At 47.0% G+C, this 42,012-nt stretch carries 30 protein-coding genes and 1 riboswitch; of the genes, 4 read left to right on the top strand and 26 right to left on the bottom strand.

The window, feature by feature from the left end; genetic code table 11:
* Positions 1-453: 453 nt before the first annotated feature.
* The 18 genes from GON05_RS27815 to GON05_RS27900 all read right to left on the bottom strand — a co-directional run bounded on the left by GON05_RS27815 (position 454) and on the right by GON05_RS27900 (position 23,044).
* The gene (locus tag GON05_RS27815; protein WP_157323802.1) at positions 454-1,956 is read right to left on the bottom strand and encodes a putative glycoside hydrolase; all 1,503 of its coding nucleotides are present in this window, start codon (positions 1,954-1,956) and stop codon (positions 454-456) included.
* Between the two features lie 173 nt (positions 1,957-2,129).
* The gene (gene metE, locus GON05_RS27820; protein WP_157323803.1) at positions 2,130-4,418 is read right to left on the bottom strand and encodes a 5-methyltetrahydropteroyltriglutamate--homocysteine S-methyltransferase; all 2,289 of its coding nucleotides are present in this window, start codon (positions 4,416-4,418) and stop codon (positions 2,130-2,132) included.
* A 138-nt stretch (positions 4,419-4,556) separates the two neighbouring features.
* Positions 4,557-5,462 carry a LysR family transcriptional regulator gene (locus GON05_RS27825; protein ID WP_127456288.1) on the bottom strand — a complete coding sequence of 302 codons (906 nt, stop codon included), beginning with the start codon at positions 5,460-5,462 and terminating at the stop codon, positions 4,557-4,559.
* 10 nt (positions 5,463-5,472) lie between these two features.
* Positions 5,473-7,950 carry an ATP-binding cassette domain-containing protein gene (locus tag GON05_RS27830; RefSeq protein ID WP_181646537.1) on the bottom strand — a complete coding sequence of 826 codons (2,478 nt, stop codon included), beginning with the start codon at positions 7,948-7,950 and terminating at the stop codon, positions 5,473-5,475.
* Positions 7,923-8,813 carry an energy-coupling factor transporter transmembrane component T gene (locus GON05_RS27835; protein ID WP_157323805.1) on the bottom strand — a complete coding sequence of 297 codons (891 nt, stop codon included), beginning with the start codon at positions 8,811-8,813 and terminating at the stop codon, positions 7,923-7,925. The genes GON05_RS27830 and GON05_RS27835 overlap by 28 nt, the downstream gene beginning before the upstream one ends.
* The gene (locus GON05_RS27840; protein WP_157323806.1) at positions 8,810-9,730 is read right to left on the bottom strand and encodes a DUF4430 domain-containing protein; all 921 of its coding nucleotides are present in this window, start codon (positions 9,728-9,730) and stop codon (positions 8,810-8,812) included. The genes GON05_RS27835 and GON05_RS27840 overlap by 4 nt, the downstream gene beginning before the upstream one ends.
* A 13-nt stretch (positions 9,731-9,743) precedes the next feature.
* Positions 9,744-11,387, bottom strand: coding sequence for an S-layer homology domain-containing protein (locus GON05_RS27845; protein WP_157323807.1), 1,644 nt, complete (start codon positions 11,385-11,387; stop codon positions 9,744-9,746).
* A gap of 297 nt (positions 11,388-11,684) precedes the next feature.
* Positions 11,685-11,887: riboswitch (cobalamin riboswitch) on the bottom strand.
* Between the two features lie 39 nt (positions 11,888-11,926).
* Positions 11,927-12,445 (bottom strand): NUDIX domain-containing protein, encoded by a 519-nt coding sequence (locus GON05_RS27850; protein WP_157323808.1) that lies wholly within the window; start codon positions 12,443-12,445, stop codon positions 11,927-11,929.
* A gap of 77 nt (positions 12,446-12,522) precedes the next feature.
* A complete protein-coding gene (locus GON05_RS27855) occupies positions 12,523-13,770 on the bottom strand; it encodes a serine hydroxymethyltransferase (RefSeq protein ID WP_181646538.1) in 1,248 nt (415 codons plus the stop codon).
* Positions 13,771-13,907: 137 nt separating this feature from the next.
* Positions 13,908-14,486, bottom strand: coding sequence for an ABC transporter ATP-binding protein (locus tag GON05_RS27860; protein ID WP_157323809.1), 579 nt, complete (start codon positions 14,484-14,486; stop codon positions 13,908-13,910).
* 10 nt (positions 14,487-14,496) lie between these two features.
* Positions 14,497-15,414 carry an ABC transporter ATP-binding protein gene (locus GON05_RS27865; protein ID WP_157323810.1) on the bottom strand — a complete coding sequence of 306 codons (918 nt, stop codon included), beginning with the start codon at positions 15,412-15,414 and terminating at the stop codon, positions 14,497-14,499.
* A gap of 35 nt (positions 15,415-15,449) precedes the next feature.
* The gene (locus GON05_RS27870; RefSeq protein WP_157323811.1) at positions 15,450-16,277 is read right to left on the bottom strand and encodes an ABC transporter permease; all 828 of its coding nucleotides are present in this window, start codon (positions 16,275-16,277) and stop codon (positions 15,450-15,452) included.
* Positions 16,274-17,302, bottom strand: a complete 1,029-nt coding sequence (locus tag GON05_RS27875) for an ABC transporter permease (protein ID WP_397370502.1) — start codon at positions 17,300-17,302, stop codon at positions 16,274-16,276. Before GON05_RS27875 ends, GON05_RS27870 begins: the two co-directional genes overlap by 4 nt.
* Positions 17,290-18,885, bottom strand: a complete 1,596-nt coding sequence (locus GON05_RS27880) for an ABC transporter substrate-binding protein (RefSeq protein WP_157323812.1) — start codon at positions 18,883-18,885, stop codon at positions 17,290-17,292. Before GON05_RS27880 ends, GON05_RS27875 begins: the two co-directional genes overlap by 13 nt.
* A 346-nt stretch (positions 18,886-19,231) precedes the next feature.
* Entirely contained in the window at positions 19,232-20,506 is a 1,275-nt protein-coding gene (locus GON05_RS27885; protein WP_157323813.1) for a GTP-binding protein, read from the bottom strand.
* A gap of 13 nt (positions 20,507-20,519) precedes the next feature.
* Positions 20,520-21,464, bottom strand: a complete 945-nt coding sequence (locus tag GON05_RS27890; RefSeq protein ID WP_157323814.1) for a metal ABC transporter substrate-binding protein — start codon at positions 21,462-21,464, stop codon at positions 20,520-20,522.
* 39 nt (positions 21,465-21,503) lie between these two features.
* Positions 21,504-22,391, bottom strand: coding sequence for a metal ABC transporter permease (locus tag GON05_RS27895; RefSeq protein ID WP_157323815.1), 888 nt, complete (start codon positions 22,389-22,391; stop codon positions 21,504-21,506).
* Positions 22,337-23,044: a metal ABC transporter ATP-binding protein gene (locus tag GON05_RS27900; RefSeq protein ID WP_157323816.1), complete on the bottom strand. Its 708-nt coding sequence runs from the start codon at positions 23,042-23,044 to the stop codon at positions 22,337-22,339. The genes GON05_RS27895 and GON05_RS27900 overlap by 55 nt, the downstream gene beginning before the upstream one ends.
* A 290-nt stretch (positions 23,045-23,334) precedes the next feature.
* Here GON05_RS27900 and GON05_RS27905 point away from each other — a divergent pair, with 290 nt between their 5' ends.
* From GON05_RS27905 to GON05_RS27920, 4 genes are all read left to right on the top strand, one after another.
* Positions 23,335-24,354: a CobW family GTP-binding protein gene (locus tag GON05_RS27905; protein WP_157323817.1), complete on the top strand. Its 1,020-nt coding sequence runs from the start codon at positions 23,335-23,337 to the stop codon at positions 24,352-24,354.
* Positions 24,355-24,373: 19 nt separating this feature from the next.
* Positions 24,374-25,387 (top strand): permease, encoded by a 1,014-nt coding sequence (locus GON05_RS27910; protein ID WP_157323818.1) that lies wholly within the window; start codon positions 24,374-24,376, stop codon positions 25,385-25,387.
* A gap of 26 nt (positions 25,388-25,413) precedes the next feature.
* Positions 25,414-26,427 carry a TIGR03943 family putative permease subunit gene (locus GON05_RS27915; RefSeq protein ID WP_157323819.1) on the top strand — a complete coding sequence of 338 codons (1,014 nt, stop codon included), beginning with the start codon at positions 25,414-25,416 and terminating at the stop codon, positions 26,425-26,427.
* 500 nt (positions 26,428-26,927) lie between these two features.
* Complete coding sequence (locus tag GON05_RS27920; RefSeq protein WP_246239521.1) at positions 26,928-27,953, top strand: ABC transporter substrate-binding protein; 1,026 nt, start codon at positions 26,928-26,930, stop codon at positions 27,951-27,953.
* 238 nt (positions 27,954-28,191) lie between these two features.
* Here GON05_RS27920 and GON05_RS27925 read toward each other — a convergent pair whose 3' ends face one another.
* The 8 genes from GON05_RS27925 to GON05_RS27960 form a co-directional block, all read right to left on the bottom strand.
* The gene (locus GON05_RS27925; RefSeq protein WP_157323820.1) at positions 28,192-29,577 is read right to left on the bottom strand and encodes a sulfatase family protein; all 1,386 of its coding nucleotides are present in this window, start codon (positions 29,575-29,577) and stop codon (positions 28,192-28,194) included.
* A 47-nt stretch (positions 29,578-29,624) separates the two neighbouring features.
* Positions 29,625-30,572 carry an ABC transporter permease gene (locus GON05_RS27930; protein ID WP_157323821.1) on the bottom strand — a complete coding sequence of 316 codons (948 nt, stop codon included), beginning with the start codon at positions 30,570-30,572 and terminating at the stop codon, positions 29,625-29,627.
* Complete coding sequence (locus GON05_RS27935; RefSeq protein ID WP_157323823.1) at positions 30,569-32,821, bottom strand: helix-turn-helix domain-containing protein; 2,253 nt, start codon at positions 32,819-32,821, stop codon at positions 30,569-30,571. The genes GON05_RS27930 and GON05_RS27935 overlap by 4 nt, the downstream gene beginning before the upstream one ends.
* Before the next feature lie 87 nt (positions 32,822-32,908).
* Positions 32,909-34,489 carry a type 2 periplasmic-binding domain-containing protein gene (locus GON05_RS27940; RefSeq protein WP_157323825.1) on the bottom strand — a complete coding sequence of 527 codons (1,581 nt, stop codon included), beginning with the start codon at positions 34,487-34,489 and terminating at the stop codon, positions 32,909-32,911.
* A gap of 66 nt (positions 34,490-34,555) precedes the next feature.
* Positions 34,556-35,413 (bottom strand): carbohydrate ABC transporter permease, encoded by an 858-nt coding sequence (locus tag GON05_RS27945; protein ID WP_157323827.1) that lies wholly within the window; start codon positions 35,411-35,413, stop codon positions 34,556-34,558.
* Between the two features lie 306 nt (positions 35,414-35,719).
* On the bottom strand, positions 35,720-37,918 hold the full coding sequence (locus tag GON05_RS27950) for a glycoside hydrolase family 88/105 protein (protein WP_246239522.1): 2,199 nt from the start codon (positions 37,916-37,918) through the stop codon (positions 35,720-35,722).
* A gap of 11 nt (positions 37,919-37,929) precedes the next feature.
* The gene (locus tag GON05_RS27955) at positions 37,930-39,198 is read right to left on the bottom strand and encodes an FG-GAP-like repeat-containing protein (protein ID WP_157323828.1); all 1,269 of its coding nucleotides are present in this window, start codon (positions 39,196-39,198) and stop codon (positions 37,930-37,932) included.
* Positions 39,199-39,326: 128 nt separating this feature from the next.
* Complete coding sequence (locus tag GON05_RS27960; protein WP_157323830.1) at positions 39,327-41,669, bottom strand: helix-turn-helix domain-containing protein; 2,343 nt, start codon at positions 41,667-41,669, stop codon at positions 39,327-39,329.
* Positions 41,670-42,012 lie beyond the last annotated feature (343 nt).

A 42,012-nucleotide genomic window follows, 5' to 3' on the forward strand; every position in this document is an offset into this window, starting at 1 on the left:
CACGCCGCCAGCGTTCGTCCTGAGCCAGGATCAAACTCTCCATAAAGGTACCCAAAAAAGTGACGTTAACCTCCGAAGAGAATTCCGATTACTTTTCCGGGGCCCATATTTTAAGCTGAATAGCTCAATTGACTTGCTAGCGAGATTTTACAATCTCATTTATAGTCGATTGCTCGACTGTGCTTACTCACTCGTTGTTCAGTTTTCAAAGATCAATTTCTTTCGTTCACTACCGCGTCGCCGAAGCAGCGAGAAGTAATATACCATGTAGGAATTTCAATTGCAAGTGTTTTTTTTAATTAATTTTTAGCAACTATTCAAAAGTCTGCATCTCACTTCTTGCAAGACAGGCTTCATAATATACCATGGATATTTAGGTAACACAAGTACTTTTTTCGCAATAAAAATGGCCGCCCAGGACAGGGAAATAATGTCCAAGACAGCCGCAGCTTTTTACGGAATATAGGTCACACCCTCTGAATAGTTATTGTTTGCATTCCAGATGAGATACTCCTGAACGCTTGCATCGTGTAATGCTTTAATTTGTGCATCTACCTCAGCCTTGCCGTATTTGATATAATTGCCTGCCCCTAACCAGCTTGCCGTAAAATCTTGAATCCACGGCCGCGACTGGGGTGGAGACTGGAGCTGGGCAAACTTCGCTTTTTCAGCTTTCATGTACTCAGCCACGAGATTATATGGTTCTTTATCAGGTCTCGAAATACCGAAATAACCGTTAGACCAATGGCTTGGATAAATCATAGAAGATATGACATCTACCGAACTGGCAATCCGATTAAAGTTCTGGCCGATCCCCGGGGCCTCAGGCAATGTCGCTGAGTACCCGAATATGTCCACAGAAACATCAACGCCATATGGTTTAAGCTGATCTTTCGCGTAAGCAACAAAATCGCTGACTGCATCAACACGAAGCTGCGTCATACGTGCCTTATCGCTGAAATCCGGTACTCGAGGCGCTCCTTTTTTAAGATCAGACACGTTCTTTTGAGCATCGTCCACGACTTTTTTATTTGCTTCGTTTTTCTCAACATTGTAGGCATTGGAAGCATCTGCTAACTTCAACTCCAAGGAAGCCAGATCCTCTTGGTACTTCTTGGAAGCTTCGGCGTAGTCTTTTTCCTCCTGCACGAACTTCGTTGGTTTTTTATCCTTGTAATCACCCATGGAATATTTGAGAACATTGTCCCTGCTTTCAAAACCTTCCGGGAAGCGAACATAGTCAAATTGAATCTCTTTAAATCCAAGTTCAGCCGCTAATTTTGCTACCTCAACATTATGATCCCACGTTTCTTTCAGGAATGGGTTGATAAAACTGTCACCGTTCGAATTACGCCAAATGCTGCTGCCATCTATAAAAGAAAGATCAGACCGTTTTTTTGCCATAACCGTATCTTTAAAAACGACGATTCTAGCGATCGGATAGATTTTATGCTCCTCAAGTGTTTTCAGAAGCGCTTTGGGGTCCTTGATGTAAGGCTGACCAAATTCCGCAAGCTTTCCATCAGGTTTAAAAGTGATATAGCCATCATCATCCTTCATATCGATGACCATTGCATTCAAATCCGTGTTATCAACGAGTGAAAGAAGTTTAGACATACGCTCCCCGCCAGCTGACCAGCCTGTCACATAAATCCCACGTACGGCATCTGGATATTCGAAATGAAACGGAGGAACAAAACCGGGTGCTTGCGTTGCCGCCGGAGTTGGCGATACCGCAAGTGGAGCGTCAGTAGGCGATGCAGGTGTCGATGTTGGCATTGCCGTTGTTGTTGGCATTACTGTTGATGCGAGCGTGGGTGTCGGCGTAGGCCCTGGCGTCGTTACGGATGGCTGCCCCGATGAATTCGGTGTAGTCAAAGTGTCTTGGGACGACTGACAAGCCGACAACATGAGAGCTAAACCTAACATCAAGCAAATAAGAACTTGTTTCTTCACCTTGCTCTCCCCCTATTTCACAGCATGTTCTGTAATTCAATGCTCATACTTGAAGTATTCGGGAAACGACGAAACTATGCTGCACTTGGCCCTCTCTCGCAAAAAAAAGAGCAGCTGCCATCGCAGATCTGCTCTTTCAATGCAATCTCTATGTTTGAATCGGTTGTTGTGCGTTACACCGTTGCAGCATGGTTCTCACGAGCAATCTTCGTTGCTTCAACCATGTTGCGCAAGGAAGCGACGGTCTCTTCGAGTCCGCGTGTTTTCAGACCACAATCCGGATTAATCCAGAACAATCTTGCATCCAATACACGTAGTGCTCGATCAATCATACCCGTCATTTCTTCTACACTAGGAACACGAGGACTGTGGATATCGTATACCCCTAACCCGATGCCTAACTTGTAGGTATTTAGCTCAAAACTATGAATCAACTCGCCATGGCTGCGGGAGGTCTCAATAGAGATAACATCAGCATCCATCGCTTCAATGGAGTCAATCATGTCATGGAACTCGCAATAACACATATGGGTATGAATTTGCGTTGTTTCGTGTACGGTGCATGTGGTGATGCGGAAAGCTTTGACTGCCCAAGCAAGGTAACCGGCTTGCTCTTCTTCTTTCAGCGGCAGCCCTTCGCGAACAGCGGGCTCATCGACCTGAATCATGCCGATGCCTGCTTGCTCAAGAGCTTCCACTTCTTGTCTAAGCGCATAAGCTAATTGATAAGCAATTTGCTCACGTGGAATATCGTCGCGAACGAATGACCAGTTCATGATGGTAATCGGTCCTGTAAGCATCCCTTTTACTGGACGTGAAGTTTTGGACTGGGCATACTTCGTTTCTTCAACCGTCATCTCACCCTTGAACGCCACATCTCCGAAAATAACCGGCGGCTTCACGCAACGTGAACCATAGGACTGCACCCAACCGTTCTGTGTGAAGGCAAAACCAGCCAGCTTCTCACCAAAGAACTCGACCATGTCGGTACGCTCAAACTCGCCGTGTACGAGAACATCTAACCCGATCTCTTCCTGCAGGTCGATCCAAGTGTCGATTTGATCGCGGATATACTGTGCATACTGCTCGTTATTCCACTCGCCTTTACGCCATGATTGACGCGCTTTTCGCACTTCTGCCGATTGTGGAAAGCTGCCGATCGTCGTTGTAGGGAATATAGGCAGCTGCCATTTTGCTTGTTGAGCTTGATGGCGCTCGGCAAATGGATGGGAGCGCTCCGGTTGCTGATTGCTTAGCGCAGCTACAGCTTGCTGAATGTTGACGCGGTTGCGTTCCTCCGATTGCTGCAAGGCTTGAATAGCCGCATCACTTTTGATCAGTTCATCTATAATTTCTTCAGCGTCGGAAGCTAATGCTTTCGTTAAAAGAACAAGCTCGCCGAGCTTCTCATCGGCAAATGCCAGAGCGTTTCTCAATTCTGTTGTGAGCTTCGTCTCGCGTTCTGTCGTTACCGGAACATGAAGCAAGCTGCAGGAGGACTGTACAATTAGACGATCAGCGGACACGAATTCCGTTAGCTCATTTAGCAGCTCCATCTTCTCCCGAAGAGAAGCTCTCCAGATACCGCGTCCGTCAATGACACCTGCACCCAGCACTTTATCCGCCGGGAATCCAAGCGCTTTAATAGCTATTAGATTGCCAGTGTACCCATGCACGAAATCAAGCCCAATTCCTTTGACCGGTAATTTTACAATGTCATTATAGTTCTCTACCGATTCAAAATAAGTTTGCAGCATGATGTTAAGGCTTGGAACGGCTGCAGCAATCGTTTCATAAATACTCGACAAACGCTGTAGGTCTTCCTGGCTTAATTTGGTTACAAGAATTGGCTCATCAATTTGTACCCATTGCACTCCTTCTTCGGCAAGCTCTTGAAGGACTTGGACATAAAGCGGAACTAAGCGCTCCAACCATGCATCCGTCTCCGAGGCACTGTATCCTTTAGATAGCTTGAGGAAAGTTAATGGTCCAACAATCACCGGTTTCCCTTCAATACCAAGCTTCTCCTTAGCTTCTCTATACGCTGTAAGAGGTTTGTTTTCCGTAAGTACAGGGGATGCATCAGCCAATTCAGGGACGATATAGTGATAGTTCGTGTTAAACCACTTCGTCATTTCGCTTGCTGCCGCACCCTTCGTTCCACGAGCTACGCCATAATAAACCGATAACGGTACAGGACCACCTTCATATGAGAAACGTTTCGGGATAATTCCGAACATAGCGGCTGTATCCAGGATATGATCATAATAACTGAAATCATTAACCGGAATGAAATCGATGCCTTTTTCTTGTTGTTTACGCAAATGAGTCAAACGAATTTCTTGCAGTTTATTTTGAAATTCTGTTTCTTCGATTTTTCCTGCCCAGAACGCTTCCAAAGCTTTCTTCCATTCGCGATCTACACCGATACGCGGGTATCCCAATACACTGCTTTTCGCCATCATTAAAACCCCTCTTCAATTTGTTATATAAAAATTATCACAAATTCGCAGATATAAAGTAATTCGAATAACATATATCTAGCTATAGTTTTGGGCTATAATGATCACGTTCAGAAAGTGCTTGGAATTGCATATCGTTTACTTGGAAATTGCCTGCTTTAGCGCTTCAACATAAGCTGCGCCTAGCTTCGTTAACATCGTATTTTTATGGGATATCCACCCCACATGGATGGTTTCCTCACAATCCAAAGGGACAGGAATAATCTCGTTACCGTTCAAATCCGCGTTCAAAACACCCGTTGAAATCGTATAACCATTGAGACCTATTAACAAATTAAAGAGCGTAGCGCGATCCGTTACTCGTATGCTTTTCTTATGGGAGATTGTACTTAGAATTTCCTCTGAAAAATGAAAAGAGTTATACTCACCTTGATCAAAGGAGAGATAAGGATATTCCTCGAGCTGTTCGATGGTGACAATCGACTGACTGGCCAATGGATTTTTAACGCTGATAAACACATGCGGTTTCGCTTTAAATAAACTGTTAAATTGCAAATTGGCGGATTTCAGCATCTTGTTTATGACTTTTTCATTGAATTCATTCAAGTATAAAATACCGATTTCGCTTCGCAGCGTTTGGACGTCTTCGATAATTTCATGCGTTTTGGTTTCACGCAGCGCAAATTCATACTCATCTAATCCGAATTCCTGGATCAGGCTGACAAAGGCATTGACCGCAAACGCATAATGCTGCGTGGAGACTGAGAAATGCTGCGGTGAAGGCTTCGCATTCAGGTACCGGCTTTCCAATAATTCAGCCTGCTCGACAACTTGCCGCGCGTAACTTAAGAATTCAACACCTTCTTTGGAAAGTGTTATTCCTTTATTGGATCTTTCAAATATGGAGATTTGTATTTCTTCTTCCAAATCCTTGATCGCATTCGATAGGCTAGGCTGCGTAATAAACAACCTTTTAGCTGCTTCATTAATCGATCTGCGGTTCGCTACCTCAATTACATATTTCAATTGCTGCAAAGTTGTCATCGCTATCCCCCTAGGAATCAATTAGACCATATTTCAACTTTATTCGATCAAGCTTGGAAAGCATAGGCTTCGCAATAAAATACAAGAAAATCACCGTAGAAACGGCATGTATGAGATCAAAGGGGATTCCTTGCAGATAGGCTAACAGGAACATTTCTTTGGTTGGCTGTACAGGGGACATCAGCACGGAAGCCGGGTTCAGAAGACCGCCATAGATGAAGAAAGTCGTGAGCCCTCCAAAGATGCATAAGGCTGCTTTATTTCTCCTTAGAATACCTTTCTTGAATAGCAGACCGGCCAGAAAACCGATAATGCCGAAAGCAAACATTTGCCATGGCGTCCAAGGTCCTTGCCCGAAGAAAAAGTTCGAAACAAACCCGGTAACCACGCCAACAAGAAAACCCGCTTCTGCGCCTAAACACACGCCCGAGATAATCACCATCGCAACAACCGGTTTAAACTGGGGAACCATAAAAAATGCGGCTCTTCCTGCTACAGCTATTGCACATAAGACCGCTATCACGATCAGTTCTCTCGCTTGGGGTTTTCTAGATTCAAACAGCATCACGAAAGGCAGCATGGTTTCAAGGATCACGAGCAAGCTGATAAAATAGTACTTTCGATCATTCAAATAATAAATACCAAACCATATGGTTAACGGTATAATCAGCAAAATCATAAAGGATGCGATGATGGTTCGTTGAGATAACTTCCTTTTATCAATCGGTGTTTGATCCGTTGCATCACTTTTTGGGAAGTCTGCTTCTTTTTTTGTAAGCCGTGATTCTGGCAACTTTCGGATACGAAAATCCCGCTCCGGCACGGTTCCACCAAGAGCCCTAATCACATCTTCCGTTGTAACCGCACCGGGAATCAGATGCCTGGACATGCGGCTTGCTGCCGTTGTATAGAAACTGTTGCCGGTAAAAAACTGCTGCGGTGTGCCTTCTGACACAATCTTGCCGTCGAAAAACATCGCACAGGTATCCGCATAGGATGCACAGAACTCCACATCGTGACTTACCATAATGATGGCCGTTCCTGCAAGCTTGAGGCTATGAAGAATTTCGCCCAACTTCAGTTTAAAATGGTTGTCCAGCCCCTTCGTAGGCTCATCCAACAACAGGATTTCAGGCTCAAGCAGCAAGATCTTCGCAAGCGCAGCTCTCTGCTGCTCACCACCAGACAAGTCATACGGATGACTTTGTAAAAGTCCGCCAAGCTCACATAGCTCCGTTACTTGCTCTATTTTTTCTTGCACAACCTCTTTGTTGACATCTCTTCCGATGAACATCTCGCGAAGATCCGATTCCACTGTTTTACTTACAAAAAGGGTTTGCGGATTTTGCGGCAGCACCCCAAGCAAGCCGCCGTATTTCTCATTGTCGGACAGATCTTGAATTTTTTTGCCACCAAGCTTAACCTCTCCCCGATATGGCTTTTTTAAGCCTGCTATCAGAGATAAAGCGGTCGTTTTGCCAGCGCCGTTTCCTCCTAGAATGGCATATATTTCACCGGAGTGAACGGAAATAGACAAGCCTTTCACAATATCAGGGGCTGTTTTCTCATACTTAAACCACGTTTCCTTTAGCTCAACTGCAACCTTGCCCTTTTGATTCGCTTGCGTCTTTTCCGGTGTAGTTGTAATGACATGCGAAGACAGAGCCAGGTCGTCCAGCCATTTTCGGCCTTCCCGAACCGTAATCGGGCACTGCAAATCATTAGGGATGTGAGAATAAATTCTCATTGGCGCAGGCATAGCGAAGAACATCGCATCCTTCGTTTCTTTAAGTACTTTACCAACATTCCTAGGCGAATCAAAGGTAATGACTTTACCGTTATCCAAAATGGCTACCTTGTCGGAAACCGGCAGAAGCTCTTCCAAGCGATGCTCGGAAATGATGATCGTAGTTCCTAATTCTCTATTAACTTTCACCAGTGTATTGAGAAAATCTGAAGAAGCGATCGGATCAAGTTGGCTCGTTGGTTCATCCAAAATTAAAACTGAAGGCTGCATGACCATCACAGAGGCCAAGTTTAAGAGCTGCTTTTGCCCACCCGAGAGCTCTGAGACGGACTTATGAAACCAGGTTTGCATCCCGAAAAAGTTAGCGATCTCAGCAACCTTCAGCCTGATGGCAGGCGTACGATAACCTAAGCTTTCCAGCCCGAAGGCCAGCTCATGCCAAACTTTATCGGTCACAATCTGATTGTCTGGCGACTGAAATACGTAGCCGATTCGGGATGATTGCGTTCTTGTATCAACCGTACCAAGATCCTCACCTTCAAAGCGGACTAGACCGCTCCTTTGGCCATGAGGCGTTAGCACGGTTTTAAAATGGCGCAGCAGTGTCGATTTACCGCACCCTGATTTTCCACATAAGGTAATGAATTCGCCTTGTTTTATTTGTAAAGAGATGTTGTCGAGTGCCAGTTTATCGCTACCAGGATAAGAAAATGTTAAATTTTCGATTGCAAAAGCTTCCACTTCCTATCCTCCCATACATTCATAATTAAAGGAATTGCACACATGACAGCATAAGAGCCTAATGCGCTAATCGTAAAAGCGGAAAGTCCATGCCCTTTCATCGACGGATAATATCGGAAATACATCGCTCCGCATAACGAACTTATCAAGACATAACCTCCTACTAGCGTTAAAGCACCAAGAGCCCATTGATCACGTCGGTCAAATGTGTAATTGGAATACGCCGTTCTTCCCTTTAGCCCGTATCCGCGGCTTCTCATGGAATCCGACGTTTCGATGGCATTCTCCAGCACCCAGGTTATCATAATGGACATGATTCGGATGCCATGTCTGATCCGTGTCATCACGCCGCCATTCGAAATGTCTCTGCCCACACATTTTTGTGAATCCGAAACCCTTTGGAATTGGGCCTTGAATGTCGGAACAAAGCGCAGCACCATCGAAAAAATGAGGGACATTGCCGGGATCAGTTTACCAAACAAATAAATGAACTTATCGGAGGTCATAACCGCATTGTAACAAGAGAACCAACAGATGACCGTTATTAGCATCGCAGCCGAAGCCACACCAAACGTAATGGATTCCAAAGTGAGTGGATTCCCGTTGTCCAAGTAAGTTAGAATCGTTACTCCTTCGTGATTAAACGCAGGATTGATGAGTGCCGTTATGATCAGCATGGGAAGCATAACGAGAAAATTAAATCGAATCGCCTTTTTCCCGTTCAAGTAGATCGAGTAAGCGAATGAAAAAAACAAAGAGATGATCAAGCATGCCGGATGCAGAAAAAACATCGAACACGCAATGACCATAACAAAATAAAGAAAATTTACAAGAGGATGATAGCTTGAGAACGCATCTTTCATTGTTTTGTTGCTCCCATAGCATTATAGGTGTCGCCAACGTCACGTCCCAAGTCACACGTATAGACCCATTCAATGACATCGCCATCTTTCAACTGATACCGACTGCTTCCGTAATTGGGAAACCAGCCGTTAACTTTAAACATCCAGCCCGAGAGTTCTCCGACATCAAATTCGTAGAGATTGTTGATTCCTTCGATATAGGCAGAATTATAGATGGGGGTATTCACGAACTCCATATGAATTTTATGCTTTTTCATTTCCCTTTGCAGAACGTTAAACACGGATTCGCCTTCGTAAAAGGTTACCTTTGTCGCTGGAAGGATGACTCCATCCTTGGGCACCAGCTCTACCTTTTCCTTATCCAGCAGCTTCATGTTATCTAAAATGGTCAAACACGTAACGGATAGGGTAGCCGTCATGGCCTTGTCAGAAATTTTGATGTTCTGAGGTTCAACAGGCAGCGGTTTCCCGGACGGGACAGGCTCCGTTAGGTATTTATCTTTACCTGTCTTAGGATCAATCTCTTGCTTGTCGGCAGGTTGACTGGCAGTAGGTTGGCTTTCAGCAGGTTGATTGGCAACAGGCGTTGGCGTTTCCTTTGGAAAGTCTTTATCGGATTCTTTAGCGGGTACTGCCTTCGTTGGTTCCGGCGTTTGCGTAGGTGCTGCCTCTAGCGGTTTAACCGTACTTACAGGCTGATCCGTTGATGGCTGCACGGCTGGGGGTTCAGCCTTAGAAGAATCAGGCTGCTGCTGGACAGCCTGACTCTTCCCTTCAACTTGCTGCCCAGCCGCTTCCGTCGTTGGTGCAGGCAATTTCGCTGGGATATTCGGTTGCGGTCCCATAAACAGGTAACTGGCTACGAGTGCAACCACGATAACGATGCCCGAAACGAGTTTCGTTTTCGTTATTTTCATAGGATCACCTGTTTCACAAAAGTTTAGAATTCATTAATAGTTGATATAGCATATCTGATACTTCACTGCGCGTTACAGCCGCTTCAGGTTGTATCTCTATCATGTCTTGAGACAAAATATGTTCACGATAAGAAAATGCTAGACTTGCTCTTGCCCATTCGGCCGTTTTCGTGTAATCCGTAAACTGAGCAAGCATATCTCGGATTTCGATGTCCTGCACATTCGTATCCAATCCGCAAAGTTTTGCCGCACGGGCAACCATCACAGCAGCTTCCTGCCGGGTAATGGTTTGTTCAGGAGTAAATGTATCCTCTGAAGTTCCTTGGATGAGGTTATAGGTGTAAGCCGTGCCTACATAGGGTGCATACCAGCTATCTGCAGAGACATCTTTGAAAACGGAAGCTGCCTTCAATGTCAGTCCCAGACTTCTGGTTACAATAGCTGCAAATTCAGCCCTTGTCATCGTTCGATCCGGTACAAATTGGGTGTCCGATATACCGTTAAGGATATTTCTTGCAGCCATCGCTTCTATGGATTTCTGATTGACATGTCCTTGAATATCCGTAAAAGTTCTACCTGCATTAGTAATAACGCTCGGCTTAACATCTTTATTTTTATTCGGCAATCCTTCGGTTTCCGGGGTCTTGGTTTCGTTGCCCGGATTCGTCTGAGAGCCCTTTTTGACATCTGCCATGTTGTAAAGACTAGTTTTCCCTGCACCTACTCTTTGTACGTTAACCAGCGTATAAAAAGCCTGCTCCGTAGACATCAGATTTTCACCGCTGCCGTCAGCTGTATGCAGAAATCCCTGTCCTTCTCGATAATAACTTAACAGATTGTCGACAAGGTTGTGGCCATTTTTAGTAAATCTGCGATCATCTGGACGGATGCCAAGCTCGCATAAAGCCATCAGAACTTGCGCCGCGCTTTCCAAATTCTCCGTCCCCCAGGTCGCGTACCCCCCCGAGTTATTCTGCATGTTGGATAGGGCTTCAACGGCCTTATCCGTTGCTGCTTTTACCTTTTCCTTACTTTGATATTTGGCGAGAGCTTGCAATGCCATACCCGTCACATCAGGGTCAGCCGTGTTACCAGATAAAGCAAATCCCCCGTCTGCCAACTGCCTTGTCAAGATTTCGTTGATATACATCTCTCTAGTCGCTTGAGTCTTCGCTTTTTTGTTCACAGGTATCTCATATTGGCCTGAATCCAGTGCAATCAGAGCGAAAATCGGACCGTTAATACCCTGCCAGTTCGTTTTCTCGAAATCCCCTAAAGGCTCTAACAAGTTATAGCCTGCTACATTGGAGGGGTCTTTGCCAATAGCGGTCAAAGCCAAAATCACTCTCGAATACTCCGTGTATTTCTTGTCATGCAAAACGCCGCCAAGCTCCTTAACATACTTTTCTACAACTTTGTAATAATCATCATAATAGCTCTGTGGGACTAAATATCCAGAACGAGCCAGCCCTATAACTGCCCATTCTCCACCTATAGATCCTACCTGCGGCTCTGAAACGGTCTTCGTCAGATAGGATGCAGTGTTCGTAACAACCTGAGAAATTTCTGCTTGATCAGCTGCAAAAGCCTGAATTGAACTGCTTACATAAATACAAAGAATAAGAAGTAGAACTGAAAGCTTCTTCATCATTCTCATTGCTCTCCCTCCAATATTTCAAATTAAATATTGGAGAAGGAGCAGAAATTGTTCTGCTCCTTCTCCATGCATGCTGCAAGCTATCGTTCTGTACTTTGATTCGTACCGTTCAATGGATTCGTTCCCATTCCCCATGGGTAACATTCCCCTGCTCTCATACTGATTAATTAGCATCGCAAAAAAGCCACCCTCTTCAGGGTGGCCTAACTTCTAATCATTGCGCGCAAAAATACACAATCTCAAATAAAATTATGCTAAGCATAATTTTGGTTCCCTCTTCTCACCCCCAAAGAATTAGAAACTCCATGAACAAAGGCAGGTCTCCTGGCTTATACGTCATTGCTTCTCTTCGCCTTCCCAATCTAGTATGCAAGACAGTGGCATTTTATGAAGAGTCGCTCAGTAATTACAGTGGTTGGGACCGCATCGGCTTCGTACCGAACTTCCCTTTTAAGCAAGCACCCGAAGTGAATACTTGCACCTTTATCTAGAACATTATTAAATTATGAACTAATGGTATCTCCTTTCTAATGTTTTGTCTACTTACTTTCATTTACTGATAGCTTGAAACTATCTCTAATAAATCGATGATCCTTAATCCATTCGGATACAATCATATAGACATTATCCTTCATATAAGGACTAAATGTGTCGTCATTCATAATCTCAACTTGCTGCGGAATAGTATCTACCAGCATGACACCATCCGTCTCAAATCCGCTCGGGAGCGCTCCAAGAGCACGGACCATGGAAATATAAATATTTTTCACAAATACTAGCTGGTCATTTTCAAAAATGAGATATTGCCCAATTCTCTCGATCGCATCCAGCTCTCCTCCAGCCTCTTCCTGCATCTCTCTTCGAACCGTTTGAAGAACGGGCTCCCCCTTCTCTCTCTTCCCTCCGGGCAACTCCCACCCCCGGCTGTGATGTCGAACAAGAACCAGTTTACCTTGATAGAATGCACAAATTAAGACACAGTTAGATTCACTAACGAGGCATTCCTTGGATAAAATAATCTTTTGATTCTGTAAAGCACCTGGAAATTCATACTTCACTCTGTCACCAACTTTATTTTTCTACTAATAAAAAAAGTATTTGATCCAAAGATCAAATACTTTGTTCAATTGTAACTTTAGTAGCTCAACCCTGGATATAATGGGAATTGCGCTGTCAGATCACTGACCATCCCCCGTACTTGGTTATGCACAGCTTCGTCCGTAGGATTTTTCAACGTTAACGCCACAATTTTGGCAATTGTTTTCATAGCTTCTTGATCCATGCCACGGGCGGTAACTGCTGGAGTGCCGATGCGGACTCCGCTTGTAACCATCGGTTTCGCAGGGTCGAAAGGAATCGCGTTTTTGTTTACCGTTACGCCTACTTCATCCAGCAAATGTTCCGCCTCTTTACCGGTGATACCCAGACTACGCAAGTCGATCAGCATCAGATGGTTATCTGTGCCTCCGGATACAAGATTGACACCTTCAGCCAAAAGCTCTTCTGATAACGTTTTGGCGTTAAGAACAACATTTTGAGCGTACGTTTTAAAATCTTGTTGAAGCGCTTCGCCAAAAGCAACGGCTTTAGCGGCGATGATATGCATCAATGGCCCGCCTTGCGTTCCGGGAAATACTGCTTTATCAATCGCTGCAGCCCAAGGCTTGCGGCAAAGAATCATACCGCCGCGGGGTCCGCGAAGCGTTTTATGCGTAGTTGTAGTTACAAAATGAGCGTGTGGCACAGGACTTGGATGTAACCCTGCCGCAACTAACCCTGCAATATGGGCCATGTCCACAAAAAACAAAGCTCCTACATCATGAGCTATCGCACCTAATGCTTCAAAATCAATGATGCGTGCATATGCGCTGGCACCAGCTACAATCATGCGTGGCTTATGCTTGAATGCCAATTTGCGAACCTCATTATAATCAATAAGCCCGTCGCTTTCTCTAACACCATAAGGAATAAAGTTATACAAAATACCCGAGGCATTAACAGGACTTCCATGTGTTAAGTGACCGCCATGCGCCAAGTTCATGCCAAGAACTGTATCTCCAGGTTTCAAAGCAGCTAAATATACCGCCAAATTGGCTTGCGCGCCGGAGTGCGGCTGCACGTTGGCATGCTCTGCGCCAAATAATTCTTTGGCACGATCACGCGCGATATCCTCAACGATATCGACATGCTCGCATCCGCCGTAGTAGCGTTTTCCTGGATAGCCTTCTGCGTATTTATTCGTCAAAACCGTTCCCATTGCTTGCAGAACAGCTTCGCTGACGAAGTTTTCAGATGCGATCAACTCAATTTTGTCACGTTGACGGCCAATTTCCAAATTCATTGCCTCAACAATTTTGGGGTCTTGTTTACGTAATTGTTCCACAGTCTATTGCTCCTTAGCATCGTTTTGTTATAAAAAAGATATCATAGAGCTGTGGCTATAGAGTAACTGGATTTAACTATATCTAGATATAGTTAATGGCTATATCAGTAGGAGACAGAGGAAACTTACCTACCTCATTAGAATGGAAAATGAATCACCCGCCCACACAACCGCTCAATCAATTCCCGCTCATGGCTAATCACCAAAACACCCGCACGCTGCCGTTCAGCCCAACGCAGCACCGCATGCCAGATTTGCGCTTGTGTAATAGCATCTAACATGGTAGTCATCTCATCCGCAATTAAATAGCGTGTTTCCGGCCCCAGCGCTCTGGCCACCCAAATCCGCTGTAGCTCTCCGCCGGACAGCTCGTTCGGATAGCGATCTAGCCATGTGTCCTCAATCGATAATTCCGAGCGCATAACAGGGTCCATCATACCTGACTCTTGAAGAGTTCTCCGCAGCTTCCACCTCGGATTAACCGCTTGTTCAGGATGCTGCAGCACTAACTGAACAGGGTTTCGCGAACCCTTCCTATGCGGAACCCCGTCCACACTTACATGTCCTTCTTGCATTCTCATATGACCTGCAAGTAATTGCCCTAGCGTGGACTTCCCACAACCACTTGGTCCGACGAGTCCTACGATCTCATCTGCTCCCACTTGAATATCAAGGTTATGGAAGACCCACGCCTCTTTCCCATAACGATACCCCAAAGACTTCCCCTCAAGCACTATGTATGCACCTAACCTTTCCGCTTCTTACCGTGCGCGACTCAGGAGCTTGTTGTTCACATTCCGAGGTGGCCATAGAACAACGTGGAGCAAAAACGCAGCCTGTCGGCAAAGCATCCGGCAGCGGTTGAGCCCCGGGTAAAGGATTAAATCCGTTGCCCGGGAGCGCTCTCCATAACGCTTGCGTATACGGATGCCGCAGCCTCTGCCCTTCCCCTGTGAAATCGCTACGGGGTGCAATTTCAACTACGGTCCCGGCATACAATACAGCAATCCGATCGGCTACCGTCAAAGCTGCTTCAATGTCATGTGTGATCAGCATGACCGCACAACCTTCCTGAGCCAGCTGCTTGAATCGGCTTAAGGTCTCACTCATAGAAGGCGCATCTAAGCCTGGAGTGGGCTCATCCGCAATCAACAACTGAGCTCCGCTTACAGTTGCGGTTGAGACGAGAACTTTTCGCGCCATACCTCCAGAAAGTTGAAAGGGAAACAGTTTGGCGACAAAGTCCGATAACTTATATTTGCTAAAAGCTTTTCGCTGAAGCTCGGCCGGATTTCCTCGCCGAACCGCTTGTCTCACTTGATCGCCAACACGCATTAAGGGATCCAAATACTGCACAGACTGAGGAATAAGCGCGATTTCTTTCCCACGCAAACCCTCCTGCCTTTCAGCAGTCAGTTTCTCCCCTTTAAAGCGAATTGTCCCCTTAACTTGAGCATTGCCGGGAAGAATGCCCAAAATAGCGTGAGCCAGTAGACTTTTGCCGGAACCGCTGGAACCTACGACAGCTAGAATTTCTCCGGCATCGATCGAAAGCTCCAATTTATGTATGGCTTCCGTTTTTTTAGGGCGAAAGTGGCGATCCAACGTATTAAAGCTGATCGATAGTTCACTAACCTCCAACATCAAACTGAATCCCTCTTTTCAAGCTTAAAATGTGTTTAATGCTCATGTGCGCGTCTGGGATCTACCCACGTCTTCAAGTTCTCTCCCAACATGGCAAAAGCCCGAACCAACAGTAGCAAGCACAAGCCAGGGAACAACGCCAGCCACCACATGCCGGAAGATAAATACCTCATAGATTCGGATAAAATAATGCCAATCGCCGGCTCATGCGGGGAAAGTCCCATCCCTATGAAGGTAACGGCAGCCTCATGCAAAATGGCATGCGGAACGATTAAAATAAGCCCGACCAAAAGCTGGGGCAGCAGGTGCGGGATGATATGCCTTGTCGCAATCCACCAACTGGATTTTCCGAAATTACGCGATATGGAAACATACGGTGCGAAGCGGATCTGCATCACCTCAGCACGTATGACCCTTGTTAAAGCAGGCCAATGCGTTAGTGCGACACCGATGATAATACCTTTAGCCCCTCCACCTACAACAAAAGCAATCAAGAGGAGCGTTACAAGATGCGGGACGCTGAGAAACAAGTCCGTCAGCCAACTCACTAGTCGATTCACCGTTTTTCCCATAACGGCTGCCGCAAGCCCCATAATCCCCGCTATGATGACGCTTGAAGCTCCAGCAACAACACCGACCCTAAGGCTAAGCGCCAATCCTTTGATCGTGCGTGTTAACATATCTCTTCCTAACCAGTCCGTCCCAAAAGGATGGGCAACTGACGGCGCGAAATTACGTTGGTTCAAGCTAGTAGACAAGCCTGAGGAATCCATCCCTACAGACATAGCGAAAATGGTAAATAAGACGAGCATAGCAGCAACCGAGGTTAACGCAAGCTTATGACGATCATGCAGCCATCTCATGGTTTACCGCCTTCTTTCATTCTGGGATCAATCAGGCGATAACTCATATCAGCCATTGCATTTCCTGAATACACGAACACAGCGCTGAACAAAACTATGCCTAACAAAAGCGGAACATCGCCTCGGAGCCCTGCCTCCACCGCCGCCTGCCCGAGCCCAGGATACGAAAATACCTGCTCAGCAAGAACCGCTCCGCCAAACAACTCACTAAATGAAGCAAATTGTAGCGTGATTGCAGGCAGAGCCACATTCCGAAGCCCATGTCTCCAAAAAATTTGAAACCCCCGCTCCCCTCTCGCTCTTGCAAATATCCAATAGTCTTTGTTTGTAATATCAACCAGTTTTTCTCGCGTATGCAAAGTGATTGCTGCAACTCCGGTTACACTAAGTGTCAATGCCGGAAGCAGCATATGGCGAATTCGATCGAGCAGGTTGACTTCCTCAGAAGTAACCCCGGCAGGAACAGCCAAACCAACAGGCAGCCATCCCAACCATACCGCAAAAACGAGCATGAACAGCAAGCCAATCCAAAAAGTAGGCGTCGAGGATAGCGTGTAACAATACCAGCGAATCAGACGATCGATCCAAGTATTCCGATTCATAGCAGCTAGAACACCAGAAACAAATCCGATGATGCCGGATAGGACCCAAGCAATCCCCATCAGAGCAAGAGAGGCAGCAAATCGTTCGCCAATCACTTCGAGCACAGGCCTCCGGTAGATCATTGACGTTCCTAAATCACCGCTTGCCACAGCACACAGCCAATTCCAATACCGTGTTACCGGCGGTTCATTGAGTCCCCAGTACTGCATGATCATCTCTCTCTGTTCAGCGCTTACCTTCATCATATCGGCACCAACATAAGCCTGAACCGGATCAATAGGTGAGAAGTGAACTAATAGAAAAGAAATAGCGCTCACGGCAAGCAACAGCAGGATCAACCCCAGTCCTTTTCGTAAAAGGAACGGAGCCAGCATCCGGCTGACCCTTGTCAAGTTAGAGAATTCCCGCTCTATGATTTCCATTGCCATTCCTCGATGTTATCCGTTACCGGCCAGCCATGTCCGTGTGGATGGATTTTTTGCTTGCCGATATCAAGTCCTGTTCTCACCAAGTACAGATGATCCAGATTAATCAACCATGCCCAGGGTGCATCGCCTAACGTGCTTAATCCGGTTTCACCATCCCACTGCGCCTTTTTCCAAAAGCCCCATGCCTCTTTTTCGTTTGTTGCTTTTAAAGCTTGACTCATATAGCCTTCAACCTTCGCGTTGCTGTAGTACCCCGGGTTGTAATAGTCCACTCCACCATATTTACTGCTGTAAACGTTATACATCTCCAAGGGATCTTGACTTCCCCATCCAAAAAGAACAGGGTTCGCGTGCATTTGTTTCTCGAGGTCGTCCCAGCTTTTACCTTCGGCTTTCACTTGAATGCCCAGAGGCTTTAGCATATCTGCCGATGCAATGGCAAGCGATTGACGCGTGACATCACTGGAAGGATAAAGCAGATTGATCACTGCTTTCAGTGTTCCTTTTTCAACAACGCCATCATTGTCGGTGTCTTTCCAACCGTTATCTGCGAGCATTTTCTTCGCTGCATTCATATCCGCGTCAGCAAAAACAGCTTCAGGATTAAACCAAGGAAGTCCATCATTTAAGGTGTAAGCAGGAGTGCCGTGACCTTCTAAAACGCCTTGAACCAATGCTTTTCGATCGAGCGCTAGATTAATTGCCTTACGAATCGCTACATCCGCAGTGACATCGTTGCCGATCGGGTAACCGTCTTTCGTTTTCTCTCCGGATTTCACATAAGGAAACATGATGCCCCGATTGTCCACGGTTGCTGCTGTTTGTAACTCCATACCATTCACAGTTTGCTTACTAAAAGCCGCAGGAATCGCCGCCATATCCACCGTTCCTGCTTTGGCCGCTGCAAAAGCAGCGTCTTCCCCTAGGAAAAGGAAGGTGATTTTTTCGAAAAACGGCTTTTTCCCGTAGTAGTCTTGGTTCAATTCGACAATCAGCTGCTGCCCTTTATCCCATTGGACCCATTTGTAGGGACCGGAACCGATCGGTTTGTTGGCGTAATCCTTGCCGTGGGCATGCTTGGGGACAATGCCGGTTGCAACAAGCATCTGCGTAAACGTCGATTGCGGTTCTTTCAGTGTGAACTTGACGGTTGTCTCGTCAGGAGCTTCCGCACTTTTGACATTGCTCAGATCAATGGAAGATCCGCTCGACGCAGCGGTTTGATAGGTATATACGACATCATCTGACGTTAACGGTTGACCATCGCTGAACTTGACATCCTTGCGCAGCTTCACGGTCCAGATCAAGCCATCCGGGCTAACCTCATAACCCGTGGCGAGATCATTTGTAATATTCAAATTGCTGTCACGCTTAAGCAGCGTACTTTGGAAAAGCGGCGAACCGTATCGCCCCCACCCCGTCGTTGGATCAAAGCCTGCTTCAGGCTCCCCTCCGATAGCGAGAACGAGCTCTTTCTTGTTGGCCTCTGCCATCGGTTTTGGCTTCTCCACCGAACAGCCGCTAATCCAAATCATGGTGACGATCAAAATCAAAAAAATGACTAGTCGATGTTTCATTTTTATTCCCACCTTTCAATGTTCACGTGTGCAGTAGCACGATTAATTGAAATAGTAGCACAAAAATGACGACTAGTCATTATTCATTTCATCGAAATCACATACGCCCCTCCACAATTTTCCGAAAATGAGCCGGAATCCGGCCGATTTCGTAGCAAAAGGGAACTGGCGTCCTTTATTTTTGGGGAAGATGAGCTGCTTGCTACCCGAGCGGAACTACAGGCTCCTATTTGTCCACCACGGTGCATTGTTCAGCTGGAATTGGTCCAAATAGCGGAACGTAGTTCCCATTCCACGTGGCGCTGGTACCTTTCACTGAAATAGCGGACCCTAGTTCCCACCACAACTATGCTTCCATAGCATCCTCGAATTCCGTCACTGTATTTGGCAGGCGATCATCAAATTGATGCCAATCGCTGAGCATCTCATCATCGGTCAATAAACAACCATCCAGCGAAGCCGTAATATCAGCTCGATCCATCTCAATCCCAATGAACACGACCTTATTCATTCGATCCCCGTATGCAGCATCCCAATGCGGGATCTGGTCTGCCTCCTCCTCAAGAATAGCGTCTCTTTCCTCTTCCGGAAGCGCCGCTATCCAATATCCCGCAGGTCCGAACCGAACAGATGGGCCTGCTTGGCTCAAGTTTTGAGCATGATCGTTCCGGGTAGCGAGCCACATAATTCCTTTGGCTCTCACGATTTCTGCTGGCCATTCTGCCATCCAGCTCATCAGTCGGGAAGGCTCGAAAGGCCGAACTCTTTCGTACACAAAGGAAGAGATACCATATTCCTCGGTTTCAGGAGTATGCGTCTCCTTCGCCAACTCCTTCATCCAGCCTGCAGACGTGCTAGCCGCTTCAAAATCAAAAAGATGCGTGTTCAGTATGTCCGCTGGCGCCACCTGCCCATGAACAGAGCGAATAAACCTGGCTCTTGGCTGCAGCAAACGAAGAACGCCTTCCAGCTCATCTAGCTCTTCTTCCTCCAGCATGTCGCATTTATTCATAATCAGCACATCACAGAATTCGATTTGATCGATCAGAAGATCCACCACTTCTCTTGTGTCATCTTCCCCAACGGCTTGACTCCGTTCCAGCAGCGTTTCGCCTGAAGAATAATCGGTCCAGAACCGGTAAGCATCCACAACCGTCACCATACTGTCCAACCGACAAAAACTGGAGAGATCTATACCCTGTTCCTCATCAATGTAGGTGAACGTTTGAGCTACTGGCAGCGGTTCGCCGACCCCGGTTGACTCAATCAGGATATAGTCAAATGTATGATCTTTGGCAAGCCGTTCCACTTCCCTTAGCAAATCGTCCCGCAACGTGCAGCAAATGCAGCCATTGGACATTTCAACCAGACTCTCATTCGTCCGAGATAGCCCATTCCCCTCACGAATAAGCCCGGCATCGATATTCACTTCGCTTAAATCATTGACAATAACAGCCACTCTCAAGCCATCCCGATTATGTAAAATATGATTTAACAAGGTGGTCTTACCGGCTCCTAAGTACCCACTCAAAACCGTAACTGGTATTTTATGAACTGTTTTATGATCTGTTTTATGATCTGTTTTATGGTCTGTTCTATGATCTGTTCTATGATCTCTCATGTTCATTCATCTCCTATTCATTCAAAGCTTTCTTGAGTGCTTCCAGGTTTTTGGTCATGATCGCGATGTAATCCAAATTTTGCTTCTTATCTTCGTCCGTCAAGCCCTCTAATGGATTCAGCACATCCGTTTTTGCATTGATTTCTTTGGAAATCGTCTGGGCCACTTTCGGATCGACCAATGTTTCAAAGAAAATCGTTTTGACTTGATTTTGTTTGGCAAAATCAATGATTTCGGCCATTTTAGCCGGGGATGGCTCTTCTTCCGGCGAGAGTCCCGCGATTGGCACCTGCGTCAATCCATATTCTTTGGCCAGATAACCGAATGCAGCGTGCTGTGTCACGAAATCTTTCTGTTTCACATTGTTGAGCCCCGTACGGAAGGACTCATCCAAGGTTTTGAGCTTTGCGATAAAAGCATCGGCATTCCTCCGATAGTCCTCTTTGTGCGCTGGATCCGCTTGGGTCAACCCAGCCACAATGGACTCCACCTCTTTTTGAGCGAGAGCAGGGCTTAGCCACACATGTGGATCAAGGATTTTACCGTCAGCAGACTCCTTGTGTTCATCCTTGTGTTCCTCTTCTTCTTCCGGCAACCCTTCCATCAACGCGATGCCTCGGCTGGCTTCCACAACAACCCGCTTTGAATTGCCTGCGCTCGCAAGCGCCTGTTCGGCCCAACCTTCGACGATCCCGTTAAAAACGAACACATCGGCATCGCTCACTTTCTTCATATCTTTGGCGCTCGGCTCCCAATCATGAGGCTCGCTACCCGCAGGTATTAAAGCGATAACGTCTGCATGCTCCCCAGCTACCTGCTTGGTAAATTCATACATCGGATAAAAGGTGGTGACGACGTTAAGTTTGCCTGTGCCCGAGGACTGGGCTGCACAGCCTGATAAAATGAGTGTTGATACAGCAGTGAATACGAGTGATTTTGCCATCCATGAATTTTTCATTGTCGTTAATTCCTCCAAATAGATATGAGATGATAAGCATTAAGCAGACTCCTGTGAAGATGGAAGCAGAGCGCTGAATGCCGCTTGTTCGGCTTGAAGATTTTTTCGGCTGTTGACTTTGCTGAACTTGATGATCAGCTTTTTGATGCTTAAGCCGGTGATTAAGACGATTAATAAAAGAATCGCAATGGTTCCGCCAGGCGGTGTGCTTAATTCATAGGAAGCTGTAAGGCCTGAAAAAACACCAACCAAACCAATCCCCATGGCGATAAAAAGGGATGAAACAAAGCTGGGCGCAATCCGGATTGCTAATGCCGCTGGAAGTATAATAAGCGCGGATACGAGGAGCACGCCGACAATCGGCATGGCAGCGGCCACGATCATGCCCGTCAAAACACTAAAGCCAAGGGAGATCCACCTTACCGGCAATCCATTCGTTTTCGCGGTATCTTCATCGAACGTAATTTGATACAACGGCCGGCGAAATACGAAGAAGAAGAGACTGCCTATGATGGCAACAAGGAACATGAGCAGCAGCTCAATTTCATTGACGGCAACGACGGAACCGAACAAATAAGCGGAAAAACCCTTATTTACATTTGGATTAAGGCTCATGATGATGACAGCGGAAGACAAGCCGCCAACCATGATGATTGCAACTGAAATCTCACTATAGGATTTATAGGACCTTCTCACATATTCAACAGCGATCGCCCCCAAAGTTGCCACAACGAATCCGGATAAAGTAGGGTTGATATGCAAGTAAGCACCTCCCGCTACGCCCGCCAAGGAGACATGCGAGAGCATATCCGCCATAAGCGCTTGTCTTCGAAGCATCAGATACACTCCTAGAATGGAACCTATGATCGCGATTAACCCACCGGCACAAAATGCCCGCTGCATGAAGTCGTAGTGCAGCATTTCCATCCGCCATCCTCCTTTTTTTCCAGTTCAATAATGCGATTGAGATAAGGGGCTGCTTCTTCAAGATTATGCGTCACCATAATGACTGTGCGTCCGTGAACTTTGACTTGATGATGCATAAGTTGATAGAACCCGCACCGGCTATCTTGATCCATTCCTGTCGTAGGCTCATCTAGCACAAGCAGATCCGGCTCCTGCGCGAGAGCTCTGGCAATGCATATCCGCTGCTTCTGTCCGCCAGAGAGTTCCCCTATTTTGCGCTTACGCAAATCCCACATGCCCACCTGCCGCAGTGCAATCTCTGTCAAACGGTCATCTTCTTTCAACAGCTTTCTGAACCAGGAGCCGCTCGCGTATCTGCCTGAACGGACAAACTCCAGGATTGTGCTTGGGAATCCGCTATTGAACGCTGAGATTTGCTGCGATACATAGCCCACTTTCAGCTTTCTGCCCTCTTCATTCGCTGTCGATAAGAACACCTTCCCCTTCCATGGCTCAAGCAAGCCTAACATGAGCTTAAGCAAGGTAGACTTCGCTGCGCCATTGGGACCTGTAACCGCAACAAACTCACCGGATTGAATCTCAACATTCGCATCTTGTATACAGGGAATATCGTTATATCCGAACTCCACCGCTTTCAAAGAAGCCACTAACATACTTACAATCCTCCCTACATGTAAAAATTACGAATAAACATTAATAAAAAAAGATGAACCTGCTTATACATGTAATAGTGATGGCAACCGAATCATTAAATCGTAATAATTACTATTACTTCGACAAATATAGCCTGTTAAAAAGACGTTGTCAACACCGAAATCACCAGATGCCTATTTTCTTGCCCTTTCATTTTCTTGCATTTTAAAAGCTTATCTTGCAGCTATCCCTTATTTGTACTACAATCTAATTCGTAAACATTACACTTAAAAGAGAAGGGAATCTCCTTATGAATAAAGTGCCTGTGATCATACTGAGTGGATTTCTAGGCAGCGGCAAAACGACTCTGCTTCTTCGCATGCTCCGAGAAGCTGCCGCCTATCACCTCATGCCAGCAGTTTTAATGAATGAATTAGGGAAACAGGATGTCGATGGGCATCTGCTGTTGGACGTTTCTCCACACCTTCCTCTGGCGAAACTGCTGGATGGCTGCATCTGCTGCACCAAAAAAAGCGATATCCAAGATTCGCTCAAACAACTAATAGCACGTAAGCCGGATGTCATTCTCATCGAGTTGACCGGTGTCGCTAACCCCGAAGAAATCGTCGATGCTTTAACAGAACCTGCCCTGCTGCCTCATGTAAAACTTCACTCGACCATCACGGTTCTTGATGCCGAGCATGTGCTTGATTACAACAGTATTTTTGCTTCAGATCGCGAGCTCGTTCATACGCTTAGAAAACAGATCGAAGTTGCCGACCTTCTTCTACTGAACAAAATCGATCTCATTTCAGACAAGCAGCTGAAGTCTATCGAGAAAACGGTTCGCAAATTCAACAGTCAAGCCTTGTTGCTGCCTACGACATTCAGTCAACTGGATTTAGAAAAGCTTTTCGGCAGCCTCCCACCCAGACAATCGCAACCCCGGGCCACACCTACTTTGAGTAAAAGTATAAACATGCGCGTAGTCAAAGCTGTACAAGAACCGCGGACAGCTTCCAAGCACACCGCTTCTTTCTCACGTGTTCAAACACTCGCCATTTCAATTGGACATGATGTTGTGGTCACTCAAAGTCTTGTGGAACATTACTTGGGAAAATGGGGAAAATCACTGCTTCGCGCCAAAGGTTATTTACGAATTGGCACCAAACGCGAAGCTTTCCTGCTGCAATTTGCAGGCAAACGTACGACTTGGCAACCTGCTGCGTATCAAGAAGCTCCTTATCTGGTTCTCATAGGGCTTGATTTGGACGTACAATTGCTCGAAGATGACTGGACAAAACGGCTGAATGACTCTCAAACGAGATAACAGGAAGGAGCCTTTTCTAATGCCGAACACCGTATTTCGAGTGAGTATGCATCTCATGACCGCCCTCATCTTCCTCCTTCTCGTCCTCATCTTTTGGAACAAAAATGTATCGCTGCCGGAAATCCTGCAAACGGAGTCTATGCAAGCATTTAAAACTATTTTTATAAGTATCCTGTTAGAAGCCCTCCCTTTCATATTGGTAGGTGTATTGCTTTCATCGCTGCTGCAAACCTTTGTATCCGAACAAACAATTCGTCGCTTTATTCCAAAGAACCCTATCCTCGGCATTTTGTTTGCCTGCTTGCTGGGTATCCTTTTCCCCATGTGCGAATGCGGTATGATCCCTGTCGTACGAAGGCTTATTCTCAAAGGAATGCCTGTTTACATAGCCGTTGTTTTCATCCTGACCGGTCCGATTATTAACCCGATTGTGTTTGCAGCCACCTTCATGGCCTTCCGAAATCACCCTGCTATGGCCTATTCCCGCATAGGACTAGCTTTTGCCGCCGCTGTAATCATCGGCCTCATCCTCTATCGATTTGTCAAAAGCAATCCACTGCGCAACAGCCGCGCTAACTTCTCAAATCAAGCTGATTGGGAAGGCCATTCGCATCAAGGGGGAGGCTTCGCAAGCAAAATAAACACCTTTTTCGTACATGCCTCTGATGAATTTTTCGAAATGGGCAAATATTTGATCTTCGGTTCCCTGCTTACAGCTCTGATTCAAATCTTTATGCAGCGCGAAAGCCTCCTTGCAATAGGTCAGGGTCCGATCAGTTCACATGTGTTTATGATGGGATTTGCCTACATTCTTTCGCTATGCTCGACCTCGGATGCCTTCGTCGCTTCCTCTTTTCAGACTTCGTTCACGTCCGGATCTCTACTAACCTTCATGGTATTTGGGCCCATGCTGGATTTCAAAAGCACGCTCATGCTGCTTTCCATTTTTAAATCTAAATTTGTCCTTCTGCTTTCGATCTTGATTGTCATTACGGTTCTCAGCTGCTCGCTGCTCGCTCAACATTTCTTATAAAAATCGGCTTCCAAGGAGGAATAAAATTGAGTCAAGCTCGCATCATCAGTTTTCATTATTTCTTACGCACAGCAATTCTATTGGGAATCTCAAGCTATATTGTAGTCCTTTCCAGATCGGATGCCCTTACGTATTACATTGCGCCGCGCATGATGATCTATGTGAAAATGGCTTCCGTTGTCCTGTATATCATTGCCTGTTTTCAAGGTTACATGGCCTTGCGCGCCTATTGGGGAAAGCCTGTCACCTGTGAATGTGAACAGCCCGTTTCCCGCTCCGTTTTACGGAATACGCTGGCGTACGGACTTTTGATAATACCGTTGTTCATCGGTTTTGGGCCTCCGGATACGGCATTGAGCAGTACGATGGTCGCTACCAAAGGGATGAATCTTTCTGCTTCCAAATCGAGTCTTACGGCGACAGCGACTACAGGGACAACAACGGAGGTACCGACAACTACGACAGGAACTACAGGGACATCAACATCGAAAGCAACGACAGCGACAACAGCGACTGATCCAGCCTCTGCAGCCTCCATTCCGAGTACGAAGATGCCGGCTCCCGCAAACACGGATGCGGACTTGCAGAAATTATTTCAAGCGGACAAGGAGTGGGACGAAGACTTTTCCAAAATCGGCATGATCCTTTATAAAAAAGATACCATCGTCGTGAAACCGGAGATTTATATGGAGATTCTCTCCTCGATCGACTTATTCAAAAATAATTTTATCGGTAAAAAAATTGAACTCACCGGCTTCGTTTATCGGGAAGACAATATGGCCAGCAACCAGTTTGTCGTTGGCCGCTTTGCGGTTAGCTGTTGTTCCGCGGATGCGACTCCTTACGGCGTTATGATTGACTTCCCCACTGCGGCAACTTACCCCAAGGACATGTGGGTCAAAGTCACGGGGACTGTTCAGAATGGCAGCTACAATGGCAATGATATTTTCATCATCAAGGCCATGCAAGTTGATAAAATCGCAGCGCCCAGCTCGCCGTATGTTTATCCTAATTTTGAACCACTCAAGGAGCTTCAATGATTGATCTTGCTCTGCCCGCTCAAGGAGCTTCATTGAGCGAACTTGCCCTGCCCGGTTTTTAGGGGAACTCCTGTCCCTTATTTAACCCAAAAGCTCGATTTGCGAGTTGGTGGAGAACTACAGGGTCTTATTTCGCCCCAATCCCCCAAGTTTCCGCCAGCAACGGCGAAATAGTGAACCACAGTTCCCTTGGCAGAATCAAATGAACAGTTTTGAGCAAAATAGCGCCTTCTAGTTCCCTTCCCCTGCTAATTATCCGGCACAACTCCGCTCTGGCGAGCAATACTTATGCACTACCGTCGATTTCCCAACACGCGCGCTAATCATCGGCACGCATTGGGAAGTCGGCGTATGACGGCGGTCAGTCCCACTCCACGCTTGATCCCCATGCCGATTTCACCAATTGTACCTTGACAATCTGCCCCATAATGAATAGAATTAGACACGAAAATGATAATCATTCTCATAATAATCATCTTCAGCAGGGGGTACAGAGATCAATGTTACGAAGAAATGTCCAGATGTTCCGCAATTTCAGGAGTATGGCGCTAATCCTTATCACAGCCTGTGTGTTCATTGTGGCAGGTTGCGGACAACAAGCACCAACTTCCCAAACGACAGATAAGACAGGAGCAAGTAATTCGCCTGCACCTTCACCGTCCGCACAACCGAGCAGCTCTACAGAATACACCGTAAAACATGCCATGGGTGAAACGAAAATACCAGGAACACCTAAGAAGGTCGTCGTTCTGACGAACGAAGGAACAGAGGCCGTTCTAAGCCTGGGTCTTAAACCTGTCGGAGCTGTAAAATCTTTTACAAGTACGGGTGACTGGTATGAGCATATTAAGGCTGACATGCAAGGTGTTACAGTCGTAGGTGACGAGAATCAGCCCAATTTGGAATTGATTGCTTCCCTCAAACCAGATCTCATCATCGGCAATAAATTGCGTCAAGAGAAGGTCTATCCACAACTGTCCGCTATCGCGCCAACTGTATTTTCCGAAAAGCTTATGGGCGACTGGCAAATTAACTATCGTGTGTACGCGGAAGCTTTGAATAAAAAGGCCGAAGGCGATAAAATCATCGGTGATTTCGAAAATCGCATTACGGCTTTCAAACAAAAAGCTGGGGACAAACTCAATACCAAAGTATCCATCGTTCGCTTCATGCCAGGTAAAGTTCGGATTTATATGAAAGATACATTCTCCGGCGTTGTCTTGAAAAAGCTCGGCTTCCAGCGTCCAGCACCGCAAGATCAAGAAAAATTCGCAGATGATGTGCAAAAAGAACGAATTCCGGATATGAACGGCGACGTGCTTTTCTATTTCACCTATGAGAATGACAAAGGCGAAGGCAGCAAAATTGAGCAGGAGTGGCTAAACGACCCTCTATGGAAAAATTTAGATGTAGTTAAAAAAGGCAATGTGCAACAAGTTAGCGACGCCATTTGGAATACAGCCGGTGGCATTAAAGCGGCTAACTTACTGCTTGATGACCTGGAAAAGTATTTTCTTAAAAAGTAAGAAAAAGAAAAAAGAAGCCGGATCATAGATCCCAGCTTCTTTTTTTTGTTGCGTTTGATGTGGCAGTAGAATTTAACCATGCTGCAGGCAATACTTCATACAATTTTTATTCCAATTTGGATATCATTTTTCTAAGCGAACATTATCCGGTAAACAGGTTCTCTTTCTTTTCCGCTTTTCACGCAATAAAAGCTAGTATTCCCCGAATTCAATTAAATATACATGAATAAATCTTTTTTTATAGCGGCACTCTTACTTCCGCAACCGAGATCCTTCTCTGCTCCAGCTTTCTAGCTTTGGCAGGGCGTATCACCGGCTCCTCTTCACCTGCTTCAACGATGCGGGCAAGGAGTCGCTCTCTCAGTTCAGCCGTAATGGCTGCGTAGCTTTCCACGCCGATGAGATTGCTCAACTCATGCGGGTCCGCATGAAGATCGTATAAGAACTGCTCCTCATACACATCCGATGCCGCATCATTCCAAGCATTTTTGTCTGGCGCATGAACGCTGTATTTCCACCGATTCGTCCGTATCGCCCGGCCTACTTCGGATTCACTGATTTGCAAAAACACTTCCTTCGGCCAATCCACACTTTTCTTTTGCGCCAAAGGCAAGATGGAACGCCCCTGCATGCTTTCCGGTACAGGAATACCAGCTGCGTCTAGCAGGGTAGCCGGCAGATCCAGCAAGCTAACCAGCTCCTGAATTCTACCTCCTGCCTGAAAGCCTGGCCCTATCAAAGCCGTTGGAACTCGAATCGAGCTATCATGGCAGGAACGCTTGTATTCAGAATTACGCGTCTTGAAATGGCAACCATGATCGGAGGTAAACAACACGATCGTATTGTCTAGTAGTTGCAGGCTCCGCAATGCATCAATCAGGCGGCCCAGCGCTTCATCCAACCGCTTGACCATCCCGTAGTAACCGCCTAAGTGCTGATGGGCAGTTCCACCGAGAGCAGCGAGATCCGGCGGTATCCAACGTCCGCTATATTGATCCTCATACCCGATTGGAGCCGGATAATTGTCCAGATGATTTTGGTGATGAGGCTCGATATAGGACACGAATAGAAAGAACGGATCTTCTGTCTTCTCCTGACGGTTCCGTTTCTGCTCCTTATGTACAAATTGGATCGCTGCATCCGTTAAAGCATCCGCTCGGTAACCCGGCAGGTTAACGGGTTCATTATCATTATTGTACATGATCGTATCGTATGCATCGGAGGAAAATTCCAACACATTAGAGGCTAACCAATGCTCATAGCCCCCCCTTTGTTCCTCAGGTACAGGTTCCGTACCAGCCAAATGCCATTTGCCAATATACCCCGTATGGTATCCTGAATCACGGAAATAATGGGCTAACGTTTTGCTTTCAGCAGGCAGCGGAATCCCGTTGCGGTAACAGCCTGTAGACGTTGCATACTTGCCGGTCTGCAGGCAGGACCGAGCGGGACCGCATACCGGTTGGCAGGTGATCGAATGATACACATGCGTACCTTCGACCGCCATTCGGTCGAAATTCGGGGTAAGCCCCAGTGGATTGCCATGCACCCCTGTGGTATCCCATCTTTGTTGATCGGTAAAAAATACGATAACGTTCGGACGTACGGCTCCCTTTTCTCCCATAACATCACGCCTCCTTCATCTGATCCCTAACTATATTCTCTTGCAATCTACCATAATCCTTGATCGCTGAATCGGCGCGCCAGCCAGTTGGTAAACAGCAGCAGCAGCAAACCGGCCAAGGACTGAAATAATCCTGCGGCAGTCGCAATCGAAAACCGCCCCAAACTGAGCCCGACACGATAGACATACGTATCCAAAATATCCGCAACATGAAGCACAACATCGTTAGATAAAATAAAGACCTGATCGAATCCTGCGGATAAAATTTGCCCTGTTCGGAGTATCAGCATAATCACGATCGTCCCTGATATCGCCGGAAGCGTCACGTGGCTGATTAACCGGAAGCGATTGGCGCCATCCATGCGTGCTGCTTCATACATTTCCGGATTAATTCCTGCAATCGCCGCCAAATAAATGACCGTCCCCCAGCCCACTTCCTTCCAAATATGCGAGACGACGAGCAATGAGCGGAACGACTCCGGCTGCATTAGCGGGGAACTGCTGAACCCTAACCACGAGATCAAGCCCGTTCCCGGCGATAGAATAGCAAACAAGATGCCTCCCAGAACAATCCACGATAAAAAGTGCGGGAAATACAAAATGCTCTGAATGATCCTTTTGAATCTGCGATGGATGACCTCATTCAGCAAAATGGCAAGAGCAATTGGCGCAGGAAAACCGAAAATCAGCTTATAAAAACTTATGAGTAACGTATTGTAGAGCGCATTCCAGAAATCCCCTGTTGACCAAAGAATACGGAACCACTTTAACCCCACCCAAGGGCTGCCAATTACCCCCTGCGTTAGCTTATAGTCTTTAAAAGCAATGATAACGCCGCCCATCGGAATATACTTGAATACAATAAAATAAATAAGGCCAGGCAGCAGCAACGCGTAATAATATCTATACTTCAGCAGCTTGCGAATAAAAGAGCTGGTTGGCGCTGCTTTTGTACCTAAAACAGAAGGCTTTGGATGGCTCGCTTGACTGCTCATAAGGCACCTCCTTTTTCTAACTGAAGCTTGCGGTATTCACCTGGCGTGATTTTTTCCCATTTTTTGAAAAATCGGATGAAGCTCTGCACATCGTGGTAACCGATCTGACCACAAATTTCCTGCAACGAGTATTGGCAATTGCCTACGAATAGCAGCTCCTTGCTTTTATCAATGCGCAGTCGGGTCAAATAATCAAGCGGTGCTTTCCCGGTCTCCGCACGAAACATTCGGCTTAAGTAACTGGAGCTGACACCGACGTGCTCGGCAATATCAGCAATGGATTCGATCCGATCGTAATGGGCCTGCATATAGTCAATTGCTTTGCTAATGTAGGCATTGCTCATTTTATTATCCTGGAACTGTTCAAGCAGGTTCATGATGTCGGTGATATAGCCATAGAACAGCTCCTTCACTTGACCAATATGTTCGCATTCACTGACGGATTGGAACCGTAAATGGACCTTATCCAGCGAATAACCATCCTCATACAGCTCTTGTACGATCGCGCCCATCATCAAGGTAATGGTGTCTTGCACTTCATCTCGGGTATAAGATTTGCCGACCATATAACGGTCGAACAGTTCGTCGAGAGACAACTTGGCCGACTCTCTATCTACCGACTTAAGGCGACGCAGCAGCTCTTTCTGTATGGCCAGTGGATAACTCCATTTTCTGGAATCCGCCGTATCTTCGAAAAAGACACAATCGGTTTGGTACGTCCAAGCCGTATTGTGCAGCGCACGTTTGGCCTCGTGGTACGACTTGTTCAAACTGTTCATTGACGAATAAATGCCACCTAGGGCAATCTGCAGGGTAATTCCGAATTCCTCCTGCCCGATCCGGTTCGCTGCCTGACAGCAAGCAGCCAGTTCCAGTTTTAGCTGAGTTATGTAAGTAGAAACAGGGACATTCAAAATAAACCCGAACTGATGGTTTTCTAGTATGGTCCCAACAACAAACAGGCGTCTCCTCAGTTCTTTCTCGATGGTACTGAACAGCAGCAAGCGGATTTCGTTGTAGTCTTCCTGGTCCTCCAATGGCTGCATGTCTGCTCGCACAATGATGGCAGCGTAATAAGAATGGGGGAATACAATGCCAAGATGCTGAAGTCGATTCGCCATCACCGAGGTTTCGAACACCCGATTGGTTAAAATGTCATAGATCAACCGGAACCGGATGATCGGTTTACTCTGCTCCAAGGTTTGTTTGATGTAGCGGTTTTCTGATACGAGTTCCCGGATCGCCTCGGCGATCAGCTGGCTTTCATCCTTTTTCACCATGTTCCCCGGGTGCCCCGCCTGCTGTTCGACATAGTCCCTCACCATGTTTTTCCATGGTCTGGTGAAGCGAATACTATAGAGGCATGCAAGCGCTATGCTGATCAAAATAATGACTGCCGCCACCTGAGTTGCAGCATGCACCTTACTTTTCCAGGCAGCTTGGTAAACCGAGTAGGGAATGCGTTCTGCAACTATCCATGGGGTCGTATCAGACCTTGCATAGCTGAGGAAATAGGTCTCATCTTCCCCCTGTACTTTCACCATCCCTGAGGAATCGGACAGTGAATGTCCCGCCTTCAGAGATTGTAAAGCCATCGTGAATGCTTTGCTTCTGGCATTATTTTCTGAAAGAATGGCATAACTTTCGCTGTCCATGATCATCATTTTACTGCTATCCACATTCGCATAGCGAAACAAGGCATCGAAGAACGCTTGACGCTTCACATTCAGAATGAGTTCCCCAAGAGGTTCTTTGGCGGTCAAAGGTACTAGCCTGTGAAAGGTAAGCAGTTCAACCGGCTCCGAGGGTGATGTATCCTTCAGACTGCGCATCTGATAACCTTTGCTGCTGCCGGCTTCAAAGTTTGTCGTAATGATTTGCTTATCAAAAAATTGATCCAGGGCATAGATGCCTTCATTCGTCGTGAGAATCCGGTTGTTAAGGCGAAAATACAAATAGATGGAATATAAGAGATTGTTGGAATTCACTTCGTCTTTCAACTGATTCTTTAATGCTCCATATTGCAAAATGGAAAAGGGATATGGATTCGTTAGCGCCTCATTGACTCCTGGCTTCAGAGAAACTTGCAAGGACAGCTGCTCGATATTCTCAATCAATGATTCGGCATGCTTCATCATGCCCGAGATTTCGTTCTGAGACGAACGCGCAAGCTCGGATTTGATATCGTGGGAAACAATCATCAGATACGACGAACCGACCGCCAAAATGAGGATCACTATGATAGTCATATAGGATACGAGCATTTTATTAAACATAGACAGTCCCCTCTCTGTTTCAAGCACGATTCGATTCGTCGTCCTGTGTTTACGTACCGACTATTTCGCTTTCTTCCATTCCGCGTTAACCTGCTTCTCAATTTCTTGCCCGCCTTCTTGGTAATACCGTTTGACTAGTTCATCCCATTTATCGACGGACCAGGCGCCGGTGACAATTTTGGCGAAGTATTCATCCCAAAGCTTTTTGATATCCGGGTAGTCGTTCATGGCCTGCACGCTCTTCCAGAACTTGTTGTGAACCAGATTCTGAGGGTCATTGGAAATGGTCATCGCCGCTGTCGCTTCGTCCGTTAACCAACGGCGGTCTACGACTTGCAGGAAGCGAATTGGATTCGAATACCCTTTCTTATACAGCTCGGAATAATTCGGCACAAGCAGCTTAATTTTGTTTTTGTCTTTATCGAATTGATAATCCTCATTCTCGATCCCGTAAGTGACCAGATCAAAGCCTGGGCCTGCTGACCAGTTAATCAACTCCATCAGCTTCTCCGGATTTTTGGCTTTGGCCGAAATCGCCCGAATGTCGCTATAGGCTGGCGAATTCTCGGCAGCTCCTTTTTTCCCGCTCGCGCCGGCAGGAGGTGCAAGGAAGGAAAGTTTCGCTGTCGCAACGGTCTTCTTCAGAGCGCTATAGTTGGCTCCTGTAGGATCAGCATCGAAGGCTGTTCCCTCAAAAATGCCGGCTTTGGAGTTAATGATCTTTTCATTCATTTGCTTCGCTTCCATAATAGGGAACTCCGGATCGATAATGCCTTCTTTGTACCAGCTTTGCAATAAAGCAAGCGCTTGCTTCGTTTCGGGCAAGACCATTCCCTGCTTCAATTGTCCGTCACGCTCTTGCCAGAACGTCGGAACGACACCGAAAGCACCAAACACCGTGCTGAAATAATTCCCATTGGCTCCGGCTCCGAGAAGCTTATTAGTCGTAATGCCAAATGTATCCTTTTTCCCATTTCCGTCCGGATCATTAAACGTGAACGCCTTAAGCACGTCATGAAGCTCATCCAACGTGGTCGGCGTTTTCAGCTTGAGTGTATCGAGCCAATCCTGGCGTATGAGCAGCCCGTTCACGTTAGGTCCATTGAAGGTCTCCGGGCGATAACCAGGCGGTAAACCGTACAACTTGCCTTTGTATTTAAGAATGTCCAAATCCTCAGGCTTCAGAAACTTCGTAACATTAGGCGCATTCTTTAACAAATCGTCCAATGGCAAAATCAAGCCTTCATCTGTCAACCGATTCAGTGTCAGGAGATCCGGCACACTAAAGTAATCCGGCAGGTCACCGGAAGAAGCAAGTAAGTTCAGCTTGGTCTTGTACTCATCCCCGGAAGCCATGGAAATGTTGTAATCAATCCCTTTGATTCCCGCTTGATCCAGCGCTGCCAACACCTTTTGCTTCGCTGGCCCGCCATCTGCCGGGTATTCAGGTGCTTGGAAGTTGCGGAAAATCTTGAATGTAACTTTGGCAGAGTCCCCGCCTGAAGCATTGTTTGGCTGAGCTGCTGCGCTAGGCGCGCTTGTCGACCCGCTGTTCTCGGACGCCGGGCTACTGCTGCACGCGGCCGTAAGGCTAGCTGCTATAGTTAAGATAAGAACCGTCTTATATGTATGAAATGACATGGAATTGTCCCCTCCTGTACAATCTATTCAATTTACTCAACAATAATATTAAATCCGAAGCTTATCTTAAGCTTTAACCGAACCGATCAAGGTCCCCTGTACGAAGTACTTTTGTAAAAACGGATAAACAATAAGGATCGGAAGCACCGCCATAATCGTCGTTGCTGCAATGACCGATTCCGTCGAGGAACCCGTGCTTTCCCCCGTCATTTGGGCGATGGTCTGCCCGTTGATAATATCCCGGAGAAGAACGGGAAGTACGTACTTGCTTTTGTCATTCAGATAAAAAAGCGCCTGCAAATAATTGTTCCAATACCCGACCGCTTCCCACAAGGCAATTGTTGCGAGCACCGGTTTCGAGAGAGGGAGAATAACGCTGCCAAAAATACGAATGGCGTGAGCCCCATCCATGGTTGCCGATTCATCCAACTCCCGGGGGAGCGTCCGAAAGAAGCTCATCATAACGATGACGTTATACGCCGATATCGCCGTCGGCAGAATCAACGACCACAAAGAGTTGATAAGTCCAACGCTTTTTACCAGTAAATAAGTAGGGATAATGCCACCGCTAAACAACATCGTGAATAAAATAAGAAGAACGAACCACTTTTTACCGGGCAAGTCTTGTTTAATGAGGGGAAATGCCGTTGCCGCCGTCAGAAATACGCCGATGAATGTGCCAACCACTGTAATAAATAAACTGTTGCCATACGCAAGCCATAAATACCGGGAATGCAAGATGTTGACGTAAGCATCCGTAGTAAAATCTCTTGGCCACAAAAATAGGCCGCCTTTCATTGCCTCCTCCATACCGCTGAAGGACACAGCCGCTTCCCGCCACATCGGGTAGAGAGTGGCCAGGGTTAACGCGATTAAAAAAATGATATTGAAAATTGAAAATAGGTTGCCTCCTTTTGAACTCATCTGCTAGCTCTCCTCCGTAAAACGCTATTGTCATTCGGCTAATTCCGACTAATTTAATTATGTATAAAATGCGTGTATGAATATATATTTAGTTTTTGTACTAATGATTAAAATTTGAATTAATCGCCCGAAAAGCTTGTCCTATCAAGGTTTTATTAAAAATCAAAAAAAACAGCACGCCGTTCTCGATTGTAAAATAAATGAAATGAGCAAACGATAAATTAAAATTAATCTTACTATTTAACTCGGAATAATTCAATGAAAAAACAATAAACCGGCACAACCCAAAGGGTCATGCCGGTTATTTTAGTAGCTGCAAGCCGATAGATGCTTTCGCAGCTTAATCGTTTCTATCCCCGCCAAAAGCACAATGCCGATGCCATGCGTATCATTCAGCAGCCATGACAGCTGGTCTTTATAATATAACTTATTGAACGAATACCCCGAGCCTCGGCATACGCCGTAAACATTTCCGTTTTTGTCAATTGCATAACGTGTCAAGCCTTCCCAACCCCGCAGCACAGCCTCCACATAAGGAGCTGCCTCTTCCAACCAGCCGAAACGGACGCCTCTGGCGAATGCGTAAATGAACATCGAGGTGCAGGAAGCTTCTGCATACGATTCAGAATCCGTCAGCACTTGATGCCATAGGCCAAGCTGCCCCTGCAAGCGGTTGTAACCTTGGCACAGCTCACGGAAAAAAGCCAATAACTCCGGGCGTTCCGGGTGATCGTCAGGCATGACGGCCAGCAGCTCCGTTAACGAAAACAGCACCCAACCATTGCCCCGCCCCCACGGCACACTATTTCCTTTGCCAAATTTAAAATCGAACACATGATGCATGATGCTTTGCTCAGGGATGAACATCAGCTTTTTATACCGTAAAAACTGTTTCGCCGCATCATCCAGATAAGCTGCATCACCTGTAAGCTCGTAATACTTGCAAAGAAACGGCGTGCTCATATACAAATCATCACACCAAACCGTATCCTTCATGAAATCGGTCGTACCCCGCGTTCGATACAACGTCCCGTCTTCCAGCCGGCTTTGTTCCCGCGTAATGTAAAACGCAATGCGTTCGGCTGCCGCCTCTGCGCCATCCAACGCTCGCAGTTTGTTTGCCTCCAGCATCGCTGCGCCGAAGGAACCGCAATCATCCAGGCTGTCGATCAGCGTCAGCTGGTGATTCACGCCCGGCGAACCGTATTGCGCCTGATCCCAACTGCTGTAATCAAACATGGAGGTACACTGTTCAATATGATCGGCCGCATAGTTCGTGTAATGCGGATCGCCTAACTCCTGACCTGTTCGCAAGATGCCATAAAGCGTCACGCCAAGCGGATAGTTCCATTTGCCGTAAATGGCATTTTCCAGATACGGCCGTACCCAAGCTCCTGGCAAGTCGGCTCGCCAAAATGTGCGTTCTTCTTCTGAGCCAATCGGTGCATGCATGCGGGTCATTGCAGCCAAATCCGGAGCATTTTCAGCCGAGAAAGGTCCTGCGTAGAGCCAACCATCCGTCAGCCCTTCCACCGGGTAAGGCGGGATTTGCTTCACAGGAGCGGCTTCTTTCGCACTCCCGCTGACAAGTTCCAGACTTACGCCCCAAATCGGACCCTCGCAAACCGAGCAGGCAACAAGATCATGGACACCAAACGGGATCGAAAGTGTCATCTCGAACGGGCCAGCCGTTGGGCTTTGATGCCCCTCAAACACGGAGGTGCCGTTTAAGTACACAGTCAGCGGACCTTGATACTCACCTGTAAACCTGACCTGCTGCACGCCCGGGTTTCTGTTCTCTAGCTTCGTCCACGCATAGGCGAGCTGCCCCAGCTTTTCGCCGTAGATGCGGCTGAAGCATCCGCTGCTCCCCTCCTGTGGTGTCCAAGCCATTCGCGGAAACCACTCCTCTTGGCCTTGCTCGTCCCCAGCATCAGGCATGACTTCCCATGGCGCTGATTGCGGGCGGCTGTATACCCAACCTTCTTGACCGTCCCGGTCTGCCAATGGAGCAAGCATGTGCATCGGGAAGCCCTTGATGCTTCCTGTTCCGAACTTGCCGCCACAGCCGGTTGCGGTTGCCACGAATTCCAAGACGATGTGATTCCAGCCCTTGCCAAGTTTGGCACGGAAAAAGCTGCTCCGGTCTGGAAACACATCTTCATTCAAGTTCGAAGCGAATTGCTGCGTTCCGTTCACGATAATCCGTACAGGACAATAGCAGCTGATACTGAACGGATGGTCAATTTCCCCATCGCTCCACAGCTTCCCCCATACATAGACGAATTGTCCATGTTCCAGCTTCGGCCATCTCTGCGCAAGGTCCATCTCATAACGGTAATCCGCACCGCGTCGGAAGCCTTCCGTCGAATAGATTCTATAAACCGGCGGATGCTTAGGGTTAGCACCGATGAATCTTCCAGCGACAGCCGCCAGTATATGCTCATCCGACTTCGCTTTACCAGCGATCGATTCGTTTGGTTGAAAATAGGGATTCATATTCATGTCTGCCTCCATTAAACCGGAATCTCGCCGCCAGGGTACAGCGTGGAGCTGGATAACCGTTTCGGTTGCGGCAGCGGAATACCGGAAGGCTTCTGAGTCACATCATAGGGCTCACTCGCATAAATAGCCATCGTCTCATTACTAAAGATAATGACCTGCTCGGTCCCACTGCCGAACAAATCGGCATGTACCGCATAACCTTCAAGCGGAAACGAAACGACCGCGTTCATGTCCCCGTCATATAAGATTGGAAAAACGCCTCCACCACGGCGATAAGCTAAAATGTAATCCGCTGCGCCTTTCTCCCAACCGCGGAGAGGTTCAATAATGGTCAGCCAACCGTCGGTTTGGCGATCTTCCTTCCAGACCTCTCGCCCCTCGCTATCCAAAAGAAATAGCGCATCCTTTCCTTTCAAGCCTTTGCCGTCATCCTCGCGCACGAGACGATCGAGGCCTGCGATCTGAAGTCCCGGCATATCGCTGCGGAACCGGCCGAGCGCAATATGCTGTGACTCAATCGAGCCTTCGTAGCGCCATAGCTCTTGGCCGTGGCGATCATACATGACCGTGACACTGCCGCCGATCACTAGCTCCGGCTCCCCGTCACCATTCACATCGCCAACCCAAATACAGTCGGCGTGATCGTCCAAATCCCGGCAGCTCCACAAGAGCTGGCCATCGTGGTCAAGCAGGTCATAACCGGCCATAACCTCATCGAGCCCGTCGCCGTCGAAATCGTAAACCCAAGGGAAATGCCCTGGGTTGCCCTCGTGTTTCCACAAGAGATTAAACTCGCGATCGAGCGCCCACAGGGTATGGTAGCGATCTTTCAGGATGATATCTCCAGCATAATCGCCACCTGTCAAATTGGCTACTATAATGCAATCATGTGCATGCTCGCCCGGCAAATCATGTGATGCTTTTACCTGCCCATTCTGACCGTCCAAAATCACGAATCGATCGTCCATTACACACAAAACCTCTAAACATCCGTCCCCATCAATATCAGCAATTTGCGCTGGGTAATCCGACCCTTGGCTTCCCGCTCCGGCATCCGGCTTGCCGGTTTGCCAAAGCAAGTTCCCCTCCAAGTCGAACGCGGTCAAGCATTGCACCTGATGGGGAATGTACCTTACATCCTGACGGTTGTCAGGGTGTACCATGAGGACCTCCATCCTGCCGTCCCCGTTCAGATCGCCGAGCAGCATTTTACAGCGGGGACCCGCTGCTTGAATATTTATTTTTCCAATGAGATGTGGTTCTTTCAATGTTTGTTGCATGCCATATCCCTCCCCTTCATACCATCATTGTAAAAATGATAACTCTTCCCTACAATGAGACTTTCTTGTCGGGGCTGCCCAGGCAGTTTGCACTTTTTTGTTCCGTTGAAACATTCTTGTTCAAGAGGTTATGTGCTCCGGCTGAGTTCCCGATAACGGGTCGGCGTCATGCCTTCGAGCTTTTTAAAAATACGGTTAAAATAACTGTGCTGATAGCCGACCTGATCAGCCACATCGCAAATCTTGATCTCCGACTCGCGCAGCAGCTCCTTGGCTTTCTCCATGCGCAGTTCGGTTAAATAATCGATAAAATTTTTCCCGGTCACCTGTTTAAACGTTTTGCTGAGGAAAAACGGGTTGACGCCAGTATAATCCGCACAATTGTCGAGCGATATGTCATTCCTGTAATTTTGCTGCAAATAAATCATCACTTGCTCGATCATACGCTTGACCTGAGCATCAGAGCGTTCCGTCAGCTCCTTCTGGAATGGGTCAAGGACCTTGTCCTGGAACCACGCCAGAATTCTCCGCGGCTCTCTGATTTGAGAAAGCTGCTCATACAAATTCGCCCCTTTGAACAGCCGGTTCGGATTAATGCCCGAAACCATAATGGCGTGCAGTACGCTGCCGAGCAAATGCAGCATGCCCTGCTGCACGTCGATTTCTTTTGCTCCTTTGCCGGATAGCACATCAAGGAAAGAGGCCAGCATGCCATGCGCCTCCTCTTCCCGGCCGGTACGCAGTGCCTGAATCAGCTCCCGCTCCAACGCAAACGGGTACTCAGGCTCCGAAACCTCATCGCTATCGAGATGATTTTTCTCCAAATCGATAATTTGATTCACATTTTCAAAATTACGATAGCTGACCGCCTGTTTCGTTCTATCAAAGGCAAGCGGAACATCCGAAATAAGCGACACCGGTCGGCTGATCGCGATGGTGACATGCATTTTCAGAATGCGATTAATGTACTGCGTCAACTCTTCACTAAATATTTCAAAAGCTTCTACAATAGATTGATTTTCCGGTGTAATAAGCAGCAAACCCGCCGTAAGGTCATGGAAATTGATTGTATCGCTTTGTTCAAAATGTTGAGCGGCCAGCTCTTTGATCATGTTGACAGCTGCAAACGTCACAAGCCCCTCGTCGCCATGGCGGAACGTTCCATCCAGATTTGTCATGCCGACTAGCTGGACATACAGCACAGTAAAATGACGATGCCTCACATCCCACTTAAACCGCTCCATGCGGCGAAGCAGGTCTTCTTCGGAGTAGTCGTTCAGGTAACCCTGCAGCAGCTGGTGCAAAAAGCTGTCTTTCACATGCGGCAGCTGCTCTTTAAGCTTGGTATTCAGCTCAAGACTCTCCGTGTGCAAGTCTCGCCACTGCTTTTCGATTACGGTGAACTCGTCTTCGCGACCGGCCCAATTTGCATGGCTGCCGAGCAGTGTGACAAGTCGTTTGACCGGCAAATAAATGCTCCGCGAAGCCAGCCATGAAAGCAGCGCCGCGAGCAGCAAAGCGATCAAACTTACGGTGATGATCAGCTTCGAAATAAACACCACCGGTGAAATAATGTTAGTTATTGGAGAGGCGGATACGTAAGTCCAATCGTCGGCAATTCGCGATAAGCTGCCGTAGGAAACCGTATAGGTCTTCCCTTTGTAATCTAAAAAGAAAGAGCCTTTCGGTGCGCCTGAGGATGCGATTTTCTCCCGCAAAGCTGTGACAAACGGTGAATTGGAAGCGCTTCCGGTGGATGAGACATAAAGCTCACCTGAATTTTGCAAAACAAAGGTTTCACCTTCCTCGTACGGCGTCATTGTTTTTAACATGTTCGCAATTTTCTCGTTATCGAATCTAAACACTAACACGCCAAAAGGATGCAGGCTTCCCCCAGGAATATGGTGAATGAGCGTTAGATCCTTCGTATCCGGATGCGTCGTATCAAAGGACCACTGCGTCCAATAGGTCACATTTTTGCCTTGAATCAGCTTATCGTACATGCCCGATGTCGTCTTGTTATCCAGCACGGTGTATTCAGGGTTGAAAAGCACGGAGCTCGAACCGCCGACATACAGTTCCGCCTTTTTAACCAGCGCATTGGAGCCCTGCATCGCGATGAGCGTTCTCGTAATATCCTGCGTTCTTTCGAAGTTTCTAACGAAATCAAAGCCGTTCAAGCTGTAGTCGAATTTATTGTCAAATGCCCAATGGGAGAGGAGCAGCTCCAGATTGCTCAATTGATCGTCAATGTTCTGGGAACGCTGCTCGATTTGCCCGTAATGCAGCTGCAGCAGCTCGCTTTCTACTCGCCCGCCGGCTATCCCGTACACCAGCGCACCCATAATGAGCCCCGGGATGCCGGAGACGATAAAAATCATGATCAGGCTTTTTCTAAAAAAGCGGCCTTTGCCGCCGTCCGTCCGGCCCTGCCTGTTGCCGAATCTTGCTTTAACGGTGCTTAAGAGCATGTTTTCACCAACCCATTCTTAAGTTTAGCTTCAAGCGAAGGACACTATAACCTTGAGCATAGTACGGAAAGTTGGCGAGGAGAAGTTAATTTTCAGTGTATTTTCCCTACTTTTCCGACTTTTTACAGGCGCACTTAGCCGCTATATACCCAACCGCTACAAGTAAGGGAACTCTATTCCCTTATTTTGATGAAAATAGTGACTTCCACAGTGAAGGGGAACTAGCGGGTCTTATTTCTCCTCGATTGGCCGAATAACCGCCTCCACTGCCGAAATAGCGGTCCCTGTGGACTTCTGTCAAGAAAGTAAACACACCATTAAGTGCCGATCACGCGGTTTCTGC

This window comes from Paenibacillus anseongensis (assembly GCF_009757995.1).
Taxonomy (GTDB): Bacteria; Bacillota; Bacilli; order Paenibacillales; family NBRC-103111; genus Paenibacillus_E; species Paenibacillus_E chondroitinus.

What these genes read in the sequence shown, in the direction of transcription:
- metE (WP_157323803.1), bottom strand. Translation starts at nt 4,418, where the DNA reads ATGGCGAAAAGCAGTGTATTGGGATACCCGCGTATCGGTGTAGATCGC.
- GON05_RS27825 (WP_127456288.1), bottom strand. Translation starts at nt 5,462, where the DNA reads ATGACAACTTTGCAGCAATTGAAATATGTAATTGAGGTAGCGAACCGC.
- GON05_RS27835 (WP_157323805.1), bottom strand. Translation starts at nt 8,813, where the DNA reads ATGAAAGATGCGTTCTCAAGCTATCATCCTCTTGTAAATTTTCTTTAT.
- GON05_RS27840 (WP_157323806.1), bottom strand. Translation starts at nt 9,730, where the DNA reads ATGAAAATAACGAAAACGAAACTCGTTTCGGGCATCGTTATCGTGGTT.
- GON05_RS27845 (WP_157323807.1), bottom strand. Translation starts at nt 11,387, where the DNA reads ATGAGAATGATGAAGAAGCTTTCAGTTCTACTTCTTATTCTTTGTATT.
- GON05_RS27865 (WP_157323810.1), bottom strand. Translation starts at nt 15,414, where the DNA reads ATGTTGGAGGTTAGTGAACTATCGATCAGCTTTAATACGTTGGATCGC.
- GON05_RS27870 (WP_157323811.1), bottom strand. Translation starts at nt 16,277, where the DNA reads ATGAGATGGCTGCATGATCGTCATAAGCTTGCGTTAACCTCGGTTGCT.
- GON05_RS27875 (WP_397370502.1), bottom strand. Translation starts at nt 17,302, where the DNA reads ATGGAAATCATAGAGCGGGAATTCTCTAACTTGACAAGGGTCAGCCGG.
- GON05_RS27880 (WP_157323812.1), bottom strand. Translation starts at nt 18,885, where the DNA reads ATGAAACATCGACTAGTCATTTTTTTGATTTTGATCGTCACCATGATT.
- GON05_RS27885 (WP_157323813.1), bottom strand. Translation starts at nt 20,506, where the DNA reads ATGAGAGATCATAGAACAGATCATAGAACAGACCATAAAACAGATCAT.
- GON05_RS27890 (WP_157323814.1), bottom strand. Translation starts at nt 21,464, where the DNA reads ATGAAAAATTCATGGATGGCAAAATCACTCGTATTCACTGCTGTATCA.
- GON05_RS27895 (WP_157323815.1), bottom strand. Translation starts at nt 22,391, where the DNA reads ATGGAAATGCTGCACTACGACTTCATGCAGCGGGCATTTTGTGCCGGT.
- GON05_RS27900 (WP_157323816.1), bottom strand. Translation starts at nt 23,044, where the DNA reads ATGTTAGTGGCTTCTTTGAAAGCGGTGGAGTTCGGATATAACGATATT.
- GON05_RS27905 (WP_157323817.1), top strand. Translation starts at nt 23,335, where the DNA reads ATGAATAAAGTGCCTGTGATCATACTGAGTGGATTTCTAGGCAGCGGC.
- GON05_RS27910 (WP_157323818.1), top strand. Translation starts at nt 24,374, where the DNA reads ATGCCGAACACCGTATTTCGAGTGAGTATGCATCTCATGACCGCCCTC.
- GON05_RS27920 (WP_246239521.1), top strand. Translation starts at nt 26,928, where the DNA reads ATGTTACGAAGAAATGTCCAGATGTTCCGCAATTTCAGGAGTATGGCG.
- GON05_RS27925 (WP_157323820.1), bottom strand. Translation starts at nt 29,577, where the DNA reads ATGGGAGAAAAGGGAGCCGTACGTCCGAACGTTATCGTATTTTTTACC.
- GON05_RS27930 (WP_157323821.1), bottom strand. Translation starts at nt 30,572, where the DNA reads ATGAGCAGTCAAGCGAGCCATCCAAAGCCTTCTGTTTTAGGTACAAAA.
- GON05_RS27935 (WP_157323823.1), bottom strand. Translation starts at nt 32,821, where the DNA reads ATGACTATCATAGTGATCCTCATTTTGGCGGTCGGTTCGTCGTATCTG.
- GON05_RS27940 (WP_157323825.1), bottom strand. Translation starts at nt 34,489, where the DNA reads ATGTCATTTCATACATATAAGACGGTTCTTATCTTAACTATAGCAGCT.
- GON05_RS27945 (WP_157323827.1), bottom strand. Translation starts at nt 35,413, where the DNA reads ATGAGTTCAAAAGGAGGCAACCTATTTTCAATTTTCAATATCATTTTT.
- GON05_RS27950 (WP_246239522.1), bottom strand. Translation starts at nt 37,918, where the DNA reads ATGAATATGAATCCCTATTTTCAACCAAACGAATCGATCGCTGGTAAA.
- GON05_RS27955 (WP_157323828.1), bottom strand. Translation starts at nt 39,198, where the DNA reads ATGCAACAAACATTGAAAGAACCACATCTCATTGGAAAAATAAATATT.
- GON05_RS27960 (WP_157323830.1), bottom strand. Translation starts at nt 41,669, where the DNA reads ATGCTCTTAAGCACCGTTAAAGCAAGATTCGGCAACAGGCAGGGCCGG.